Genomic DNA, 48,548 nt, shown 5'->3' on the forward strand with positions numbered 1-48,548 from the left:
AAGACCAGCATTGTCTCGATTGTCCCACTCACCTAACACTCGGCCAAGCCAGCGACTGGGGGGACTCACCCAAACGCCAGAGTCCCTGGGCACGATGACCCCATGTTCAGAACACCCAGATTGATCGGCGCCCTGGCCCTGGCCAGTGTGGGCTCGGTGGCGTGGGCCGAGCAGTACGTCCTCTCGACAGACTTTGGCCTCTACCAGCCGGCCACCCTGAAAGCGACCCTGAATGGTGTTCAGGTGGCCCTCCACCACAACGCCAATGGGTCGCTGGATGTCACGTCGCTGGTCAAGAAAGGCAAGAACACGCTGACAGTCGAGTGGATGCCAGGCAAGAACACCAACTCTTTTAACAAGTCAAGCCTCACCTTTGGGGCCCGGAACGGCAGCCAGTGGAAAACGCTGCTCAACCGCGTGGTCCAGAAGGGGACGGCGGCGGGCAGCACCAGCTTTGTCTTCATGGGCAACCCCAGCGCCGCGCCCAAGCCGGGCAAGATCGTGGTGTCTGGCAAATTCAGTCAATCGCAGCCCGCAGAATTTGAGGTCGCCCTGAACGGCGAAGTCGTAGCCAGCATGAATACAGACGGCAACACCGACCTGACTCCTTTTCTGAAAGCCGGGAAGAACGTGGTGACCGTCAAATACACACCTGGCAAGAACACCAATTCCTACGCGGTTTCGACCCTGACAGTCGGCCAGCAGGTCGGTGACAAATGGAACAGCCTCCTGAAGTGGGGTCTGGGCCACGCCGATACCAAGCCGGGGTCGTTTACCTTTCCCCTTTACCGCTGAGAGGCACTGACAGGGCCACAAGGGCAAGCGGCGGCGATCTCCCTCTTTTTGTTGCCGCAGTCCTCGGGGTAAGAAGGTACGCTGTGGGCACGATGAAAGTAGCGTCGGCCTTTCTGATGTGCGGCCTGTTGGCGGGAGGCGCGGCGCTGGCTTCTGTTCACACCGAGCAGGTGCGGGCGCCTTCGGGCCGTCCCCTTCAGGTGCGCCGCGTGGCCTGCGCGGCGCCGGGCCGGCCCCCCCTCAGCGCGGCACTCACACTGGAAGAAGCAGGCCCCCTTCATTTTCAGGTCGTGCAGCTGGCGACCAACGCAGCCGGGGCCGAGGTGCTGGCGACGGGCCGCGCGCTGCCGCAGATTCAGCCGCATTATCAGCGGTATGTCACCCAGGGCCAGCCCATTGGCCGCCTGACCCTCTCGGCCCTGCTGGGCACCTGGCGCCTATTTGGCCTGAAGTTTGACTGGGAAAAGGTCACCTACCGCTGCGCGCTGTCGTAGGTGACCCCAGCTGGGCCGCCTACTTGCCCTGCTGGGCCAGGCGCAGGTAATAGGCGCTGCTCTTGTCGGCGGGGTCCAGCGTGACGGCCTGCTCGTAGGCACTGGCGGCGCCGGGGTACTCCTTGCGCTCGTAGCGGGCGCGGCCCAGCCAGGCCCAGGCTTTGGCGTACCGGGGGCTCTGCTCGGTGGCGGCCTGAAAGCCGGCCTCGGCGCCGGCCTTATCGCCCGCCGCGTACTTGCTGTACGCCGCGCGGAAAGTCTGCACGGCGCCCAGCCCGTACTGCTGGGCTTCTTGCACCAGCGTGAGGTTATAGCGGTCGGCGGCCGTGGGGCTGGGCAGGGCCACCAGCGTGGTGTAGGCGTCGGCGGCGGCGTCAACGTTGCCCAGGTCCAACGCCAGGCGGCCCGCTTCACGCTGGGCCTCGGCAAAGGTGGGGACCAGGCGGGCCGCCGCCTGAAAGCCCGTCAAGGCCTGCGCCTTCCGTCCGGCTTCCAGGTCTGCGTAGGCGCGGCTAAAGATGCGGGTGGCCTCGGGGCCGTACTGGGCCGCGCGGCTGGTCACCCCGCGCAGGTAGGTCAGGATCTTGTCGCCGGGTGTCAGGGCCAGGGCGCGGTCGTACAGGGCCAGGGCCTCGGCGCTCTTGCCAGCTTCCAGGGCCGTGCGGGCCGCCCAGGTGGTGCACAGCACGTTGGCCGGGTCAAAGCTCAGGCAGGCGGCAAAAAAGGCGGCGGCCTGCTCGGGCTGGGTGCGGGTGTAGGCCGCATAACCCAGGTTGTACTGCACGGTGGCGGCCGACTTGGCCTCTGCACTGTTTTTTGCCGCGCTGGGCGCCAGCTTAAAGTAGGCGGTCCACGCCAGTTCCGCCTGACGCCAGAAGCCCACCTCGGTGTAAATCTGGGCCCGCAGCCGCAGCACGTCAGGCTGGTCGGGCGCTGCCTGCACAGCGGCCTCGGCAGCGGCCGCCGCCTGTTTCCAGAGCGGCTGGTCAATGTTGGCGCTGCCCTTGGGATAGGCGGTGCGGGCACGGGCGGCCAGGTCGCGCGCCTGGGCCGCCAGCTGTGTCGCGTTCTGGGCCGCCGTCAGGGCGCCTTGTGGCGCGGCAGGGGCCGCCGGGGCCGGGGTAGTTTGTGCCAACGACGCGGACGAGGTCAGGGCCAGCAGCAGGGTCAGGACACGCATGGCGCCATCACAGCAGCCGGGGCTGACCCCCAGCCTCTGGCTTCCCTAAGGGTGCATTTACCCTTCCCAGTTCCGGGCCAGGTCAGGCAGAGCGGGCCGTCAAAACAGCCGGTCTGGTAAAACAGGGTACTGTGAGCGATTCCGCCTCTTCCCCCCGCATTTACCCGCTGCGCCTGTACGGCGACCCGGTGCTGCGCCGCAAGGCCAAACCGCTGCTGCACACCGACCGGCTGACGGTGCCCGGCTTCTCGCCGCAGACCGTGCGCCAGGTGGCCGACACCATGCTGGAAACCATGTTCGAGGCGCGCGGCGTGGGCCTGGCCGCCCCGCAGGTGGGCCTGCCCGTGCGGCTGTTCGTGGCTGTGGAATACGACGACGATGAAGAGGAAAACGAGGGCAGCGACACGCCCCTGAAGTCACGGGTGCTGCGGGAGTACGTGATGCTGAACCCGGTCCTGCGCGTGATTGACAAGAAGAAAGACCGCTCGTACCAAGAAGGCTGCCTCAGTATTCCCGGCATCTACGAAGAAGGGGTGGCCCGCGCCCGCGCGGTGCAGGTCAGCTACACCGACCTGGACGGCGTGGCCCGCGTGATTGAGGCCGACGATTACCTGGCCCGCGTGTTTCAGCACGAGACTGATCACCTGGACGGGGTGCTGTTTCTGGACCGCCTGCCCGCCGAGGTCACCGAGGACTACCGCCGGGAACTGCTGGCCCTTCAGCAAAAGGCCAAGGCCTACCTGAACACGCTGGCCGCTCGCCCCCCCGGAGAGGGCCGTTGACCCCGCCCCGCGTGGCCTTTTTTGGCTCGCCGGCCTTTGCCCTGCCGGTGCTGGCTGCCATTCAGGCGCAGTTTGAGGTCGTGCTGGTGGTGGCCCAGCCGGACAAACCCGTGGGCCGGGGCTTAAAGCTGACCCCGCCCCCGGTGGCGGCCCGCGCCGCCGAACTGGGACTGCCGCTGGCCCAGCCGAAGAAACTGCGCGGCAACGCCAGCTTTGAGGCCCTGCTGCGCGAATCTGTCGCCGATGTGGCCGTCACCTGCGCCTACGGCAAAATTCTGCCGGCGTCTTTGCTGGAGGTTCCCCGCTTCGGCTTTCTGAACACCCACACCAGCCTACTGCCCGCCTACCGGGGCGCGGCGCCGATTCAGTGGGCGCTGATTCGCGGCGAGACCGTCACGGGCACGACCGTCATGCAGACCGACGAGGGCATGGACACCGGCCCGGTGCTGCTTCAAGAGGCGCTGCCGATTGCCCCCCAATGGACCAGCCTGGACCTCGCCGACGCCCTGAGCGCCCAGGCGGCCCGGCTGATCGTGACCGCGCTGTCGGAGGTCGGTCACCTGTCTCCGACCCCTCAGGACGAGGCGCTGGCCACCCACGCGCCGATGCTGACCAAGGAGGACGGCTTCGTGCGCTGGGGTGAGGGCGCCGCGCAGATCGTCAACCGGTCGCGTGGCGTGGCCGCCTGGCCACAGACCACCGCGTTTCTGGGCGGCGCGCGGCTAAAGCTGAGCGGGCTGAGCAGGGCCGAGGGTCAGGGCCAGCCTGGCGAGGTGCTGGCCGTTTCAGAGGAGGGCCTGCTGGTCGCCGCCCAGACAGGCGCTGTCTGGATTCAGACCGTGCAGCCCGAGGCCCGCAAGGCCCAGCCCGCCCAGCTGTGGGCCCAAGCGGCGGGCGTCTCGCGGGGCAGCCGCTTTGACCTGTGGCAACCCGCAGCGGACTGACCACGTAGTTCTTTTCTGTGAGCCTCGCCTTTCCGCTGACCCTGACCTTTAAATTCAGCCTGCTGACCGAACTGCGGGTTACCGACGCTGGGGGGCATCTCATTGCTCTGGTCAAGGAAAAGACCTTCAGCGTACGCGACGAGGTCAAGGTGTACGCCGACGAGGCCCGCACCCAGCAGACCCACGGGATCCGCGCCGAGGGCTTTCTAGCCGGCGCGCTGGACTGGAAAGCCCGGCGCCTGATGCGCCGCGCCGACGGCACCCCGGTTGGGGCCTTGCAGGCGCAGGGCGTGAGGACGCTCTGGGGCGCCCGTTACGACCTCCTGGGCCCCAGCGATGAGGTCCGGTTCAGCCTCCGTGACGATCATCCGTGGCTGGGCGTGCTGGAAGGCGTTATCGGCGCCATTCCCTTTGTGGGCGACCTGATTGCCATGGGCTTTGATTACCTGGTCAACCCGACCTATACGATCAGCGACGCGGCGGGGCAGCCCACCTACCGCGTACATAAGAAACGCGGCTTTTTTTCACGCCGGTTTACGGTCGAGGCGCTGGGCAAGCATGACCCCGCCGACGATGAACTGGTGCTGCTGGGACTGGTCCAGCTGGTGCTGCGCGAGCGCGAACGCGGCTGAGGTGAGCCTCACAGCCGGAGTGCTGAGGATTTGTCGGCAACCCACCGCAGGCTCCAAGCAGGGCTGCATAGCGGCAAAACACCACTAGACGGCCGCTCGGCGCTTTCCCGATAGTGGCCTCAACTCAAAGCAGGCTCATCTCAGAACTTGCAAGGCAGAAGAAACAACCACATCCGGCATACACCACTCAATGCTTCCGAGTGGGCAAAACAGACAGCCGCCGTCTTAGCCTTTCCAGCTCGGCACGTCGTTGCCGTACAGCGCGTGGGCGTCGCAGCGCTCCTTTAAGACACACACCGGACATCTGGGCTTGTGCCAGGAGCAGACCTTTTGCCCGTGGGTCAGCAGGTTGATATGCAGCTCGTACAGGAAGGGCGGGTCGGGTGGCAGGACCTTCAGCAGCGCCCGGTGCGCGGCCTGTTCGCCCATCTTGGGAATGGCGCCGACGCGGGTAGTGATGCGGTGAACGTGGGTATCCACCGGAAACACAGGCCGGGCGTAATTAAACAGCAGGACCAGACTGGCGGTCTTGACCCCCACGCCGGGTAAGTCGGTCAGCCACTTCAGGGCGTCTTTGACCGGCAGCTCTTTCAGAAAATCGAGGTTGTAGCCGCCCGGCGAATCCCGGATAGCCACTAGCGTCTGCTGAATGCGCGGCGCCTTGCTCTCGGGGTAGTTGCTGCGGCGAATGGCGTGAGCCACCGTCTCCACGGGCGCAGCGATAATGGCGTCCCAGTCCCCCAGGGCCCGCAGTTCCTGATAGGCAGCGTCCTCATCGCGCCAGTTGGTGCGCTGCGAGAGAATGGTGCTGATCAGTTCGTGCAGCGGATCACGGCGGGGCGAGAGCGGCTTCTCGCCGTATTCAGGCCGCACCTTCTCCTTCATCCACACCAGCAGTTCGGCCCGCTCCTGCTCTGGGCGGACCGCATTCAGGAGAGGCTCGCCGGTCATCAGGAGTGGCTCAGGACTGCGGCTCGGCACTGCTTTCGACCTCATCACGGCCCCCCTCGGCAGGCTCGGGCTTGGCGGCTGGGTCGACGTTAGGGGCTTTGCCACGGGCTTCTTCGGGGGCATTCTGGCGCTCGCCCTCGGCAGGGGCCTGGTTGGCGGGGTCGTAGCCGGGCTTGGGGTCAGTCATGGTGCCCAGCTTGCGCGTGGGCAGGGGCCGGGCACACAAGAGGGGTGTAAAGAGAGGTTCATCTCTGGACCCAGATAGAGGGGGCCGCTGAGCCAAAGAGAAAAGGCATGTCGGAGACTCTGCCGACATGCCTTAGGTTCAAGGGCTCTTTGTGCTTAGCGGCCAGACTTCAAGGGCCCCAGGTGTTCGTGGACCAGATGGCGCGGGGCGCGCCGCCTACTACCTCATACAGCACCACGTTGCCGTCGTCCTGCACCTTCAGGTAGGCGCCGGGGTGACCCCAGGTGCTGGCCGTCCAGACGCGCTGCCCGTTACTTCTGTACAGCGCCAGGTGACCGTCACCGCCCAGGGTCAGGCGGGCCGCTGCCGTATTGCCCCAGGTCTGAGAGGCCCAGGCCGCCCGACCGCTCTTGTACAGCACCAGATTGCCGTCGCCCTGCATGATCAGCACGTTGCGGCCGCTGCACGACACGCGCTGCTCGTTGATGTTCATGGTCGTGTTGCTGGCCAGCGTGTCGGGGCACACCACCGGGGTCACGGCGCCGCAGCCATCACCGTCTTGCGATCGGAACAGCTTGTAGTACACCGCGCAGCTGTTAGCCGTCAGCAGCGAAGAGGCATTCCACTGGTGGTCGCCGTCAAAGGTGCGGATAAAGCCCAGGGCGGCGTTGCCGGGCAGACCTGCTGGAACGGTGCCGCCCAGATCCCGAATAACCTGCTCAAAGGTGCCCTGGCTCAGCAGCACCAGTTTGCTGAGGGTCAGTGTGTTGGCCGTGGGCGCGAACGAGGCAAGATTAAAGCGCTCCTGCGCGTTGGTGTAGCCCGTGTCGGTCAGCCCCAGGGCGCGGTTAAGTTGCGTGAGGGTCAGTGGCGCGCCGCCGGGCAGATTCATGGTGGCGTCGAAATAATTCTCGGGGTTGGTCATGCGCAGTTGCCAGTCATTCAGGCTCATGCCGGTGGCGTTTTGCACCACGCTGTCCAGCCGGTCCCGGATAAACTCCTTGACGAAGGCCAGTTCCAGCGGCGGCAGCAGGTCAAAGCCCGCAATCTGGCCGACCAAGTCTGGGGCGCCCATCATAGAGAGGATATGCCCGGTGACGTAATCGCCCAGCACCTGCCGGGCGCGGCTGATCTCCATACCGCCCTGGGCCAGGTCGCCGGTTGTGGTGGTGAAGATCAGGGCGCTGGAGATGTCCGCGCTGACCCGGGGCCAGGCGCGCAGGCCGGTGTCAATATCGGCGCGCCAGTGTTCCTTGTACTCAATTTTCCAGGCATTGGCCGTTACGTAGGCGGCCAGTTGCAGACTCAGCGCCACGCGGCTGCAGCTGAAGTCCCAGGTGCGGCACTCCCGGATGCGGCGCTGATAATCCGCTTTTTTCGCGTAATACTCGTCAATGTCGCGCTGGAGGCCCGCCCGGCGCTTGGAAAAGATAGCCGGAACAGACAGGCGGCTGTCGTTGTGCTGATATAGCCCATGCAGGGGCGTGCCAGGCTTGGCGTCAATCAGGTACTGGTAGATAAAGGATTCGGCGCCGCTGATGCTCAGGTCACTGCGGGTGACCAGGCCGCCCCCACTGACCCGCGCAATATTGGGCGTGCGCTTGCCGATATAGCCTTCCAGCACCAGATGCTGAACGGCGTTGCCGCCCAGCTCAAAGGGGCCGCCCGTGTAGTGGTTGACTAGGCTGTGCGCGAACATATCGCCGGCGGCGTGGGTAATGAAGCCGGTGGTAAAGGCCCGCGCCGCGCCCCCCTGTGAGCGGCTGCTCTGAAACAGGTGCTGCAACCAGGCGTCACTGTTGCCCGGAGAAATCTGCGGGTTGCCGGTGGGCAGGTCCCCCGGATGAATCATCTGCTGGCCGGTCAGCAGGTCGGGGTAGGCGTCGGGGCCCACCACGCCGGCCCGGTACTGCGCCGCGTTCGTGCGCAGGTCCTGCAGCACCGTGGGATCCACCGGGTACTGGCGCGTGGCCACCACCTGCCCGCCGCTCAGCTGCTGAATGCTGACCTGCCCGTCATCCAGAGCGTCGCGCATGGCTTCCTCGGCCACGGCGAGGTGGGTGCTGGGTTTCCAGGCGCCCGCCGTGCCGGCGCCCAAGGCCAGCAGGGCCGCGCTGCACAGCAGGGTTCGGTGGGCTAAGACGGGCAGCGGGAAGGTGGGGGCTAAGCGGCGCATTATTTCTCCTCCTGCTGGCCGGGGTGGTACGGCGCAAAACTGGCTTCGGTCTTGAGGGCCGCGCTGGGCTCGACAGGCTTCAGAGCCTCAGCCGGGCGCGCACCTGCCTCCAGGCTGGGCATGAGGCGCCCGTCATCGGTCACCAGATTGGGCTGGCCCTGGGTCACCAGCGTAGGCTGGCCGCCGGTCTGCACCAGCCAGGTGAAATCAAAGGGCCGGTAGTCACTGCCGCCCGTGGCCAGGGCCAGCACCTGCGCCTCTGGCCCTGCGCCCGCAGCCTGCCGGGCCGCCGCCGCACTGGGGGATTTAGCCGGCGTGGTCAGCAGGGCCAGCCGGGGCCGGGCCACGCGGCGGATATCCACCGCCTCATGGCGGGGAGAAGCGGCGTCCGGGGCCACCGGCACCAGCGGCAGGCGCACCCAGCCGGCCAGGTCGCCGCTGGGCAGCAGCAGGGGCAGCAGCGCCGCGTCGCCGACCTCGGCCAGCGTGCGCAGGGCGGCCGCCCCGGCCTGGGCATCGGCAGCGGCGTCCTCACCCGAGACGCTCAGTTCAACCGTCGAGCGGACCTCGACCGGCTCGCCCAGCTTCACGCTGCCGGCGCGCAGGTGGTCGCCGTCCATCAGGTCGCGCGCCCAGCCCGGCACCTCGCCGGTCACGGGGACAGACGCCACGCCACCCTGAGCCGCAAAGGTCTCGGCGGCGCTGGCTGGGGTGTGCAACACCGTGGGATCGGCAACTTCGGTGGGCTCTGCGGGGTCTGCCGGCTCGGTGGGGCCGGTTGGCGGGCACTCCTGCGTGAAGGTGTCGCAGGGGGCAGCGCGCTGGGCCTGCATGGCGGTCTGCGCCTGCACGGCCGCCGGGTTGCCGCCCGGGGTGGGCGTGCCGCAGCTCGACAGGGCCAGGGCCAGCGTCAGGCCAGCCAGGCAAAGCAGCGTCGGTGGGGGTGCAGCGGGGTCAGGTCTTGGCATGGCGTGAGCATGGTGGGGCCGCAGGGAACGCTCAGGGAACGCGGCGCCCTGGGGACTGCCCGCGCGCACCGGCAAGGGCTAGACTGCCCCCAGCCATGACCCCTGTGCCCAGACGTTCGGCGGTGCCCCGCGCCGCCCGGTTCGAGCGGCCCCGCACGCACCTGCTGACCCAGCTCTCGGACACCGTTGACGTGCCCCTGATCGTGCTGGCCGCGCCGTCGGGGTACGGCAAGACCACCCTGCTGGCGCAGTACGCCCGCGTGACCCCGCGCCGGGTGGCCTGGTGCCGCCTGACCGGCGAGCAGGAGGGGCCAGCCAGCATCACGGCGCGGCTGGCCGCCAGCCTCCCGGAACTGGCCCCCCTGACCACCCCCGACGCGCGCACGCCTGCCGGCGCCCTGCTGGAGCAACTGGCGGCTGGGCTGTCGGCCATCCACGACGGCGTGGACCTGATTGTGGACAACGTCGAGACCCTGGCCCAGAGCGAGTGGCTGGCCCGCCTGGCCGACGCCCTGGAAGAGGGGCACCGGCTGCTGCTGGGCACCTACAGCACCGAAGGCCTGCGGATTGCCCGGCGGCTGGCCGAGGGCCGCGCGCAGGTGCTCGACGCGGCCGACCTGGCCTTTACCCCGCAAGAAACGCAGACCTACCTTCAGGAGCGGGGAGGGCTGGCCGCCGCAGACGAACTGGCCCACCTGGGCGGCTGGCCCGCCGGCCTGGCCCTGGCGGCCCACGGCGCCCCGCGCCACGCGGGCGCCGACGACCTGGTGCTGGAGGCGCTGCTGACCCTGCCCGGCCCCGTGCAGGCCGCCCTGCCCGCGCTGGCCCCGCTGGACACCTGGAACGAGGCCGACGCGGCGCTGGTAGCCCCCGAACTGCCGGCCGGCTGGCTTCAGGCGGTGCAGCGGGCCGGGCTGCCCGTCACGGCCCTGGGGGGCGGCGCCTTTCAGCCCCACCGGCTGCTGGCCGGCGTGCTGGACAGCCTGCTGGCCCGTGACGCCGGCCGCGCGGCCGCCGCGCGCGCCGTCGCCGCCGCCCTGGCCGAGGACCGGGGCGACCTGGCCCGCGCCGCCCAGCTGTTTCTTCAGGCGGGGCAGCCTGAAGCCGCCCTGAAGGCCGCGCGCCCGGTGGTGGGCGTCTACCGTGACCGGGGCGAGCATCTGCGCACCCGCGCGCTGCTGGAAGCCTTTGGGCCCGCCGGGCTGGACGCGCCCCTGCAAGAGCGATTGGCCTGGGCCCAGATCGAGACGGGGGCCGCCGCGCAGGGCGAGGCCACCCTGACGGCGCTGCGGGCAACAGAAGCGCTGAGCCCCGCTGGGCTTGCCTCGCTGGCGATGGTCAGGGGGCGTCAGGGAGACACCGCCGCGCAGTACGCGCTGGCGCGTGAAGGCCTGGAACGCGGCGGCCCCCCGGTCCCCGCCCTGTTCTGGCCCTTTGTGCAGGCGGCGCTGCGCCTGCGCGAGTTTGACGAGGCCGAGCAGGCCGCCGAGACCTTTCACCGCTGGGCCCAGGCGGGCAGCGACAGCGTGCGGCAGGCCGAGGCATGGCAGTTACAGGCCCTGGTGTGGCGGCGCACCCGCCCGCCCGAAGCGGCGGCCCGCCCTCTGGCGCGTGCGCGCGCCGCTTACGAGGCCCTGGGTTGGCAGGGCCGCGCGGCGGCGGTGCAGCTTGAAGAACTGGAACTGGCGGTGCGGGCCGGACAGGCGTCTGAGGTGCTGGCCGTGACCCTGAGCGCATTAGAGGGCCGCCTGCCTGCCGAGGCCCCGGCCGCGCAGGTTCGCCGGCTCCGGCTGCTGGGCACAGTTCAGCGCCGACTGGGCCACCTGGACGCCGCCGAGGCGGCGCTGCGCCGCGCGCTGCAAGTGGCAGGCGCCGCCGGCATTCACGCGGGCAGCGCGGGACTGACCCTGGCGCTGGCCGACGTGCTGCTGCAAGCGGGCCAGGTTCAGGAAGCCCAGGACTGGCTCTCGGCCGACGCCCCCGGCCAATCGCGGCTGCTTCAGGCGCTGCTGCGCACGCAGGCGGCGGGGCAGCCCCTCCAGGTTTCGCCAGAGGACCTGGAGGCCGAGCCAGATGCCGAGACCCGCGCCCGTGCCCAGGCGCTCAGCCCGTCCGGGCGGGCAGGCATCCCAGCGTCGTCAGACCCGGCTATCAGCGCGGTTCCCTACCTGCTGCACCTGGTCACCCTGGGGGACTGCCGGGCCAGCATCAACGGTCAGCCTGTGAAACTGGGGCTGGCCAAGGCGCGCGAGCTGCTGGTGTGGCTGGCGCTGCACGGCTCGGGGTCGCGTGACGAGCTGGTTACGGCACTGTGGGACGGCTCGGCCGAGGAGCGGCACGTCGAATACTTCCGGGTGGCGGTGCGCCGGCTGCGCGCCGCGCTGCGCGACCATCTGCCCGGCGGCCTGGACCCCCTGCCCTACGCCGATGGCCGCTACCGCCTGGACCCGGTGCTCACGGTGCACACCGACCTTGAAGACGCCCCCGGCCCGGCGGCGCTGCGGCCTTTCTTGCCGGGGGTGGACACCGAATGGGCGCAGACCTTTCGTCAGGTGCAGGCGGGGCGCAGCGCCAGTGCCCTGCTGGACGCCGCCGCCGCCCTGCCTGCCCCCCAGGCCGCCGAAGCCTACCGCGCGCTCCTGCGCCTGGACCCGCTGCTGGGCGCGGCGCACGAGGGACTGGTGCTGGCCCTTCAGGCGCAGGGAGAAGCCGCGCAGGCCCGGCAGGCCCTGCACACCTACGAGCGGGTCCTGCGCGAGGACTACGGCAGCGGGCTGCCCGAGGGCTTCCTGGCGCAGCTGCGAGTTGTACCTCCGGTGCGCTGACCTGCCTGACGCTGGCCCGCTGCGTTCCCTGAAAGTTCCCAGGCCGCCCGGCATGCTGCCGGTCAGAGGCCCCCCCATGCCCAACCCCCTGACTGCCCTGCTGCCCCTGACCCTCGCTGCTCTGCTCGCTTCCTGCGGCACCGCCCGTGTGCCTGCCCCCCAGGCCACCGCCACCGCGCCGGCCCTGCGCGCCCTGAACGACGACATCTGCCCCTCGTGTGGCAAACCGAGTCACGCTGTCCAGGCGGCCTGGGTGTGGGCCAGTGAGGCGGGCGGCCTGCCGGAACTGGGCCAGCCCACCGACCTGATCGAGGTCAAGGTGCCCAGGCCCCAGGACCTGACCTGGGCGCGGCGCGCCCAGGTCACCGTGAGCGGCAAGTGGCTGCACCTCTCTCTGGATGACACCGACGCTGTCAGCCTGCCTGTGGCGTGCATTCAGGGCTGGGATGAACCGCGTCCGGCCGGGCTGCCCGCCCTGACCGTCTCGCTGAGCGGCACGGCCAGCAACGTCTGGCTGGGCGGCCAGGTGGCCCTGAGCCGCCCCGTGGACCTCCTGACCGCCTCGGCCGCTGGCGACGAGGTGTGCGCAGAAGAGTTCGGAGAGGGCTGGCACATGCTGCGGGCCAACGAGACGGCGGACGCCCTGCCGCTGGGGCTGTTCGTCAGCGACCTGTGGGCCAGTCGCGCCCGGTCATGAACCCGGCCCGCGCCCAGTGGCACGGCCTGAGTCCCAGCCTGCAGCTGCTGCTGGCCGACCTGCAGCGGGGCTTTGGGCAGCAGGCCCTGACCAGCCGGTGGACGGCCGCGCACCACACCCAGGCCCTGGGGCTGCTGCGGCAACTGGAAGAGGCATGGCGGCAGGAGCGGGTTGACCTCGACACCCTGCACGACCTTGAGGGGCTGACGGCCCACTTAGACCTGACCGGCACCGTGACCTGCCGCGCCGCGCTGGAGAGTATTCAGGGCCTCTTCAGGCGCGTAGTTGAGGCCACCTACGAGGTGCTGGCCGCCAACGATTAGGCTGGGCAACAGCGGAAGGACGGCTGCTCTATGCGCCGTCCGTCTGTCCATTCTGGTTTGTCTAGGCCCGCCTCATGCGGATTCCGCTTCATTGCAGCACAGCAAAGACAGGCACTGTCTGCGCTTCCATAGCGCGAAATCCGCAGCTGTTCCTGCTCGCTCTCCTGCGGCGCTTTTCAAGCTTGCTGCGCCGCTGTCCAAGTCGCCCAGAGTCCGCCTCAGCTGTGCGTCATGTCCAGCGGCACGACCCACTGGGCAAACTCTTCATCGGTGACGTAGCCCAGGGCCAGCGCGGCCTCTTTCAGGCTGCTGCCCTCCTTGTGGGCCTTCTTGGCAATGGCGGCGGCCTTGTCGTACCCGATGTGCTTGTTCAGGGCCGTGACCTGCATCAGGTTGATGCTGAGGTTGTGCTCGATTTTTTCCAGGTTGGGTTCAATGCCCACGGCGCAGTTGTCGTTGAAGGCCAGGCTGGCGTCGGCAATCAGGCGAATGGATTCCAGCACGGCATGTACCATCACGGGCTTGAACACGTTCAGCTGAAAATTGCCCTGGCTGCCCGCAAAGGCCACGGTGGCGTCGTTGCCAAACACGCGGGTGGCCACCATCGTCAGGGCCTCGCTCTGGGTGGGGTTCACCTTGCCCGGCATGATGCTGGAGCCCGGTTCGTTCTCGGGAATCACGATCTCGCCAATGCCGTTGCGGGGCCCCGACGCCAGCCAGCGCACGTCGTTGGCCATCTTCATCAGGGCGCCGGCCAGGGTGCGCAGGGCCGCCGAGGTCTGCACCAGGGCGTCGTGGGCCGACAGGGCCGCAAACTTATTCTCGGCGCTGCGAAAGGCGAAGCCGGTTTCCTCGCTGTACTTCTGCGCGGCCAGGTCACCGAACTGCGGGTGGGCGTTCAGGCCCGTGCCCACCGCCGTGCCGCCGATGGCCAGTTCCAGCAGGCCTTCTCCCGCGTGGCGCACCTCGGCCAGCGCGTAGTCCAGCTGCGCCACCCAGCCGCCGATCTCCTGGCCCAGCGTGATCGGCGTGGCGTCTTGCAGGTGGGTGCGGCCCACCTTGACCAGTCCGGCGTGCGCTTTGGCCTTGGCGTCCAGGGTGTCGCGCAGTTTGCCCACGCTGCCGTACAGGCGCTCGTTCAGTTCCAGCACCACGGCGATGTGCATGGCGGTGGGAAAGGTGTCGTTGCTGCTCTGGCCCCGGTTCACATGGTCGTTGGGGTGAACGGGCGCCTTGCTGCCCAGCTGGCCGCCCGCTATCTCGATGGCGCGGTTGGAAATGACCTCGTTGGCGTTCATGTTGCTCTGGGTGCCGCTGCCCGTCTGGAACACCACCAGCGGAAAGTGCTCATCCAGCGTGCCCGCAATCACTTCGTCGGCGGCCTGCACGATCAGGTCGGCGACCTCACGCGGCAGTTCACCCAGGTCGGCGTTGGCCTGCGCCGCACCCTTTTTCAAGATGCCCAGTGCCCGGATCACCGGGCGGCCCCAGACAAAGGTGTCGCGGCCAATGGGGAAGTTCTGAATCGAACGTTCGGTTTGCGCGCCCCAGTAGCGGCTGGCGTCCACGTCCAGGGTGCCCATGGTGTCGGACTCTTTGCGGTAGCTCGTCATGGCCTGAGTGTACGGGGCAGAGGCTGTTACGGCCGGGGGAACGCGGCGCGGGGGCGCTGTCTTGAACAAAAGCGGCAGGATGACCCTGACCAGTAGGCGGAGGCGGCCCGCGTGGCCGGTCTGGCACAGTAAGGCATGTACCTCGAAGTCCCGCCTCATGTTCGGCTGCGCCCGCTGGTGCGGACCTACTGGCAGATCGAGGAATTCCACGCGCCGGGGCAGGAGGAACACCGCTTCATGCCCGAGCGTACGGTGCGCCTGACCTTTTTCAGCGGCGATTCCTGGCAGAGCGGTGCCGCGCACAGTGACGCCCTGGACCGCCTGCCTGGGGCGACCCTGACCGGCATGTGGCTGGCGCCCCGGCGGCTGGTGTCGGTGGGCCTCACGCGGGCGCTGGGCGTGGAACTGTACCCCTGGGGCGCGCGGCAACTGTTCGGCTGGTCTATGGCCATGCAGGGCCTGGACCTGGCTCCTGTGTCGGCGCCGGTCAGCCGCGCCATTCCCGCTCTGCTGCGGGCGGGCGCCTGGGCCGAGGCGCGCGAGGTGCTGGACGACTGGCTGCTGGAGCGCCTGGCCACCCATGAGCAGGCGCTGGGGGTGGCGGTGCAGGCCGCGTCTGCGCTGTATACCTCGCTGGGCACAGCGCGCATCGGGACGCTGGCGGAGGAACTGAACGTGAGTCCCCGGCAACTGGAACGCGGGTTTGCCCAGGAGGTCGGCGTGAACGCCAAAACGTTGGCCCGCCTGATCCGTTTTGAGGAAGCGCATAACCGGCTGTACGTCAATCCGGACGAGGGGCTGGCGGGCCTGGCCTATGACCTGGGCTTTGCCGATCAGGCGCACCTGACCCGAGAGTTCCGCACGATGGCCCACATGACACCGCGCGCCTTCGCCGCCTACGCCCGGCAGATGGCCCACCCCCACGACGCGCTGGCTCCAGTTACGCCAGTGGTGGCGGTGCCCCTGCCCTGACCGCGTGGTCTGGAAGACGCTGACCTGTCACCAATGATCTAGGCTTGAACGCCAGCCGCTTTCAGATGAGCACAGGGCAGATCTGACTTGATTGAGCGGCCTCAAGGGCTGACGAACACGAAAAGGAAGGGCGGCACCCCAAATAAGCCTGCCCTAGACGGCGATTACTAAAGGGCCGACTCTGGGCACATGAGCAGTGGGCAGACTGGCGAGCATTCTCCGCAGAGATGTGGCCTGTCCCGAGAGCAGCACAAGCCTTCTGTCAAGTTGACTACTTCGCTGACATACCTGATTCGCCTGTTACTGAGCCGCGCTCAGGCGCTGAAAATGGCGCTGCGCCATGCCGAGTACCCACACAGGCCCAGGCAAGCCCGAACGCCCAAAGGCTTCAGGCACCGCCAGCATCTCGTGAACTGCGCCGGTGACGGCGGCTTCCGCCTCCAAACCTGGAAAGCGGCCCACCAGGCCAAACAGCGCAGGAAGTTGCCCGCGCACAATGCTCTCCAGCACAGAGTCTTCTCTGGGCACGAGGGGACGCCGATCTTGAGCCCACACTCGTTTTCTGCCCATGACCATTTGCCCAGTGTGACGGCTTGGGTCAGTCTGCCGGAACGCCCCTCTTCATTGAAGGTGAAGCGATTAAGACGAAGGCTGGGCCGCCTGGCCCAAAAAAGCCCCGCCTAAAGCGGGGTCTTGTGATCGTTCATAGCACCGTCCTGTCTATGAGCTTAATTGTCGTCGTTGTCCGTGCTGGTTGAGCTGCCGCTGGCGTTCAGATCCAGGTTCAGCACGCTGGTCAGGCCGCCCAGTAGACTGCCGCTGCTCCGGTTGCCGTTCTCGTTGTCGGAGCTGTTGCCACTGGCGCCCAGGATGCCGCCCACGGCGCTGTCCAGGCTCAGGTTCAGTTCACCCTGGCTGCTGGAGCTGTTGCCTTCATCATCCGTGCTGCTGCTCTGGCCACTGGCATTCACGTCTGCGTTCAGCACCGCGCCTACCACGCCGAGCACGCTGCCGCTGCTCTGGCTGTTGTTCTGCCCTTCGCTGCTCTGGGCGTTGCCATTGAGCAGGCCGGTCACGCTGCTCCCCAGGTTGAGGTTCAGGCTGCCGCTGCTGCTGTTCGTCTCTGCGGACGCAACACCGGCGGTCAGGGCGAGGGCGGTCAGGGCGGTCAGAATCTTTGTCTTGGTCATGGTCGTGCCTCCTGAGACCTATGGTGCCGGGGCGCTGTGGCAACGGTTTGAGAGGAATCCCGGTCACCTTGCGGGTTGGGCCCCAGTTCTCATGGTCCAGAGCACGGCCACGGGCGGAAGGGCGCTGAGTCGCGTAGAAACCATGCGAAAGGCGCATAAGCCCTTCTCTGAGAGGACGGTTCAAAGGTGCGGGATGTGACAAAGTGAGGCGATCCAAACGCCGTTTCTCCGCATACGTGCCTGTTTAAAAACTGTCGCCAGTCACCTGCTCGCGCTCACGCGGCCCAAGCAGACCGCTGCGGAGCAGAGGTGCCGATTCACCTCAAACCGGGTTGGCGCCCTGCCACTGGAGCTTGTGCCTCTCGGCCTTTGAACGGCCCAGCCCGAGACACACCAACACAGCTGGCAATCATGTCGTCTTTTTTCAAGAGCTGGTCTGCGCCTCTCCCCTACCCTGCGCCGTATGAAGCCTGCTGCCTCTCCCCGCCGACCGCCGCTGCTGTTTTTGCTGGCGACGGCCTTTCTGTTTTCGATTGGTATGACCCTGGTGTTCCCGGTACTGCCCTTCATCGTGGCCGAGTACGTGCCACAGGTGGCTCACCAGGCCACGGTCATCGGGTGGCTCAGCGCCACCTTCGCGCTGCTGTCGTTCCTGTCGGCGCCGGTCATGGGCGCCCTGAGTGATGCTTACGGCCGCCGCCCGGTCCTGGTGCTGAGCCTGCTGGGGTCCGCGGTGGGTTACCTGCTGTTCGGCATTGGCGGCAGCCTGTGGATGCTGTTTCTGGGCCGCGCCATTGACGGGCTGACAGCCGGCGGCATGAGCGCCCTGTTCGGCTATCTGGCCGACACCGTCCCCGAAGAGGACCGGGGCAAGGTGTTTGGCCAGGTCGGCGCGGTGGTGGGCGCCGGGTTCATCATCGGGCCGGCCATCGGCGGCGCCCTGTCACACATCAGCCTCAGCGCACCCATGTTTCTGGCGGCGGCGGTGTGTCTCCTGAACATGCTGTGGGGCGCCTTCGTGTTGCCCGAAAGCCTGGCCCCCGAGCGGCGGCAGCGTCACTTTGACGCCGCGCACCTTAACCCCCTGGCACAGCTGCGCGGCGTGCTGGCCCTGCCATCGGTGCGCCGTCTGGTCACCGTCAGCGTGCTGTTCATGCTCCCCTTTACCATCATGCAGACCGTGCTGGCGCTGCTGGGCCGCGACGTGCTGCACTGGGGCCCCGCCCAGATGGGCACCGCCTTTATGGTGGTGGGGGTGTGCGACATCGTGGCGCAGGGCGGACTGCTGCCCCTGTTGATTCGGCGCCTGGGCGAACGGGGCGTGGCCACGCTGGGCCTGGCCCTGGGGGTGCTGGGCGCCCTGGGCCTGGCCCTGCTGGTGTGGTGGCCCATCCCGGCGGTGATCTATGTCTCGGTCATCCTGATGGCCGTGGGCGAGGGCATTTTTACCGCCAGCCTGAGCGCCCTGCTGTCTCTGGCCACGCCAGCTGACGCCCAGGGCCGCGTTCAGGGCGGTGCCCAGAGCTTCAATGCTCTGGCGCAGGTCACCGGGCCTCTGCTGGCCGGTCCCCTGTACACCCGCACGGGCGGCAGCGGCACGTTCGGGGCCAGCGCCGTTCTGATTCTGGTGGCCCTGGGCGTGCTGGGCCTGCAAAATCTGACCTCTTCAAGAGGCACAGCAGGTGCGCAACAGTCGTAACTAGCCCTGCCCAAAGAGCCTGGAAAGTCACAGCCGCTATCTTGGTACATTTGTTCAAATGCAGTCCTACCTTGACCTGATGCGGCACGTGTTAGCATTTGGAGTTACCAAAACCGACCGCACGGGCACTGGCACGCGCTCCATCTTTGGGGCGCAGCTGCGTTTTGATCTGCAGGCCGGCTTCCCTCTGATGACCACCAAAAAGGTGCACCTGAAAAGCGTGATTCACGAGCTGCTGTGGTTCCTGCGCGGCGAATCGAACGTGGCGTCCTTACAGGCCAGTGGCGTGAGCATCTGGGACGAGTGGGCCGATGAACGCGGCGAGTTGGGGCCGGTGTATGGCGTCCAATGGAGAAGCTGGCCCACTCCAGACAGCGGCCATATTGACCAAATCGCCCAGGTCATCGAGCAGATCAAGACCAACCCGGATTCTCGCCGCCTCATCGTCTCGGCCTGGAACGTGGCGCAGATTGACGAGATGGCCCTGCCCCCCTGCCACCTGCTGTTTCAGTTTTATGTGGCTGAGGGTCGCCTGAGCTGCCAGTTGTATCAGCGCTCCGCAGATACTTTTTTGGGGTTGCCCTTTAACATTGCCTCTTACGCCCTCCTCACCCTGATGGTCGCGCAGGTCTGCGGGCTGCAACCCGGCGAATTTATCTGGACGGGCGGCGACGTGCACCTGTACAGCAACCATCTGGAGCAGGCCCGGCGGCAACTGTCGCGCGACCCCCGGCCCCTCCCGACCATGCACCTGAACCCGGAGGTCACAGACATCTTTGACTTCAAGTACGAGGATTTCCACCTCTCGGGCTATGAGCCTCACCCGGCGATCAAGGCCCCGGTGGCCATATGACCCGCCCCACCTTTGACGACCTGGGGCTGGCCACAGCCCGCCTGTGGGCCACCCGCAGCGCCGACAGCAAGGTGCAGGTGGGCGCGTGCATTCTGGACCGGCATCACCGCGTGGTCGGCGTGGGGTACAACGGCCGCGCAGCTGGTGAACCCAACGAGCGCGAAAGTCTGGTGCAGGGCGGCAGCGGCTTTATTCACGCCGAGGTCAACGCGCTGCTGGCCGCCAACTGGAACGGCGAGGGCCACACCCTGTATGTCACCCATGAACCCTGCGCGGCCTGCGCCCGCCTGATCGTCAATTCGCGCCGTATCGGGCGGGTTCTGTACGAGGCCAATTACCGCGAAACCGTGCGCGTGGACGCCGGCCTGCCCAGCGGTGCCGCCATTCTGCGCGGGGCGGGCATTGAGGTGCAGTGTGTGACTGGAGGGGCGGATGACACCTGATACGGATTCCATCCATTCCGGAAAATCCGTGTCTTCTACTGAAACACGTCACAGCTTGGACCGGACCCTGCCTGAACTGTTCGCCATCGTCGCCATGACCCCGGCGCGGGTGATTGGCCAGGGTGGCGGGATGCCCTGGCACCTGCCTGCTGACCTGGCGCACTTCAAGCGGCACAGCCGGGGCCTGCCCAACATCATGGGCCGCAAGGTCTGGGATTCCCTGGGGGGCCGGGCGCTGCCGGGCCGGCAGAATATTGTCCTGACCCGCAACCCACAGCTTGAGGCGCTGGGAGCTGAGGTGACCCACACGCCCGAAGCGGCCCTTCAGGCGGCGGGCGACGTGCCCAGAGTCGCCATCATCGGGGGCGAGGAGATTTACCGCCTGTATCTGGACAGGCTGACGCGGGTCGAACTCACCCTGATTCACGCTGACCTGGCGGGCGACACCTTTTTCCCGGAGTTGCCCGGCACCTGGGAGGTCGTGCAAGAGGCGTTCCGGCACGCCGACGAGCAGAACCCCTACGACCTGACCTTTCAGACGCTGGTGCGGGCACCCTAGCCCACCGTGCCTCTCCCTCAGTCGTAAGGGGGTTCAGGCTGGCACAATGCCGGGCATGAGTCTGGTAGACGTCGCCATTGTCGGAGCGGGGCCGGTGGGCCTGGCCGCCGCGATTGCCTGCAAGCGTGCGGGCCTGAGCTATGTGGTGCTGGAAAAAGGCTGCGTGGTCAACGCAATTTTCGAGTACCCCACCTACATGACCTTTTTCACCACCGCGCCGGAATTGGAAATCGGCAATCACCCGATGGTCACGGGTCACGACAAGCCTGACCGCCGCGACGCGCTGATGTACTACCGCCTGGTGACGCAGCGCGAGGCCCTGAATGTAGAGCAGTACACCGAGGTCACCCAGTTGCACGCGGCCCCAGCAGGGTTCACGCTGGCCGTCGAGAAACGCGACGGCACCCCCGGCGTGGTCGAAGCGCGGCGCGTGGTGGTGGCCACCGGGTACTACGACAACCCGCACGCTATAGGTATTCCCGGCGAGGACAGCGAGAATGTCAGCCACTACTACACCGAGGCGCACCCCTTTCTGGGCCTGAACGTGACCGTCATCGGCGCGGGCAACAGCGCGGCCGACGCGGCGCTGGACCTGTGGCGCGGCGGCGCCCACGTGACCATGGTGGTGCGCGCCCCCGAGCTGAAATCCACCATCAAATACTGGGTGCGCCCTGACCTGGAAAACCGCATCAAGGAAGGCAGCATCGCGGCGCACTTTGACTCGCGGGTGGTCGAGATTCACCCTGACCATGTCACGGTGCAGCGGGACGACGGCACCACCTGGAATCTGCCAACGCACTTTACCTTCGCCCTGACCGGCTACCGTCCTGACCTCTCGTTCCTGTCAGGCCTGGGCCTCAGTCAGCACCCCGATGAGTGCCTGGTGCTGGACGAGCATTACCAGAGCAGCGTGCCGGGGCTGTTCGTGGCGGGCAGTGCGGGCTTTGCAGGCAAAACCAACCAGGTGTTTATCGAAAATGGGCGGCACCACGCCGTCGCTGCGGTCGAGGAAATTGCCCGGCAGCTGTCGGCGCGCGAACTGGCCACGTCTTAACGGCGGCCAGTGCAGGGAGGCGGAGCCCGAATCAGGGCCTGGCCTCCCTCCTCTTTTGCTCCCCGCCTCTCCCCTGTGACATCACCGTCCTTGTTCGCAAAGTCCAGGAAAGCGCCGGCGGCGGCTCCACTTTCCGGCACTTCATCTTTTTTCCTTCTCTACTGCGCAGCTCTGCAAGGCCTTCCAGTCAGGTTAAGCCCACCACGTGTTCTGGGCTGAACTGGAATCTCGATCAGTGAAGACGCCCCTTCATGGACGCCAGCGCTGCCCGTGAAATACTTTGCGCCATGTCACCCCTGACCCGGCGCGCGTGGCTGCTGAGCGCCCTGCTGCTGGCGGCGGCGCCCAGTGCCCCTGCCCAGACCACTCCGCCTGTTTCGCCGTCTCCGGCCCCACCTGCGCAGACGGTGCCCGGCATTCCAGCCGTGCCCCCACCGCCCGCCCCGGTGAGTCCCCCCACCCCGGCCCCCCCCGAGGAGCCGCCCGTCACGACCCCCCCGGTCACGGACCCACCCGTCACTGATCCAGCGCCGACGCCCCCCGTGACCGAGCCGACCGTTCCCGAGCCCACCGCGCCGGCGCCCATCCCAGCGCCGGAAGCCCCCACCCCCACGGTCACCACGCCGCCCGCCAAGATCACGGCCCCGCTGCTGATCACGGTCAGCGCGCAGTGGCCAGCCGTGGTGGCCGGCAAGAAAACCACGGTGCCCTTCACCCGCACGCTGACCATTCCGGGCAAGCGGGTCGCGCTGCTGCGCCAACGCGGTGAAATCACCCAGAGTCTCGACGCCGACCTACAGACCTTCCTGAAGGCGCTGCCCACCACTCCCCAGGACGCCCGGTTTGAGGAACTGTGGGACGGCTGGGCGGTAGTGCAGCGCAACGGCCTTCAGGTCAATCTCGACAAGACGCGCGCCAGCCTCCTGGCCGCCCTGAAAGACCCCAAGGGCATCAAGGTGAACGTGGCGCTGGGGGCTCAGACGGCGCCCAAACGGACGCTGAGTTATTTTCTATCGCGCGGCATCACAGCGCACCTGGGCACGGGCGAGACCAATTACTACGGCTCCAGCGACGCCCGCGTGACCAATATTCATGTGGGGGCCAGCCGCTTTAAGGATGTCCTGTTTGACGGCAAGACCATTTCGTTTAACCAGCTGGTCGGCCCGATCAACACCCGCAGCGGCTTTGTCACGGGCCTGGTGATTGCAGGTGAGCGCACCGCCAACGGCGTGGGCGGCGGCATCTGTCAGGTCAGCACCACCGTCTTCCGCACCCTGTACAGCGCAGGCCTGCCCGTCGTGCAGCGCCAGAACCATTCCTATCAGGTGCATTACTACGATCCGCAGGGCCTCGACGCCACCATCTACCAGCCCAGCCTGGACCTCAAGTTTGCCAATGACACGGGCGGGGCCCTGTGGTTCCAGAGCGACTGGAATGATGAAGAAGCCCGCCTGGTGGTGAGTGTGTTTGGCAAGGCGCGGACCTTCGATGTTCAGATAGAGGCGCCGCGCACCCTGAGCACCACGCCCTCCCCTGCTGACCGCCTGATCAAAGACAGCAGCCTGCCGGCCGGGCAGCGCCAGCAGGTGGACTGGGCGGCGCCGGGCGCCGTCATTGAGGTCACGCGCAAGTTCGTGCGCGGCGGCAAGGTGTTCAAACAGGACACCCTGAAAAGCACCTACCGCCCCTGGCCGAACATCTACCTGGTGGGCACGCGCTAGAGCGGAACAAACCGAGGGGGGGGCAGGCCATGAACGGCGCTGCCCCTCTTCTGGTCTAACCCGCCCTAATCCTCGGCGGCGTACCCCAGCAGGTCCAGCACCCGGTCTAATTCCTCGCGGGACCCATAACTGAGTTCAACCTTCCCTTTATCCTCGCCAGTGATGCGCACGCGGGTGCCGGTGCGGCGGCTGAGGTCCAGTTCCAGCTGCCGGAAGACGCGCGGCGGGTTCACCTTGACCGGAGCCTGAACGCGGGCTTCACGCTTCAGGGCCTCGGCGTCACGCACGCTGAGGCTGCGCGCCGTGATCTGCTCCAGCGCCCAGGCCCGGTCGTTCTCCGGCTGGGCCAGAATCGCGCGGGCGTGCCCGGCGCTGATGTGGCCGGCGTCCAGTGCGCGCAGGGCCGCTTCCGGCAGGGTCAGCAGCCGCAGCGCATTGGACACCGCGCTGCGGCTCTTGCCGACCGCCTGCGCCACGCTTTCCTGGTTCAGGCCCTGCCCCTGAAGCGCCTGATAGGCCCGCGCCTCTTCCAGTGGGCCCAGGTCCTCACGCTGCAGGTTCTCCACGATGGCGATTTCCAGCGCCTCGCGGTCCCCCAGGTCCCGGATGATGACGGGCAGTTCGGTCAGCCCAGCCAGCTGACTGGCCCGCCAGCGGCGTTCGCCCGCCACAATTTCGAAGTGGTCGTCGCGCGGGCGCACCAGGAGGGGTTGCAGCACACCCTTGTCGCGGATGCTCTGGGCCAACTCGGCCAGCGCTTCTGGGGCAAAGACCTGGCGGGGCTGGTAGGCCGCCTGCACAATCCGGTCGGTGGGCAGGGTCTGCACGGTGGGGGCCGCGTCTTTCTGTTCGGGGGCCGGTTTGCCCAGCAGGGCGTCCAGGCCACGGCCCAGGCTAGATTTTTTCGACACGCTGCATCACCTCCTCACTCAGGCGCTTGTAGGCGGCGGCCCCAGCTGACAGCGGCGCAAAGGCGTTAATCGGCTTGGCAAAGCTGGGCGCTTCAGACAGGCGCACGTTGCGCGGCACCACTGACCAGAACACCAGCTCTCCAAAGTGCTGGCGCACCATGCTCTCGACTTCCTGCGAGAGGTTGGTGCGGCCGTCAAACATGGTCAGCACCACGCCCAGCACCTTCAGGCGGGGATTCAGGCCGCCCTGCACCCGCTCCACGGTTTCCATCAGGCCTGCCAGGCCCTCCAGGGCGTAATACTCGGCCTGCAAGGGAATCAGCAGCGCGTCGGCCGCCGCCAGCACATTGACCGTCAGGGGCCCCAGGCTGGGCGGCGCGTCTACCAGCACCACGTCGTACCCCTGAACAGACGCCAGCAGGCGGCTCAGGGCGTCGGGGTCCTCGGCCAGTTCCACCCCCGCTCCGGCCAGATCCGGCGTGGCGGGCAGCAGGAAGAGGCCCGGCTGGCTGGTTTCTACGGTGTAGTCGGCGGCGCGGGCAGGTTCGCCCAGGGCCTCGTACAGTCCGGCCGCCGCGCCGCGCTGGCCTAGGCCACTCGTGGCGTTGCCTTGGGGGTCCATGTCCAGCAGAAGCACCCGCTTGCCCCCAGCGGCCAGATAGGCCCCGAGGTTCACGGCGGTGGTGGTCTTACCCACCCCTCCTTTCTGATTCACGATGCCCAGCACCCGCACCGCGCCCCTCTCCTGTGTCATGCCATTCACCGTGCCGTCCAGAATAGCGGCTGCGAGGCCGGTACGCCTTCGCGTCTGGGGTATTTGCTGGGGGACGGACTGACTTTCTCGACCACCACAAGGGTCCGGGCGTCGCCCAGCACCGGCAGAGCGAAGGCGTCCACCGTGGTCACGCGGCCCCCCAGCTCTGTGGCCGCGCGGCGGCCAGCCTCCAGCTCATCTTCGGCAATAGGCCCTTTCTGGGCGACCAGCAGGCCGCCTGGGCGCAGCAGGGGCAGGGCCAGTTCGGCCAGCACGGGCAGCGCCGCCACCGCCCGGCACACCACGCGGTCGTAGGTGTCGCGGTGGGCAGGGTCTCGGCCCAGGGTCTCGGCGCGGCCCACCTGCGGCTGCACGTTGCCCAGGCCGAGTGCCTCGGCCGCGCCTCGCACAAAATCAATCTTCTTGCGAATGGAATCCAGGGGGGAAAAAATCGTGTCTGGCCGCATGATGGCCAGCGGCAGGGCGGGAAAGCCAGCCCCCGTGCCCAGGTCCAGCACCCGCCCGGCGCCGTCCAGATGGCCGCCGCGCAGGCAGCTCAGGGAATCCACGAAATGCTTGAGGATGATGTCGGTCTCTGTTTTCAGCGCCGTCAGGTTGACCTTCGTGTTGGCCTCCTGAAGCAGCGTCATCAGGGCGGCAAACTGCGCCTGCCGGGCGTCGTCCAGCGTTATCTTCAGCTCGTCAGCCCCCTGGCACAGCAGGGCCTCGCCTTCAGGCGTCACAGGCCATACCTGGTTTTCATATCCTGATACCTCTCATACACGTGATCATCAATGGTCTCCAGAGGGAGGGCGTCCAGCAGCGGCAGCAGGGTGTCGCGCAGCACCGCCCCACGCGCCATCCACTGAAAGTAGCGCCGACCTCCGTGGTCATACGGCCCATACAGCTTCGAGCCAGGGCACAGGCGCAGCAAGGTTTCAAACAATTTCTGGTGACGGGTGTGCATGCGCAGCGTGACCTGCGGCTGCTTGCCGTCTCCACCGAAGTGCCCCTCGCCGATCAAAATGCCTAGCAGCAGGCCCTGTTCAAATGTTGCCAAGTCTTGCCCCCTCTTGTTTCACCGTCAAGTTTCCCGTGAAACGTGATGTGGGTCAAGAGACAGCAGGCATGCGATGACCCTTGCCACTGCGTGCCTCTTGTTTCACGGTCAGGTTTCCCGTGAAACACCCTGCTGCCTTAAGTGCACCAGCAACGCACTGATGTCAGCGTGACGGACCCCAGAAATGCGGCTGGCCTGCTCCACGGTGCGCGGCTGAGCACGGCCCAGCTTTTCGCGCGCTTCGTTGGAGAGGGCCTGGATCGCAGCGAAATCCACGCCCACGAGGCTGAGGTCCCGTGAGCGGTCCTCAGAGCGCAGCTGCACCTCAGCCCGGCGAATGTAGCCGGCATATTTCACCCGAATCTCAACGGATTCCCGTTCAGCGGGCGACAGGGCAGGTAGGGCGAGGCCCAAGGCTTCCACATCGGCCAGCGAGAATTCGGGGCGGCGCAACCAGGCGTCCCCGGTTTGCCCCTGCACCCGCTGGGTCTCCAGCGCGGCCACCCCGGCGGCCACCCGCGCGTATTTCTCCTCTACTCGGGCAAGTTCGGCGCCGTCTACCAGCCCCAGCTCATGGGCCAGGGGCGTCATCCGCTCATCGGCGTTGTCCTGCCGCACCAGCAGGCGGTGTTCGACCCGGCTGGTCATCATGCGGTACGGCTCGTTGCTGCCCTTGAAGACCAGTTCGTCCAGCAGCACACCCAGGTAACCGGTCTCTCGGGTCACGAACCGTTCGGGCTCGCCTAAGGCGCGGCGGGCCGCCGCCGTGCCCGCAATCAGGCCCTGGGCGGCGGCCTCCTCATAGCCGCTGGTGCCGTTGATCTGGCCTGCCGTAAACACACCGGGCATCAGCTTGGATTCCAGGTTGAGCGTCAATTCCAGCGACTCCACCACGTCGTATTCCACCGCGTAGGCGTAACGCTGAATCACCGCCTGCTCAAAACCGGGGAGGGTCCGCACGAGCGCGTCTTGCAGGTGCGGCGGCAGTGACGAGCTAAACCCTTGGAGGTAGACCTCGCTGGTCTGCACCCCATCCGGTTCCACGAACAGCAGGTGGCGGTCATGGTGGGCAAACCGCACCACCTTGTCTTCAATGCTGGGGCAGTAGCGCGGCCCCAGGCCCTCGATGTCACCGGCAAACATGGGCGACTCGTGGAGGTTCTCGTGAATCAGGCGGTGGGTTTCGGGGGTGGTGTGGGTCTGCCAGGTGGGCGACTCGGCGGCGCGGGGGCCGGGCGTGCCGGTAAAGCCGCGCGCCTGCGGGTCCGCTGGAATCTCCAGCAGGGCCGCAAAGTCCACCGCATCGGCGCGCACGCGGGGGGGCGTGCCGGTCTTGTAGCGCTTAAGCACATGACCCGCGTGGGCCAGTGGCGCGGACAGGAAACGCGAGGGCGGCTCGCCCTGCCGCCCCTCGGCGCGGGACTGACGGCCATACCACGTTACGCCGCGCATGAACGTCCCGGCCGCCACCACCACCGAACGGGCGGGCAGGCGGCGCCCGTCGGTGGTCACGACCAGCCAGCCGCCCCGGCCGTCGCTCTCCAAGTCGGCGGCTTCGCCCCGCACAATCTCGATATTGGGGTGCCCAAAAATCACGTCCTGGGCACGCTCGGCATAGGCGTCGCGCTCGTTTTGCACCCGCAGCGACTGCACCGCTGGCCCCTTGCTGGCATTCAGGACGCGGGTGTGAATGGCCGTTTCATCGGCCAGACGGCCCATCAGGCCGCCCATCGCCTGCACCTCAAACACCAGCTGACTCTTGCCGGGGCCTCCCACCGCCGGGTTGCAGGGCATGCGCCCCACCGTGGCCGGGTTGCCAATCAGCAGCGCCACCCGCGAGAACTTTGCAGCGGCCCACGCCGCTTCCAAGCCCGCGTGCCCACCACCTATGATCAGGACATTCCAGCCGCTCATCTCAACCGGCCAGTGTAGACCCCACCGGCCAGCGCCAGCGTGATCCACATTGCTGGTCGGGGGCGTTGTGGCCACAGTGACCGGGTGCCTAAGATGGGGCATGGACTTCGCCGCGCTGCGCGCCGACCTGATCGGGGAAGGCACCGTCATCCGCACCCCCTACGGCGAGCGCCGCGTGACCTACGCCGACTACGTGGCCTCGGGCCGAGCGCTGCGCAGCGTGGAAGACCGGGTGGCCTCTTTGGCCCTTCCGCTGTATGCCAACACCCACACCGAGGACAGCGCCACCGGCGCGCACTCCACCCACCTGACTCATCAGGCCGCCGAGTATGTCAAAGGGCAGCTGGGCGGCGACCAGACCTGCAAGCTGGTGTTCTGCGGGTCGGGCAGCACCGCAGCGGTGCGCCGCATGCAGGACATCCTGGGGCTGGCGGTGGGCGCCCATCACCGGGAGGCTCTACTGGCCGGCTTACCCACCAGCGGGCGCCCGGTGGTGTTCGTGGGGCCTTACGAGCACCACAGCAACGACATCAGCTGGCGCGAAACCCTGGCCGAGGTGGTCGAGATTCCCCTGTGCGAGAAGGGGAACCTCGATCTGGACGCGCTGGTCAGCGCCCTGAAGCAGCCTCAGTACGCCGGACGGCCCAAGATCGGCTCGTTCAGTGCCGCCAGCAACGTCACGGGGCTGCTCACGGACACCCGGTCGGTGGCCCGCATTCTGCACGCGCACGGGGCCTATGCCTTCTTCGACTTTGCCGCCAGCGCGCCGTATGTCCCCATTGACATGAAGCCGGGACAACCCGACGGCTACGACGCGGTCTTCCTGAGCCCGCATAAGTTCGTGGGTGGGCCCGGCACACCAGGTCTACTGTGTTTCCGGCAGGAGCTGTACCGCCTGACGGTGCCCAGCACGGCCGGCGGCGGCACCGTGAGCTTTGTCAGCCGCACCCGGCAGATTTATGTGGACGACATTGAGGCGCGGGAGGACGCCGGCACCCCCGCCATTCTGGGCAAGATTCGCACGGCCCTGGCCTTCAAGGTCAAAGAGAACCTGGGCACGCGGGCACTAATGGACCGGGAGCACGACCTGTACGCCCTCGCGCTCGCCCGCCTGCGCCCCAACCCCCGGCTGCGCCTGCTGGGCAACCTGGACGCCCCCCGCCTGGCTTTCCTGTCATTCCTGACCTTTACGAGCAGCGGCGGGCAGTTGCACCCCCGTCTGGTGGTCCGCCTGCTGAACGACCTGTTCGGCATTCAGGCGCGCGGCGGCTGCGCCTGCGCTGGCCCCTACGGCCACGCCCTGCTCCGGGTGGATGACCAGACGAGCGAGCGCTACTTCCAGTGCGCGCTCAACCATGTGGACGGCGTTAAGCCCGGCTGGACCCGCCTGAACCTCGCCCCGTGGGCCACCGATGAAGAGGTGGCGTTTCTGCTGGACGCCGTAGAATTTGTGGCCGAATACGGCGAGCGCTTCGTGGCCCTCTACGACTTTGACTGGATGAGTGGAGCCTGGACCCACCCGGCCGATACGGCGCCGCTGGACCTGTTCGGCGCCGAGCGGCCCCGGCAGGAGGCTGGTTCCGTGCCCTACGCCGCCTATCTGGCGCAGGCGCACGCGCTGGCCACTTCGCTGGCGCCGCTGGGGGAGGGGAGACCAGTGCCCCCCCAGGTGCCAGCCGACCTCGTCTTTTTCGTGCATTAGGCCCTGACAGCGGGACCCAGAGCAGTTGAGGGGGCGTGCGCCAGGTCGAACGAAATGAGTTCTCGTACCACACAGCAGAGAAGTGGAACGCCAACAGGTGCTTTGACCCCCGACTGGCAGCCGCTGTGAGCATCCCCCTCACCCCAACGCCTCACTTTGGACAGGCGTGACCCCTTTCCTCGCCAAACGGTCTAAAATGCCTAACGAGCGTTTGCTAGACAGATTTGACCACGGTGGGGGCCGTCAGCGCCGCTTCGGCCCCCTGCCGCGAAAGCCAGGAGGCCGAAGCCCATGATTCAACCGTTCACCCCCGAACCGATTCGCTACGTCGCGGAAGACGGCACCCCGGTGCAGCCGCTGCCCGCACGGTTTACCCCAGAGCTGCTGCGCGAATTGCACGCCCTGATGATCCAGGCGCGCGAGTTCGACCGCAAGCTGATTACCCTGCTGCGCCAGGGCCGCACCACCTTCTACGCCCAGTCCAGCGGCATGGAAGCCACCCAGGTGGGCCTGGCACGTTCTATTCGCGTGGGCCACGACTGGGTGTGGCCGTACTACCGCGACCACACCCTAGGCCTGGCTATGGGCGTCCCCATGTTTGAGCTGATCAGCCAGTGCCTGGGCACCAACTCCGACACCTGCCGGGGCCGCCAGATGCCGCATCACTTCGCGGCGCAGGCTCAGAATTTTGTGTCCATCTCCAGCTCTATCGCCTCGCAGGTGCCGCCAGCGGCGGGCAACGCGATGGCTCAGAAGTATCTGGGCGTGGACGAGATCACGGTCTGCACCTTCGGCGACGGCGCCACCAGCGAAGGCGACTGGCACTCGGGCCTCAACATGGCCGGCGCGGCTCAGGCTCCTGCGCTGTTCGTGTGCGAGAACAACCAGTGGGCCATCAGCACGTCTATCCGTGAGCAGACGGCCAGCGAGACCATCCACATCAAGGCCAAGGCCTACGGGATGCCCGGCTACTACGTGGACGGCAACGACATCGTGGCGGTCATGGAAGTGCTGACCCAGGTCGCCGAGCAGATTCGTGGGGGCGGCGGCCCCGCGCTGGTGGAGTGCCTGACCTACCGCGTGGGCTCTCACTCCAACGCCGACGCGGACGCCGAGAAGCATTACCGCACCCGTGAGGAAGTCGAGGAGTGGCTGGGCCGTGACCCGATTACCCGCGTGGAAAAACTGCTGGAGCATCTGGGCCATCCCATCAGCGCCGAGGAACGCGCCGAGCTGATCGCCCGAACCCACCGCGAGGTGGATGAGCAGGTGCTGCGGGCCGAGGCCACCGGCCAACCCGACTGGCGCATTGTCTTTGAAGACGTGTACGCCGATCTGCCCGACCACCTGCGGCAGCAAGAAGCCTTCCTCCGCGCTGAACAGACCGGAGGCCAGGCATGACCGCCACCCAGGACAGAGCAGACCAGACCGGGGCAGGGGAGAGCGCTGTGACCGAGACCCGCACCATCAACCTGATTCAGGCTGTCACCGAAGCGATTGCCGAAGAAATGGAACGTGACAGCCGCGTGGTGCTGTTCGGCGAGGACGTAGGCGCACGCGGCGGCGTCTTCATGGCGACCGCCGGCCTGCAGGCGCGGTTTGGCAAGAACCGAGTGTTTGACACGCCCCTCAGCGAAGCCAGCATCGTGGGCGCCGCCGTGGGCATGGCCGTGCGCGGCCTGCGGCCCATTGCCGAGATTCAGTTTGCTGATTACATGGGGCCGGGCTTTGACCAGATCATTTCTCAGGCCGCCAAGATCCGCTACCGCAGCGCGGGCCAGTTCACAGCCCCGATGGTGATCCGCACGCCCTCGGGCGGCGGCGTGAAGGGCGGGCACCACCACAGCCAGAGCCCGGAAAGCTACTACACCCACACGCCGGGCCTCAAGGTCGTCATGCCCAGCACGCCCTACGACGCCAAGGGCCTGCTGAAAGCCGCGCTGCGCGGTGAAGACCCGGTCATCTACTTTGAGCCCAAACGGCTGTACCGCGCCGCCAAGGGTGAAGTCCCCAACCACGACTACGTGGTCAAGCTGGGCGAGGCGGCGGTGCGCCGGGAAGGCACCGACCTGTCGCTCATCGGCTACGGCGGCGTGATGCCTGACCTGGAACGCGCCGCCGACGCCCTGGCTGCGGAAGGCGTAAGTGTGGAGGTCATCGACCTGCGCTCGCTGGTGCCCTGGGACCGCGACCGCGTGCTCAGCAGCGTGCACAAGACGGGCCGGGCTGTGCTGGTCAGCGAAGCGCCGCGCATCAGCAACTTTATGGGCGAGGTCGCCTACGTCATTCAGGAGCAGGCCTTTGACGTGCTCACCGCACCCGTCGGCCAGGTCGCCGGTTTCGATACGCCGTATCCCTACGTGCAGGACAAGGTGTATCTGCCCGGCCCCAACCGGATTGTGGCGGCCTGTGTGAAGGCGCTGACCTACTAACGTGCGCAGCGGTGTCCAGCGGCACGGTACAGGTACCAAACGGGCCCCAGCAGAATCTCGCTAAGCTGTGGCCTGATGCGTCCTGACCTCCTGCGCCCGCTGCTGGGCACTCTGGGCCTGCTGATCGGGTTTGGCCTGTACGCCCTGGCTGGGCGCCTGGCTGAACCCTGGCAGAGCGCGGTTATTGGCGGCCTGTTCGCCCTGCTGGGGCTGAGTGCCTGGGCATACGCACGCGGCGAGCGCTGGATTCAGGTGCTGGGGGCCCTCCTGCTGATCTACGGGCTGCTGCGCGTTTTCGTGCTGCGCTAGACCTTTTCTCTCCACTCAACGAGGTAATCCATGAAAGAAGTCCTGCTGCCCGAACTGGCCGAAAGCGTGGTCGAAGGCGAAATTCTCAAGTGGCTGGTGCAAGAAGGCGACACCATCGCCCTTGAGCAGCCCCTGTGCGAGGTCATGACCGACAAGGTGACAGTCGAGTTGCCCAGTCCTGTGGCGGGCGTGCTGAGCAAACGCCTGGCCGGCGAGGGTGATGTGGTGGCGGTCCACGCCGCCATTGCGCTGATTGACGAGGGCGGCAGTGCTGGTGCAGCGGCCCCCACGCCCACCCAGGCGATTCAGGCGAGCGCGGGCAGTCCCGCCGCCCCCGGCAGCGCCTTACCCCCCCAGGCCCAGGAAGAACGCGAGCAGGTGGGCGGAGCAGCCAGCGAAGGCGGCAGCATCGTTGAAGCCGGGCACATGAAAAAAGGTGCTGACGACGACTCCACCAGTCTCTTCAAGGCCTTCGCCTCGGACGAGAAGATTCAGGTCCAGGGCCTGACCAACCGCGCCGGCGAGAACCTGGCGGGCAGCGGCGCGCCGGGCACCTACACGGGCGGCGTCGGCAGCATCCTGAACCGCGAACCGACCCCCGCCGGCCGCGCCGATGGCCGGGTGCTGGCGGTTCCCGCCGCGCGGCAACTGGCCCGCGAACTGGGCCTGGACCTGGGCCAGGTGCAGGGCAGCGGCCCCAATGGGCGCATCCGCGTGCCGGACGTGCTGGCCCACCGCGACCAGGCCTCTTCCGCTCAGGCGGCGCCGACTCAGAACGCCCCAGCCCAGAGCGCGCCGGCCCAGGCCGCCAAAGCCAGCGCGGGCGGCCTGCCCGTCGCCCCGGTGCAGTACCGCACGCCCAAAGGGTACGAAGCCCTGGAAGACCGCGTGCCTCTGCGCGGCATGCGCCGGGCCATCAGCACCCAGATGCAGGCCAGCCACCTCTACACCGTGCGCACCCTGACGGTGGACGAAGTGAACCTGACCAAACTGGTCGAATTCCGCGCCCGCGTGAAGGATGAAGCGGCGGCCTCCGGGGTCAAGCTGTCGTACCTGCCGTTTATTTTCAAGGCGGTCACCGTGGCCCTGCGCAAATTCCCCAGCCTGAACACCTCTTTCGACGAGGCCACCCAGGAAATCGTGCAGAAGCGCTACTACAACCTCGGCATGGCGGTCGCCACCGACGCCGGCCTGACGGTGCCAGTCATCAAAGACGTGAACCACAAGAGCGTCTTTGATCTCGCCCGCGAAGTGACTGACCTGGCCGGCCGCGCCCAGGCCGGCAAGTTGCAGGCCGATGAGCTGGCCGGCAGCACCTTTTCCATCACCAACATCGGCTCGATTGGCGCGCTGTTCTCGTTCCCTATCATCAACGTGCCCGACGCCGCCATTCTGGGCGTTCACTCCATCGTGAAGCGGCCCATCGTCAATGAATACGACGAGATCGTGGTGGCCCACATGATGTACCTCAGCCTGTCGTTCGATCACCGCCTGGTGGACGGTGCCGAGGCCGCGCGCTTTTGCAAAGAAGTCATCCGCCTGCTGGAAAATCCCGACCGGCTGATGCTCGAAGCGATGTAAATCCAGCACCCCCGCTCAATCTTCCGGCAGACTGGCACCCCTCCCAGTCTGCCTTTATCATGAGATGACCGAGCGTTCATTTGTGTCCCACTGTGTCCTGCACTTCAGGAAACCGTCAGCCCTGCGCGGTACTCTGGACAGTCACAGGCCCTGATGGCCTTTTGCCACCGACCTTCCTCTCTTTCTGGAGCCGCACCTGATTCCTATGCCCCGATTCATCCTTGCCCTGCTGACCCTGCTGATGCTGGCCACGCCCGCCAGCGCTCTGAAACTGATCGTCTGGGACCGCGACCTGCTGACCAAGCTAGGCGACGGCGAGAGCAGCGGCGGGCGCGTAACCCTCCGCCTAGTGACCGATTACAGCGGTCCGGTGGTCGTGCTGTTTGCACCCACCGAGGAGGAACGGACGCGCGGTGGGCTGTCGGCCCTGAAAAGCCGCTATGTGGGCACCCTGGATGATGGGCAGTTGACCCTGGAAGGCGGTCAGTCGCTGAGCCGCCTGCTCTCAGGATTCAAGCTGTCGCTGGGCGTGCAGCCCGCTGGACAGAGTCTCAGCCTGCCGGGCCTGCGCAATTCGGGCAATAAGTAGGCGCTCAGGGCGCGGGAGGCAGCCCACCCTCCACAGATTTCTTAAAGGTCAGGCTCCGTGCCGCGCGTTACCATCTCAGGACAGGGGCGCCCGAATGCGGCGCTGAAGGAGAAACATGCTGGCTCAGATTCTGATTGTTGAAGACGACCCGCACCTGGGGCCGCTGCTCAAGGAGTACCTGTCGGCCGACTATCAGGTGCAGCACGCCGCCACCCTGAAAGACGCGCAGGCCTGGCTGGGTACCCACACCGCCCAGCTGATTCTGCTGGACCTCAACCTGCCGGACGGCGACGGCCTGGACCTGGTGCAGGCGCTGCGGCAGTATTCCAGTACACCCGTGCTGGTTCTGTCGGCGCGGAGTGGCGTGCAGGAGCGCGTGGCGGGCCTCAATGCGGGCGCCGACGACTACCTGACCAAGCCCTTTGCCATGCCGGAACTGGACGCCCGTATCACGGCCCTGCTGCGCCGCACAGCAGCAGGCACGGGCGTGAACCTGGGCAACACCAGCCTCAGCACCAGTTCGCTGCTGATGACCGTGAACGACAAGAACGTCAACCTCACCGAACACGAGGCGCGCATTCTGGAACTGATGATGAGGACGCCCGAGCGGGTGTTCTCGCGCGCAGACATAGAGTCACATCTGTACGGCTGGGAAACGCCCAACAGCAACTCGGTAGAGGTCCGCATCTCACAGCTGCGCAAGAAGCTGGAACACGCGGACAGCGACCTGCGCATCCGCACCATTCGCAACGTCGGTTACGTGCTGCAGGCCTAGCGTGCCTGACTCTGCGCCTTCCCCTGCGCGGCCCGCAGCGTTTCCCCCAGGAACGCCCCGGGCCGCGCGGCTGACGCCCGGCGCCGGGCTGTATTCGGCGCGGGTGGCCTGGCGGCACTCGCTGCGCTTTCGGCTGGCCCTGACCTACAGCGCGCTGGCCCTGGCCCTGATTGCGCTGATGACTCTGGGCGTGGTCCTGCTGCTGCTGGGCAGCATGGAGCGGCAGTTCGTGGACCGCCTGAACGAGCGGGCCGACACGCTGGCCGGCGCCTTTACCAACACTGGGGGCGGTCTGGGCAGCACCGCCGGAGGGGCGGGGGCCTATACCCTGGTGGTGAACCCAGCCGGGCAGGTTACCTACGCCAGCCCGGCGCTGCGCGACTATCAGGACACCGGCTACGTGTTCGGCGACCTGGCCCGCGTCCCCGTGCAGAACACGACTGTGCGCGCGGTCAAGCGCAAGGCCGGTGATTACGGCACGCTCTGGGTGGGTCTGCCCGAAGACGACCTGCTGGCCGCCCGCCAGAGCGCCCTGAGTGCCCTCCTCCTGGCCCTGATTGTCGCCCCCGCAGTGCTGCTGCTGACCGGCTGGTGGGTGGGGCGGCAGGCGCTGACCGGCCTGGAAGCGGCGGCCAACCTTGCAGACCGCATTGACCCCACCCACAGCCTGAGCCCCCTGCCGCTGCCTGCCAGGGAGGACGAGGTGCACCGCCTGCTGGCCGCCATCAACCGCCTGCTGGTCCGCATTGAGGCTGGGCAGGCCCGCGAGAAACAGTTGCTGGGCCAGATTGTGCATGAGCTAGGCGCACCACTGACCGTCCTGAAAGCCAGCCTGAAGCGCGCCGAAGACCGCACCGGCGACGCCGAGGTGGCCCGCGCCGCCCTGGTGGCCGACGAGCTGACCTTTACCACCCAGGACCTGATGCAGCTGGCGCGCGGTCAACTGGAACTAAAACTGGCCTGGCACTATATCCCGGCACGTACCCTGCAAGGTCGCCTGGACCGGCTGGTCCCAGGCACGCAGTTTCTGGGGAACTGGGCGGGCGGCATTCTGTGTGACCCCGACCGACTGACCCAGGCGCTGCGCAACCTCCTGGCCAACGGTCGGCGCGCCGCCGGGCCAGAAGGAACTGTGACCATCACACTGGCCGAGACACCCGAGCAGGTCACGTTTACCGTACAGGACAGCGGCCCTGGGCTCCCGCCTGAACTGGGTGAGCAAATCTTTGAACCCTTTGTCAGCGGCGCAGGCAGCAGCGGCCTGGGTCTCAGCGTGTCGCGCCAGATTGCCCGCATGCACGGTGGGGACCTGAGCGGAGCCAACAGCCCGCAGGGGGGCGCTGTGTTTACCCTGACCATTCCGGGCGCGGCGCTGGGCGATGAGGACGACTAGAGGGCCCACCTGGGGGCATCTGCGGCCTGAGTCGCCGGCCCCGCCCCGTATGCTGACCGGGTGACCAGCGCCTCTCTGTTTGACCCGCCGACCTCACCACCTGACGAAGCGCTGGCCCTGCTGATTCTCCGCTTGACGCCGCAGTTGGGACCACGGCGCATTGAGGCGCTCCGGCAACATTTCGGAGGAGCGGCGGCGGCCCTGAGTGCCACGCGGGCCGCGCTGCGCGAGGTGCCGGGCCTGGACTCCCGAAGCGTGGCGGCCATTGGCGACCCTAAAGCCGAGACCCTGGCCCGCGCCGAGCAGAGCAGGGCCGCTGAGTTAGGCGTCACCCTGTTGTACCGGGGCCTGCCGGGTTACCCGCCCGCGCTGGACGCCCTGAGTGACCCGCCGGCCGTCCTATGGGTGAAAGGCGAGTTGCCTGATCTGCCCACAGTGCCGCGCGCCATCGGAATCGTGGGCACCCGGGCGGCCAGTCCACACGGCGCCGCCTTTACCCGGATGCTGGCCGCCGACCTGGCCCGCGCGGGCGTGGTGGTGGTCAGTGGACTGGCGCGGGGCATCGACACGGCCGCCCACGGCGCGGCGGTGGAGGCAGACGGCACGAGCATCGGCGTCCTGGGCAGCGCGGTGGACGTGATTTACCCCAGCGAGAACAAGGCTCTGGCCAGTCGCCTGACCCTGCTGAGCGAGTCGCCGCTGGGCACTGGTCCGGCGCAGCACCTTTTTCCAATCCGCAACCGCCTGATCGCGGCCCTGTCAGCGGGCACGGTGGTCGTAGAAGGCGAGCGCAAATCGGGGTCGCTGATTACCGCCACCCACGCGCTGGAATGCGGGCGCACGGTGTTTGCGGTGCCGGGCCGAGCGGGGGACCCCAGGGCCGCTGGCCCTCATCAGCTCCTGCGCGACGGCGCCGTCCTGACCGAGGGCGCGCACGACATCCTGCAGGAACTGGGCTGGGGGCGCGTGCCCGCTCAGCCACTCCCCGACCTGCCCCCAGAGCAGGCGCGCGTGCTGGCAGCGCTGCGTGGACCGGTGACCCTGGACGACCTTCAAGGCCAGACTGGGCTGCCACTGGCCGAACTTCAGACGGCACTGGTCATGCTGCAACTGTTGGGGCTGGTGGAAGAAACTGGAGGCCGCTGGGTTCGGCGCTGAGCTACATAGACGGCTTCGGTCTGTACCGCCAGCAACTTGGAACAGAACCGATTCGCCAACTCTCCGTCCGGCCGTCCGCTTCTGCGCCTTCTCGCTCTCCTACGAACTTGAGGAACTACCTTCTAGAGCTGTGCGAGTTGGCTCGGATTCAATCTTTTGCAAAAACGATTGAATCCGAGTCCGGATTACAGATGTTGCGGGCCGAAGTCCTTTTCAATCACCACACGCGGCGGTCCTGAGAGGGTCACGCCTTCTTCTACTGGGTCAAGCAGCGTGGGCAAGTGGGAACGCAGCCCTACCACCAGCCCACCACCCTCACCTTGCAAGCCCTCCGCCTGCGGGTTCAAGGTCAAAGTCCATCCGCCACCCGGCCAGGCCACGGCCACGCTGAGCTCCTCGCCGTTGACCAGGGCCACCAGTTCCAAATCGTCCAGCCGGACCCGCACGCGCCCCGTTGTAAACCGGACCTTCACCTCTGTTGGCCTGCCATAGGTGACAGGATAGAGGCATGGACATTCTGGTTCTGGGCGGCACCAAGTTCGTGGGGCGGCATATCGTGCTGGCTTTTCTGGCGGCGGGGCACCGCGTCACCGTGCTAACGCGCGGCCAGAGCGCCGATCACCTGCCTGCCGAAGTCGAGCGGCTGCGCGGCGACCGCAGCCAGGGGCCCGGAGGTCTGGAAGCCCTGGCCGCCCGCACCTGGGCCGCCTGCGTGGATGTCAGCGGCTATACGCCCCGGCAGGTGCGGGCCAGTGCCGAGGCGCTGCGGGGCCGGGTGGGCCGCTACCTCTTTATCAGCACCGCCAGCGTGTATGCCACGCCCGCTGTTCATCCAGTGCGTGAGGACGCCCCCCTGTTCCCACCCGCCGCCGAGGACATCACCGACGTGACCAATGAAACCTACGGCCCGCTCAAGGTGACCTGTGAGCGCATTGTGCAGGAGGTCTACGGTGACCGGGCCACCATCTTCCGCCCACAAATCGTGGCCGGGCCGTATGACCACACCGCCCGTTACCCTTACTGGCCGGACCGCGCCAGCAGGGGAGGGGAGACCCTGCTGCCTGGCACCGGGCACGACCATGTGCAGGTCATTGATGCCCGCGACCTCGCCCGCTTTGCGGTGAAAGCCGTCGAAGCAGGTGTAGGTGGGGTCTTCAATCTGGCCGGCCTGCGCCTGACCTGGGCCGAGTTCGCCCGTGTGCTGGGTATCTCGCAGCCGGTCTGGCTGGATGAGGCCGCGCTGGAGACACAAGGGCTGGGCTTTCAAGAATTGCCGCTCTATATCCCAGACAGCAGCGAGTATGGCGGCCTGATGGACATCAGCGCCGAGCGGGCAGAGGCGGCGGGCCTGACCTTGACAGACCCGGCGGTGACTGCACAGGACACCCGAGAGTGGAGTCAGCACGCTCACCTGTCTTACGTCTTGACGCCGGAGAGGGAGGCTGAGGTGCTGGCCGGCAGGAGAGAAAACCCGGCCTGACATCCCCTCTTTCTCTTGACCCGAGAACAGTGAGAACCGGGTGGTATGCTGGCCCCCGCGTTAAGGACTGCTCTGAAGGGAGGTGCGGCTTATCTCGCAGGAAATCTGGACGGACGTGCTGGAGTACGTTCGCAAGAATATTTCAGAGGTTGAATACCACACGTGGTTTGCCCCGGTGAAAAATCTGGGCGTTCAGGAAGGCTCGCTGGTGCTGGGGGTGCGCAACTCGTTTGCGCAGGAGTGGTTTCGCAAGCACTACCTCGAACTGCTGGAAGACGCCCTTCGCTCGCTGGGCGCACAGAATCCGCAGGTCAGTTTTCAGGTGCTGCCCGCCGCACAGGACGCCCTGCTGCTGCCCACCGACCCACCACCGCCTCCGCCCGCACCCGTGGGCCGCGCGGCGCCCAGCGTGCCGGCCCTGACCGAAAACCGCAAAGTGCTGAACCCCAAATACACCTTCGAAAATTTCGTGGTGGGGCCCAACAACAACCTCGCCCACGCGGCGGCGCTGGCCGTCGCCGAGTCACCGGGCAAGGCCTATAATCCTCTGTTTATCTACGGGGACGTCGGCCTGGGCAAAACCCACCTCATGCATGCGGTTGGGCATTACATGACCGAGCGCTTTCCCGGCAAGCGCATCGAGTATGTCTCGACCGAATCGTTTACCAACGACCTGATTAACGCCATCCGCGAAGACCGGATGACACAGTTTCGCAACCGATACCGCTCGGTGGACCTGCTGCTGGTGGACGATATTCAGTTTCTGGCGGGCAAAGAGCGCACGCAGGAGGAGTTTTTCCATACCTTCAACGCGCTCTACGAGAACCACAAGCAGATCATCCTCAGCTCTGACCGGCCACCCAAAGATATTCAGACGCTCGAAGGTCGGCTGCGCAGCCGCTTTGAATGGGGCCTCATTACGGATATTCAATCTCCGGAGTTCGAGACGCGCGTGGCGATCCTCAAGATGAACGCCGAACACAACCGCATCGACATTCCTCAGGAAGTGCTGGAACTGATTGCCCGGCAGGTCACAAGCAACATCCGTGAGCTGGAAGGCGCCTTGATGCGTGTGGTGGCGTTTTCCAGCCTGAATAACGTGGCCTTTTCCCGCGCCGTGGCGGCCAAGGCCCTGAGCAATGTCTTTGCGCCGCAGGAAGTCAAGGTCGAGATGATGGACGTCTTGCGTCAGGTGGCCGCCCACTACAACATGCCCTCCGATGTCATTCGGGGCGCAGGCCGGGTGCGCGAGGTGGTGCTGGCCCGGCAGGTGGCCCAGTACCTGATCCGCGAGCTGACTGATCACTCGCTGCCCGAAATCGGCCAGTTCTTTGGGCGTGACCATTCCACCGTCATGCACGCCATCAGCAAGGTGACAGAAGCGCTGGGTAAGGATTCGGATTTGACCGCTTCGGTGGACTTCCTGAGACGCCGGATGCAGGGCACGGACGACGAGGACATTCAGGCGTAATGATTGCCTTCTATTTAGCCCCGACCGAATTAAGTTCCAAAATCCGTTCCAAAACGGTGTGCGTAGTTTCACAAGCTGTGGATAACCCTGTGGATAAGCTGTGGATAACCCCGTTTTTTCTGTGGATAAAGTTGTGGATAACTGATGCTGGTTTTCCACATGTGGATAACTCCCGACTTTATCCACAGGATATCCACAGGGAAGTGCCACTTATCCACATTTTTATCCACAGGCTGTTTCCGCGCCTGGCGGGACTCTAACTCACTTATCCACAGTTTCCACAGGCCCTATTACTACTACTACTATCTTTTTTAAGTTTAAAAACAGGTAAAAGATAGAGACCAGACAGAGAGGCAAGGCATGAACGTCAACGTCACCAAAAAAATCTTGAGCGAAGGCCTGGGCCTTCTTGAACGGGTCATCCCCAGCCGCAACAGCAACCCTCTGCTGACGTCCCTGAAAGTCGAGGCCAGTGAGGCTGGCCTGACCCTCAGCGGCACCAACCTCGAAATTGACCTGTCCTGCTTTGTGCCCGCAGAGGTGCAGAAGCCGCAGAACTTTGTGGTCCCCGCTCACTTGTTCGCCCAGATTGTCCGGAATCTAGGTGGTGAGCTGGTCGAGCTGGAACTAAATGGGCAGGAACTCTCGGTGCGGGCTGGCGGCTCGGATTTCAAGTTGCAGACCGGCGACACCGAGGCGTATCCGCCGCTGAGCTTCCCTACCCAGGCTGACCTGAGCCTGGATGCCAGTGAACTGGCCCGCGCTTTTGCCAGCGTGCGCTACGCTGCCAGCAACGAGGCCTTTCAGGCCGTGTTCCGGGGTATCAAGCTCGAACATCGTCCGGACGGCGCGCGAGTTGTGGCTTCCGACGGTTACCGGGTGGCCATCCGCGACTTTCCGGCCAGTGGCGACGGGCGCAACTTGATTATTCCGGCGCGCAGCGTGGATGAACTGATTCGCGTGCTCAGGGATGGTGAGGCCCGTTTTACCTACGGCGACGGGCAGCTGAGTGTGACCACCGACCGCGTGCGGATGAATCTCAAGCTGCTGGACGGCGACTTTCCCGATTACGAGCGTGTGATTCCCAAGGAAATCAAGTTGCAGGTCACGTTGCCGGCCACGGCGCTTAAAGAGGCGGTCAATCGGGTGGCGGTTCTGGCCGACAAAAACGCCAACAACCGGGTGGAATTTCTGGTGTCTGAAGGCAAGCTGCGCCTGGCCGCAGAGGGCGACTACGGCCGCGCACAGGACACCCTGGACGTGGTGCAGGGCGGCACCGAGCCAGCCATGAGCCTGGCTTTTAACGCCCGGCACGTGCTGGACGCCCTGGGGCCCATCGAGGGAGAGGCGGAGTTGCTGTTCTCTGGCTCCACCAGCCCTGCTATCTTCCGCGCGGCAGGCGGCGGGGGGTACATGGCTGTCATGGTCACGCTGCGCGTCTAAGGGGCCGCCCAGGGCCGGCGCGGGGCCATGAGGCCCAAACGTTAGACCGGGTTTACCGTGTCAGGAGCACCCACGCTTATAGTGTCTGCGGTACACCTTTCGCCGCGCGAAAGGACAATTCGGGGAGGAAGACAGGGATGAAGATTCAGAAAGTGTTGGCCCGTGAAGTGCTGGACTCTCGCGGGAACCCCACCGTGGAAGCCGAAGTTCACCTCGACAGCGGTCTTCTTGGCCGCGCCATCGTGCCCAGCGGCGCCAGCACCGGCACCCATGAGGCGCTGGAACTGCGTGACGGCGGCAGCCGCTACCTGGGCAAAGGTGTTCAGCAGGCCGTCAAGAACGTCAATGAAGCCCTGGGCCCGGCTGTCGTGGGCTTGGACGCCAGCGAGCAGGCCGCTGTCGACGCCGCCCTGATGGCTGTGGACGGCACCCCCAACAAGGGCCAGCTGGGCGGCAACGCCATTCTGGCCGTCAGCCTGGCCACCGCCCGCGCGGCCGCCGCCGAGCTGAATGTGCCGTTGTACCGTTACCTGGGAGGCAGCAACGCCAAGACGCTGCCCGTGCCCATGATGAACCTCATCAACGGGGGCGCGCACGCCGATAACTCGGTGGACTTTCAGGAATTTATGGTCATGCCTGTGGGAGCCCCGAGCTTCCGCGAGGCGCTGCGCTACGGCGCCGAGACCTTCCACACCCTGAAGAAAGTGCTGTCGGCCAAAGGCTACAACACCAACGTGGGCGATGAAGGCGGCTTTGCGCCTGACCTCAAAAGCAATGAGGAAGCGCTGGACGTGCTGCTCGAAGCCATCCAGAAGGCCGGGTACGAGCCGGGGAAAGACATCGCCATTGCGCTGGACCCCGCTGTGACCGAGCTTTACAAAGACGGTCAGTACCACCTCGAAAGCGAGGGGCGCATCCTGTCCACCGCCGAGCTGGTGGATTTCTGGGCGGATTGGGCCAGCCGGTACCCGATTGTCAGCATTGAGGACGGCCTGGCCGAAGATGACTGGGACGGCTGGGCGGCCCTGACCGCCAAGATTGGGGACCGCGTGCAACTGGTGGGCGACGACCTGTTCGTGACCAATCCCGAGAGATTGCAGCGCGGCATTGACAGCAAGGTGGGCAACGCGATTCTGGTCAAGGTGAACCAGATCGGCAGCCTGACCGAGAGCATGGACGCCATTGAGCTGGCCAAGCGCCACCACTACGGCACCGTTATTTCGCACCGCAGCGGCGAGTCCGAAGACAGCTTCATCGCCGACCTGGCGGTGGCCACCAACGCCGGGCAGATTAAAACTGGCTCGGCTAGCCGTTCGGACCGCATCGCCAAGTACAACCAGCTGCTGCGCATTGAAGACAGCCTGGGCGACCGCGCCGTGTATCCAGGCCGCAAGGCGCTGCGTTAAGCGACCGGGCCGGGCGGTGGGGTGTTGCCCCTGCCGCCCGCCTCTTTCAAAGCGGATGGAAAGGATTCCAAGATGCAGATGACAGATATTGACCGCGCCACCAAGATTGTGGCGACCGTCGGCCCCGCCAGCCGTTCCCCAGAGGTTCTGGGCCGCATGATTGACGCGGGCATGAACGTCGTGCGCATGAACTTCAGCCACGGGGACCGCGAGGACCACCGCCAAACGGTGCAGATGGTGCGCGAACTGGCCGCCCAGAAGGGCGTGGCCATCGGCATTCTGCAGGACCTGCAAGGCCCAAAGATTCGCGTGGGCCGCTTCAAGGACGGCGCCGTGACCCTGCACCCCGGCGACAAGTTCATCATCACGATGGACGACGTTGAAGGCGACGCCGAGCGCGTCTCCAGCACCTACAAAGGGCTGGTGCATGACGTGCAGCAGGGCATGGCCCTACTGCTTGACGACGGCAATATGGCCCTGCGGGTGGACAGTGTGCGTGGCCAGGAGGTGCACACCACCGTCGTGATTGGCGGCGTGCTGAAGAACAACAAGGGTATCAATGTGCCCGAGGCCGACCTCTCGGTGCCGGCGCTGTCCGAAAAAGACGTGCAGGACATGGAATTTGGCGCCGAGCTGGGCGTGGACTGGGTGGCCCTGAGCTTCGTGCGGTCGCGCGATGACCTGCTGCTGGCCCGGCACTACCTGTCGCGCTTTGGCAGCCGCGCCAAGCTGATGGCCAAGATCGAAAAGCCTCAGGCCGTGGACCGCTTCGAGGACATCCTGAAGGAAGTGGACGGCATCATGGTGGCGCGCGGCGACCTGGGTGTGGAGATGCGCCCCGAGCAGGTGCCCACCATCCAGAAGCGTCTGATTCGCCTGTGCCGGGAGGCTGGCAAGCCGGTCATCACCGCCACGCAGATGTTGGAAAGCATGATTAACCTGCCCCGGCCCACCCGCGCTGAGGCGTCGGACGTGGCGAACGCCATTTACGACGGCACCGACGCCGTGATGCTCTCGGCGGAATCGGCGGCGGGGCTGTATCCCGTGGAGTCGGTCGCCATGATGGCCCGTATCGCCCATGAAGCCGAAGACAGCGAGCACTACAAGATGCTTCAGCGGCAACTGGTGATTGACACTGAACTGGCGCAGGACGCCATTGCTTCTTCGGCTTGCAACATCGGCGAGAAGCTGGATTCGCCGGCCATCGTGACCTTTACCAGCACGGGCGGCGCCGCCTCGCGGATAGCCAAGAACCGCCCGCCCCTGGCCATCCTGGCCCTGACGCCCAACGAACAGACCCGCAACCAGCTGGCCCTGGTGTGGGGTGTGGTGCCGGTCCTGAGCGAAGACCCTCGGAACACCGACGACATGGTGCGCATTGCCAACGATGAGCTGCGCCGCAGCGGCCTGGCCGATGTCGGCGACCGGTATGTCATTACCGCTGGCGTGCCCTTTGGCGTGCGCGGCACCACCAACATGCTGCGTGTGGAGCGGCTGCGCGAGGACCAACTGCGGTTGTAGTGGGTCAGCACTGTCAGGAAGAGGTCAACTTTTTATCCACAGGGACGGGGTTTTTCCACACCGTCCCTGTGGATAAGTCCTGGGTTGTCCACAGGGTTTTGTGTGTGCTGGCCGTTGTCCACAGCCTGTGCCGGTTGTCCACAGTCGCCTGTGTATAACTTTGCGCTTGCAGAGCTGATGGCACAGGGTCCTGAAAGCGCCTGACAGCTCCATGAAGGCCCCGTGAAGGAGAGGGGTGGCCTACGACCCCAGGACCAGCCGTGCGAACTTGTCCTTGCCCTTCTGAAGCACCGCGCCGCCCTCTGACGAAAGCTGGTCACGGCTCAGGGTGCCCTGTGGGTCCGTGAAGGCCTCGCCATTCAACTTCAGGCCTTTGTTCTGCATCAGTTTGCGGGCCGCGCCGTTGCTGGGTTCCAGGCCAGCCAGGACAACCAGTTTGGCCAGGCTGATGCGGCCCTCATCATTCAGCTCGCTGGCAGGAACGGGCACCACGGGAAGATTTTCTGGAATGCCGCCCTTGGCGACGGACTTAAATCGGGCCTCGGCCGCATCCAGGTCCGCTTCAGGGTGAAACCAGGCCACCACGGCGCGCGCCAGCTCGCGGTGGGCGGCGACGGGATGGCCAGCCAGCAGGGCTTCTACCGGGTCACGCGGCAAGTCTGTCAGCAGGGTGAAGTAGTTCTCCAGCAGCGGGTCAGGCACCTTCATCAGGCCGGCAAACATGGCGTGCGGCTCGTCGGTCAGGCCGATGTAATTGTCCAGGCTCTTGGACATCTTCTCGGTGCCGTCCAGGCCCACCAGCAGCGGCAGGGTCATGACCACCTGCGGCTCCTGCGCGTAGTCGCGCTGCAGGGCGCGGCCCACGAGGTTGTTAAACAGCTGGTCGGTGCCGCCCAGTTCCACGTCGGCTTCCAGCGCCACCGAGTCGTAGCCCTGGGTCAAGGGGTACAGCAGTTCATGCATAGCGATAGGTACGCCGCCCTCAAAGCGCTTTTTAAAATCGTCGCGCTCCATGATGCGGGCCACCGTGTAGCGGCTGGCCAGGCGAATCACGTCGGCGTAGCCCATCGGTTCGAGCCACTCGCCGTTGTAACGGATTTCCAGTACATCAGGCTCGTCCCGCAGCACCAGGCGGCACTGTTCGAGGTAGCTGCGGGCGTTTTCGCGGGTCTGTTCCAGGGTCAGGGGCGGGCGAGTTTTACTCTTGCCGCTAGGGTCCCCGATCATGGCGGTAAAGTCGCCGATCAGCATGATGACCTTGTGGCCCAGGTCCTGAAACTGGCGCATCTTGCGCAGGATGACCGCGTGGCCCAGGTGCAGGTCGGGGCGGGTGGGGTCGGCGCCCAGCTTCACCCGCAGCGGCACGCCCGTCTCGCGGCTGCGCTCCAGCTTGCGGCGCAGGTCGTCCTCGCTGACCAGGTCAACGACGCCGCGCTTCAGAATCTCCAGTTGTTCCTCTACAGGCAGGTTCCAGCGAATCTCGTTCATGGGCACTCCAGGGCAAAAACGGCGGACTCGCTGAGCAAGTTCGCCGCTTTCAGGGTTGGATTTCAGGCTTGACTGACCCCCACCTAGCGGCGGGGACGATAGTACTCATCAGGTTGGGCACGTCGGGTCAGGCGCCTCATGCCCCGCAGCATAGCAAGGCCGGGTGCCGTAGAGAGCCGGGGCCGTCTGTGCAAGCATGGCGGGCGTGAAAACCATGCACGAACTGCGCGCGACCTTTGCCGGGCCGGGCCGGGTGGACTGGCTGGGGCTGCGGCCCGCGCGGCGCGCGCCTGTCCAGCGGGTGCCCGAGGTTCAGGCGCACCCCCTGGTCGGGCTGATCGGTGACCACGGCAAGCTGGCCCCGCCCCGGCTCACGGCGCTGACCGGCGAAACGGGAGAGGCGGCCCAGGCCAGCCGCGCGGCCCCTGTGCCGGGTGGGCCGGGCCGCCGCCAGGTCACGCTGATTCAGGCGGAACATCTGCCAGTAATTGCTGCCCTTGCAGGCCGCGCCGAAGTCACGCCAGAGCAACTGCGGCGCAACATCGTGGTCAGTGGCCTGCCGCTGCTCGCCCTGAAAGACCGGCGGTTTCAGATAGGCGAGGTGATTCTGGAAGGCACGGGCGAGTGCCACCCCTGCTCGCGCATGGAAGAGAATCTGGGCGAAGGCGGATACAACGCTGTGCGCGGTCACGGCGGCCTGACGGCCCGCGTAATCCAGGGCGGTGTCATCCGGGAAGGGGATGAGGTGCGGCCCCTGGCAGGGGACGGGGCGCTGTGAAGGGCCGGTCAGCGGCTGGAAAGCGGGCGGCACCGGTCCTCAGTGCCACCCGGCGGCGCACCCTGGGGGGCGCTTTCGGCTTTACGCGGCTGATTGTCGAATTGGGGGTGCTGAGTGCCTTCGCCTTCAGTCTGGCGCTGTTCGTGGCCGCCATCGCCCAGGCGTATGTGACCATCCGCGCCGCGCTGGGCCGCCTGGGCGACGCCGAAACCACCAAGACCCTGATTATCGCGGCGGTAGAGCAGGCCGACACCCTCCTGATTGGGGTGGCGCTGCTGATTATCTCGTTTGGGCTGCAAAGTCTATTCGTCAGCCGCATACAGAACGTGCCGGCCTGGCTGCATATCGAATCGTTTGATGACCTGAAACAGAAACTGATCGGGATCGTGGTCGTGGCGCTGGCGGTGAACTTTTTCAGTGTGGCCCTTGAATGGAAGGGTGGCGGCGACATCCTGGTGTACGGCGCGGCGCTGGCGGCGGTCATTCTGGCGGTGGGCACCTATTCGGTCATTTTGAGCCGGCAGGGCGGTCACCGTGTCCACCCCCCAGCGGAGGCTGCACCGGACCGTGCCCAGCCTTGACGCCCGACTCTCGGCAGTGCTGGCCCTGGTGCAGGCGAGGTGTCACGCCGATATCGGCAGTGATCACGCACACCTGCCCCTGCGCCTGCTACAGCTGGGCCGGATAGAGCGCGGCATCATCGTGGAGCTGAATCCTGGCCCGCTGGCCCATGCGCGCCGGAATGTGGCGCGTGCCGGCCTGGGGGCGCGGCTGGAGGTCCGTGCGGGTAACGGCCTCGCCCCACTGGCGCCGGGCGAGGTGGAGAGTGTCAGCATCACGGGGATGGGCGCCCAGACCATGCTGGGCATCCTGACCCGCGAGCCGCTGCGGGTGCCGCCCGCCCTTGTCTTGCAGCCCAACGACAGCGCCGAGCCGCTGCGCCGCTGGGCCTGGGCGCACGGATATAGGCTGCGGCAGGAGGCGCTGGTGGCAGGCCACTGGGCCTACCCCGTGTTGCGCCTGGAGAGTAGAGATGGTCCCGATCCGGTCTACGACGGCCTACCCCTGGACGTGGCGCTGCGCTACGGGCCGCACCTGCTGCGGCGCCGAGATGCGCTGCTCTGGCAACAGGTGCAGGCAGATGTGCGCCGCCTGACGCCTCTGGCCGCGCCCGGTCGCCCCGCCCAGGCTGACCTGAACCTGGCCCAGACCGCGCTTGATTTCCTGGAAACGCTCTAAAACAAAAAAATCCGCCTTCTTTGGCGGTGATAAGAAAAGAATAGCGCGATATGCAGGTCTCGTCAAGGTTAAAGACATGGGGGTCA

47 protein-coding genes are annotated in these 48,548 nt (G+C 66.4%); 32 read left to right on the forward strand and 15 right to left on the reverse strand.

Annotated elements, in window-relative coordinates; genetic code table 11:
• Window positions 1–102 precede the first annotated feature (102 nt).
• Both GO986_RS18850 and GO986_RS18855 read left to right on the forward strand, forming a co-directional pair.
• Window positions 103–795 (forward strand): hypothetical protein, encoded by a 693-nt coding sequence (locus GO986_RS18850; protein WP_157460939.1) that lies wholly within the window; start codon window positions 103–105, stop codon window positions 793–795.
• 92 nt (window positions 796–887) lie between these two features.
• Window positions 888–1,289, forward strand: coding sequence for a hypothetical protein (locus GO986_RS18855; RefSeq protein WP_157460941.1), 402 nt, complete (start codon window positions 888–890; stop codon window positions 1,287–1,289).
• Window positions 1,290–1,308: 19 nt separating this feature from the next.
• On the opposite strand, the gene GO986_RS18860 is transcribed toward GO986_RS18855, so the two are convergent.
• On the reverse strand, window positions 1,309–2,469 hold the full coding sequence (locus GO986_RS18860; protein WP_157460943.1) for a tetratricopeptide repeat protein: 1,161 nt from the start codon (window positions 2,467–2,469) through the stop codon (window positions 1,309–1,311).
• Between the two features lie 131 nt (window positions 2,470–2,600).
• Between GO986_RS18860 and def the strand changes: the two genes are divergently transcribed.
• Genes def through GO986_RS18875 form a run of 3 tightly spaced genes read left to right on the forward strand, consistent with a single transcriptional unit; the run spans window position 2,601 to window position 4,827 of the window.
• On the forward strand, window positions 2,601–3,251 hold the full coding sequence (gene def, locus GO986_RS18865) for a peptide deformylase (protein ID WP_224576132.1): 651 nt from the start codon (window positions 2,601–2,603) through the stop codon (window positions 3,249–3,251).
• Window positions 3,248–4,195, forward strand: coding sequence for a methionyl-tRNA formyltransferase (gene fmt / locus GO986_RS18870; RefSeq protein ID WP_157460946.1), 948 nt, complete (start codon window positions 3,248–3,250; stop codon window positions 4,193–4,195). The genes def and fmt overlap by 4 nt, the downstream gene beginning before the upstream one ends.
• A gap of 17 nt (window positions 4,196–4,212) precedes the next feature.
• Window positions 4,213–4,827 carry a hypothetical protein gene (locus tag GO986_RS18875; RefSeq protein WP_369409468.1) on the forward strand — a complete coding sequence of 205 codons (615 nt, stop codon included), beginning with the start codon at window positions 4,213–4,215 and terminating at the stop codon, window positions 4,825–4,827.
• A 225-nt stretch (window positions 4,828–5,052) separates the two neighbouring features.
• Here GO986_RS18875 and GO986_RS18880 read toward each other — a convergent pair whose 3' ends face one another.
• From GO986_RS18880 to GO986_RS18890, 4 genes are all read right to left on the reverse strand, one after another.
• Window positions 5,053–5,778 (reverse strand): monofunctional DNA glycosylase, encoded by a 726-nt coding sequence (locus tag GO986_RS18880; RefSeq protein WP_157460948.1) that lies wholly within the window; start codon window positions 5,776–5,778, stop codon window positions 5,053–5,055.
• Window positions 5,779–5,788: 10 nt separating this feature from the next.
• Window positions 5,789–5,965 carry a hypothetical protein gene (locus GO986_RS22660; RefSeq protein ID WP_198170825.1) on the reverse strand — a complete coding sequence of 59 codons (177 nt, stop codon included), beginning with the start codon at window positions 5,963–5,965 and terminating at the stop codon, window positions 5,789–5,791.
• Between the two features lie 169 nt (window positions 5,966–6,134).
• Window positions 6,135–8,141 carry a hypothetical protein gene (locus tag GO986_RS18885; protein ID WP_157460949.1) on the reverse strand — a complete coding sequence of 669 codons (2,007 nt, stop codon included), beginning with the start codon at window positions 8,139–8,141 and terminating at the stop codon, window positions 6,135–6,137.
• Complete coding sequence (locus GO986_RS18890; RefSeq protein ID WP_157460951.1) at window positions 8,141–9,109, reverse strand: hypothetical protein; 969 nt, start codon at window positions 9,107–9,109, stop codon at window positions 8,141–8,143. The genes GO986_RS18885 and GO986_RS18890 overlap by 1 nt, the downstream gene beginning before the upstream one ends.
• A 95-nt stretch (window positions 9,110–9,204) precedes the next feature.
• Here GO986_RS18890 and GO986_RS18895 point away from each other — a divergent pair, with 95 nt between their 5' ends.
• The 3 genes from GO986_RS18895 (at window position 9,205) to GO986_RS18905 (ending at window position 12,954) form a co-directional block, all read left to right on the forward strand.
• Window positions 9,205–11,934 carry an AfsR/SARP family transcriptional regulator gene (locus GO986_RS18895; RefSeq protein ID WP_157460953.1) on the forward strand — a complete coding sequence of 910 codons (2,730 nt, stop codon included), beginning with the start codon at window positions 9,205–9,207 and terminating at the stop codon, window positions 11,932–11,934.
• A 76-nt stretch (window positions 11,935–12,010) separates the two neighbouring features.
• Complete coding sequence (locus GO986_RS18900; protein ID WP_157460955.1) at window positions 12,011–12,631, forward strand: hypothetical protein; 621 nt, start codon at window positions 12,011–12,013, stop codon at window positions 12,629–12,631.
• Window positions 12,607–12,954, forward strand: a complete 348-nt coding sequence (locus tag GO986_RS18905; RefSeq protein WP_198170827.1) for a hypothetical protein — start codon at window positions 12,607–12,609, stop codon at window positions 12,952–12,954. Before GO986_RS18900 ends, GO986_RS18905 begins: the two co-directional genes overlap by 25 nt.
• Window positions 12,955–13,172: 218 nt before the next feature.
• Here the strand turns inward: GO986_RS18905 and fumC are convergent, their stop codons facing one another.
• Complete coding sequence (gene fumC / locus GO986_RS18910) at window positions 13,173–14,567, reverse strand: class II fumarate hydratase (RefSeq protein WP_157460958.1); 1,395 nt, start codon at window positions 14,565–14,567, stop codon at window positions 13,173–13,175.
• Window positions 14,568–14,702: 135 nt separating this feature from the next.
• On the opposite strand from fumC, the gene GO986_RS18915 reads away from it, so the two are divergent.
• The gene (locus tag GO986_RS18915) at window positions 14,703–15,539 is read left to right on the forward strand and encodes an AraC family transcriptional regulator (protein WP_157460960.1); all 837 of its coding nucleotides are present in this window, start codon (window positions 14,703–14,705) and stop codon (window positions 15,537–15,539) included.
• Window positions 15,540–15,839: 300 nt separating this feature from the next.
• Here the strand turns inward: GO986_RS18915 and GO986_RS18920 are convergent, their stop codons facing one another.
• Both GO986_RS18920 and GO986_RS18925 read right to left on the reverse strand, forming a co-directional pair.
• Window positions 15,840–16,049 (reverse strand): hypothetical protein, encoded by a 210-nt coding sequence (locus GO986_RS18920; protein ID WP_157460963.1) that lies wholly within the window; start codon window positions 16,047–16,049, stop codon window positions 15,840–15,842.
• A gap of 218 nt (window positions 16,050–16,267) precedes the next feature.
• The gene (locus tag GO986_RS18925) at window positions 16,268–16,729 is read right to left on the reverse strand and encodes a hypothetical protein (protein ID WP_157460964.1); all 462 of its coding nucleotides are present in this window, start codon (window positions 16,727–16,729) and stop codon (window positions 16,268–16,270) included.
• Between the two features lie 463 nt (window positions 16,730–17,192).
• Here GO986_RS18925 and GO986_RS18930 point away from each other — a divergent pair, with 463 nt between their 5' ends.
• From GO986_RS18930 to GO986_RS18955, 6 genes are all read left to right on the forward strand, one after another.
• Window positions 17,193–18,428, forward strand: coding sequence for an MFS transporter (locus tag GO986_RS18930; RefSeq protein WP_157460966.1), 1,236 nt, complete (start codon window positions 17,193–17,195; stop codon window positions 18,426–18,428).
• Between the two features lie 58 nt (window positions 18,429–18,486).
• Complete coding sequence (locus GO986_RS18935; RefSeq protein WP_157460968.1) at window positions 18,487–19,281, forward strand: thymidylate synthase; 795 nt, start codon at window positions 18,487–18,489, stop codon at window positions 19,279–19,281.
• A complete protein-coding gene (locus tag GO986_RS18940) occupies window positions 19,278–19,724 on the forward strand; it encodes a deaminase (protein ID WP_157460970.1) in 447 nt (148 codons plus the stop codon). The genes GO986_RS18935 and GO986_RS18940 overlap by 4 nt, the downstream gene beginning before the upstream one ends.
• A 55-nt stretch (window positions 19,725–19,779) precedes the next feature.
• Window positions 19,780–20,283, forward strand: coding sequence for a dihydrofolate reductase (locus GO986_RS18945; RefSeq protein ID WP_232337898.1), 504 nt, complete (start codon window positions 19,780–19,782; stop codon window positions 20,281–20,283).
• 55 nt (window positions 20,284–20,338) lie between these two features.
• Window positions 20,339–21,337 (forward strand): YpdA family putative bacillithiol disulfide reductase, encoded by a 999-nt coding sequence (locus GO986_RS18950; RefSeq protein ID WP_157460973.1) that lies wholly within the window; start codon window positions 20,339–20,341, stop codon window positions 21,335–21,337.
• Between the two features lie 287 nt (window positions 21,338–21,624).
• A complete protein-coding gene (locus GO986_RS18955) occupies window positions 21,625–23,058 on the forward strand; it encodes a VanW family protein (RefSeq protein WP_157460975.1) in 1,434 nt (477 codons plus the stop codon).
• 65 nt (window positions 23,059–23,123) lie between these two features.
• Here the strand turns inward: GO986_RS18955 and GO986_RS18960 are convergent, their stop codons facing one another.
• The 5 genes from GO986_RS18960 to mnmG all read right to left on the reverse strand — a co-directional run bounded on the left by GO986_RS18960 (window position 23,124) and on the right by mnmG (window position 27,697).
• Complete coding sequence (locus GO986_RS18960; protein WP_369409469.1) at window positions 23,124–23,969, reverse strand: ParB/RepB/Spo0J family partition protein; 846 nt, start codon at window positions 23,967–23,969, stop codon at window positions 23,124–23,126.
• Complete coding sequence (locus tag GO986_RS18965) at window positions 23,953–24,702, reverse strand: ParA family protein (protein WP_369409475.1); 750 nt, start codon at window positions 24,700–24,702, stop codon at window positions 23,953–23,955. The genes GO986_RS18960 and GO986_RS18965 overlap by 17 nt, the downstream gene beginning before the upstream one ends.
• A 26-nt stretch (window positions 24,703–24,728) precedes the next feature.
• The gene (gene rsmG, locus GO986_RS18970; RefSeq protein ID WP_369409470.1) at window positions 24,729–25,466 is read right to left on the reverse strand and encodes a 16S rRNA (guanine(527)-N(7))-methyltransferase RsmG; all 738 of its coding nucleotides are present in this window, start codon (window positions 25,464–25,466) and stop codon (window positions 24,729–24,731) included.
• Window positions 25,463–25,783 carry a hypothetical protein gene (locus GO986_RS18975; protein ID WP_157460978.1) on the reverse strand — a complete coding sequence of 107 codons (321 nt, stop codon included), beginning with the start codon at window positions 25,781–25,783 and terminating at the stop codon, window positions 25,463–25,465. Before GO986_RS18975 ends, rsmG begins: the two co-directional genes overlap by 4 nt.
• A gap of 108 nt (window positions 25,784–25,891) precedes the next feature.
• Window positions 25,892–27,697 carry a tRNA uridine-5-carboxymethylaminomethyl(34) synthesis enzyme MnmG gene (gene mnmG, locus GO986_RS18980; RefSeq protein ID WP_157460980.1) on the reverse strand — a complete coding sequence of 602 codons (1,806 nt, stop codon included), beginning with the start codon at window positions 27,695–27,697 and terminating at the stop codon, window positions 25,892–25,894.
• Window positions 27,698–27,797: 100 nt separating this feature from the next.
• Between mnmG and GO986_RS18985 the strand changes: the two genes are divergently transcribed.
• From GO986_RS18985 to dprA, 9 genes are all read left to right on the forward strand, one after another.
• Window positions 27,798–29,399 (forward strand): aminotransferase class V-fold PLP-dependent enzyme, encoded by a 1,602-nt coding sequence (locus tag GO986_RS18985; RefSeq protein ID WP_157460982.1) that lies wholly within the window; start codon window positions 27,798–27,800, stop codon window positions 29,397–29,399.
• Window positions 29,400–29,690: 291 nt separating this feature from the next.
• Window positions 29,691–30,800, forward strand: coding sequence for a thiamine pyrophosphate-dependent dehydrogenase E1 component subunit alpha (locus GO986_RS18990; RefSeq protein WP_157460984.1), 1,110 nt, complete (start codon window positions 29,691–29,693; stop codon window positions 30,798–30,800).
• A complete protein-coding gene (locus tag GO986_RS18995; protein WP_157460986.1) occupies window positions 30,797–31,831 on the forward strand; it encodes an alpha-ketoacid dehydrogenase subunit beta in 1,035 nt (344 codons plus the stop codon). The genes GO986_RS18990 and GO986_RS18995 overlap by 4 nt, the downstream gene beginning before the upstream one ends.
• 75 nt (window positions 31,832–31,906) lie before the next feature.
• Window positions 31,907–32,140, forward strand: coding sequence for a hypothetical protein (locus tag GO986_RS19000; protein ID WP_157460987.1), 234 nt, complete (start codon window positions 31,907–31,909; stop codon window positions 32,138–32,140).
• A 30-nt stretch (window positions 32,141–32,170) separates the two neighbouring features.
• The gene (locus GO986_RS19005) at window positions 32,171–33,721 is read left to right on the forward strand and encodes a dihydrolipoamide acetyltransferase family protein (protein ID WP_157460989.1); all 1,551 of its coding nucleotides are present in this window, start codon (window positions 32,171–32,173) and stop codon (window positions 33,719–33,721) included.
• A 205-nt stretch (window positions 33,722–33,926) separates the two neighbouring features.
• On the forward strand, window positions 33,927–34,310 hold the full coding sequence (locus GO986_RS19010; protein WP_157460991.1) for a hypothetical protein: 384 nt from the start codon (window positions 33,927–33,929) through the stop codon (window positions 34,308–34,310).
• A gap of 115 nt (window positions 34,311–34,425) precedes the next feature.
• Window positions 34,426–35,085, forward strand: coding sequence for a response regulator transcription factor (locus tag GO986_RS19015; protein WP_157460993.1), 660 nt, complete (start codon window positions 34,426–34,428; stop codon window positions 35,083–35,085).
• 70 nt (window positions 35,086–35,155) lie between these two features.
• On the forward strand, window positions 35,156–36,478 hold the full coding sequence (locus GO986_RS19020; protein WP_157461009.1) for a sensor histidine kinase: 1,323 nt from the start codon (window positions 35,156–35,158) through the stop codon (window positions 36,476–36,478).
• A 60-nt stretch (window positions 36,479–36,538) separates the two neighbouring features.
• Window positions 36,539–37,636: a DNA-processing protein DprA gene (gene dprA, locus GO986_RS19025; RefSeq protein WP_369409471.1), complete on the forward strand. Its 1,098-nt coding sequence runs from the start codon at window positions 36,539–36,541 to the stop codon at window positions 37,634–37,636.
• Between the two features lie 185 nt (window positions 37,637–37,821).
• Here the strand turns inward: dprA and GO986_RS19030 are convergent, their stop codons facing one another.
• On the reverse strand, window positions 37,822–38,082 hold the full coding sequence (locus tag GO986_RS19030; RefSeq protein ID WP_369409472.1) for a hypothetical protein: 261 nt from the start codon (window positions 38,080–38,082) through the stop codon (window positions 37,822–37,824).
• Window positions 38,083–38,144: 62 nt separating this feature from the next.
• Here GO986_RS19030 and GO986_RS19035 point away from each other — a divergent pair, with 62 nt between their 5' ends.
• The 5 genes from GO986_RS19035 (at window position 38,145) to pyk (ending at window position 44,957) form a co-directional block, all read left to right on the forward strand.
• The gene (locus GO986_RS19035) at window positions 38,145–39,116 is read left to right on the forward strand and encodes an NAD-dependent epimerase/dehydratase family protein (RefSeq protein WP_157460995.1); all 972 of its coding nucleotides are present in this window, start codon (window positions 38,145–38,147) and stop codon (window positions 39,114–39,116) included.
• 91 nt (window positions 39,117–39,207) lie between these two features.
• Window positions 39,208–40,587: a chromosomal replication initiator protein DnaA gene (gene dnaA / locus GO986_RS19040; RefSeq protein WP_369409476.1), complete on the forward strand. Its 1,380-nt coding sequence runs from the start codon at window positions 39,208–39,210 to the stop codon at window positions 40,585–40,587.
• A gap of 360 nt (window positions 40,588–40,947) precedes the next feature.
• Window positions 40,948–42,030, forward strand: coding sequence for a DNA polymerase III subunit beta (gene dnaN / locus GO986_RS19045; protein ID WP_157460997.1), 1,083 nt, complete (start codon window positions 40,948–40,950; stop codon window positions 42,028–42,030).
• Window positions 42,031–42,167: 137 nt separating this feature from the next.
• On the forward strand, window positions 42,168–43,436 hold the full coding sequence (gene eno, locus GO986_RS19050) for a phosphopyruvate hydratase (protein WP_157460999.1): 1,269 nt from the start codon (window positions 42,168–42,170) through the stop codon (window positions 43,434–43,436).
• A gap of 78 nt (window positions 43,437–43,514) precedes the next feature.
• Window positions 43,515–44,957: a pyruvate kinase gene (gene pyk / locus GO986_RS19055; protein ID WP_157461017.1), complete on the forward strand. Its 1,443-nt coding sequence runs from the start codon at window positions 43,515–43,517 to the stop codon at window positions 44,955–44,957.
• Between the two features lie 240 nt (window positions 44,958–45,197).
• Here the strand turns inward: pyk and tyrS are convergent, their stop codons facing one another.
• Window positions 45,198–46,445, reverse strand: a complete 1,248-nt coding sequence (gene tyrS, locus GO986_RS19060) for a tyrosine--tRNA ligase (RefSeq protein WP_157461001.1) — start codon at window positions 46,443–46,445, stop codon at window positions 45,198–45,200.
• A gap of 205 nt (window positions 46,446–46,650) precedes the next feature.
• Here tyrS and GO986_RS19065 point away from each other — a divergent pair, with 205 nt between their 5' ends.
• From GO986_RS19065 to GO986_RS19075, 3 genes are read left to right on the forward strand one after another with little or no spacing between them, the layout of a single operon-like run.
• Window positions 46,651–47,223, forward strand: a complete 573-nt coding sequence (locus GO986_RS19065; RefSeq protein WP_369409477.1) for an MOSC domain-containing protein — start codon at window positions 46,651–46,653, stop codon at window positions 47,221–47,223.
• Window positions 47,220–47,804: a YqhA family protein gene (locus GO986_RS19070; RefSeq protein ID WP_369409473.1), complete on the forward strand. Its 585-nt coding sequence runs from the start codon at window positions 47,220–47,222 to the stop codon at window positions 47,802–47,804. The genes GO986_RS19065 and GO986_RS19070 overlap by 4 nt, the downstream gene beginning before the upstream one ends.
• The gene (locus tag GO986_RS19075) at window positions 47,791–48,462 is read left to right on the forward strand and encodes a tRNA (adenine(22)-N(1))-methyltransferase TrmK (RefSeq protein ID WP_369409474.1); all 672 of its coding nucleotides are present in this window, start codon (window positions 47,791–47,793) and stop codon (window positions 48,460–48,462) included. Before GO986_RS19070 ends, GO986_RS19075 begins: the two co-directional genes overlap by 14 nt.
• Window positions 48,463–48,548: the final 86 nt, after the last annotated feature.

The organism is Deinococcus arboris, assembly GCF_009755355.1.
In the GTDB taxonomy this organism is placed as follows: Bacteria; Deinococcota; Deinococci; order Deinococcales; family Deinococcaceae; genus Deinococcus; species Deinococcus betulae.

Coding starts and splice junctions, on each gene's coding strand:
- GO986_RS18850 (WP_157460939.1), top strand. CDS start 103: ATGTTCAGAACACCCAGATTGATCGGCGCCCTGGCCCTGGCCAGTGTG.
- GO986_RS18855 (WP_157460941.1), top strand. CDS start 888: ATGAAAGTAGCGTCGGCCTTTCTGATGTGCGGCCTGTTGGCGGGAGGC.
- GO986_RS18860 (WP_157460943.1), bottom strand. CDS start 2,469: ATGCGTGTCCTGACCCTGCTGCTGGCCCTGACCTCGTCCGCGTCGTTG.
- GO986_RS18880 (WP_157460948.1), bottom strand. CDS start 5,778: ATGACCGGCGAGCCTCTCCTGAATGCGGTCCGCCCAGAGCAGGAGCGG.
- GO986_RS22660 (WP_198170825.1), bottom strand. CDS start 5,965: ATGACTGACCCCAAGCCCGGCTACGACCCCGCCAACCAGGCCCCTGCC.
- GO986_RS18885 (WP_157460949.1), bottom strand. CDS start 8,141: ATGCGCCGCTTAGCCCCCACCTTCCCGCTGCCCGTCTTAGCCCACCGA.
- GO986_RS18890 (WP_157460951.1), bottom strand. CDS start 9,109: ATGCCAAGACCTGACCCCGCTGCACCCCCACCGACGCTGCTTTGCCTG.
- GO986_RS18895 (WP_157460953.1), top strand. CDS start 9,205: ATGACCCCTGTGCCCAGACGTTCGGCGGTGCCCCGCGCCGCCCGGTTC.
- GO986_RS18900 (WP_157460955.1), top strand. CDS start 12,011: ATGCCCAACCCCCTGACTGCCCTGCTGCCCCTGACCCTCGCTGCTCTG.
- fumC (WP_157460958.1), bottom strand. CDS start 14,567: ATGACGAGCTACCGCAAAGAGTCCGACACCATGGGCACCCTGGACGTG.
- GO986_RS18915 (WP_157460960.1), top strand. CDS start 14,703: ATGTACCTCGAAGTCCCGCCTCATGTTCGGCTGCGCCCGCTGGTGCGG.
- GO986_RS18925 (WP_157460964.1), bottom strand. CDS start 16,729: ATGACCAAGACAAAGATTCTGACCGCCCTGACCGCCCTCGCCCTGACC.
- GO986_RS18930 (WP_157460966.1), top strand. CDS start 17,193: ATGAAGCCTGCTGCCTCTCCCCGCCGACCGCCGCTGCTGTTTTTGCTG.
- GO986_RS18935 (WP_157460968.1), top strand. CDS start 18,487: ATGCAGTCCTACCTTGACCTGATGCGGCACGTGTTAGCATTTGGAGTT.
- GO986_RS18940 (WP_157460970.1), top strand. CDS start 19,278: ATGACCCGCCCCACCTTTGACGACCTGGGGCTGGCCACAGCCCGCCTG.
- GO986_RS18950 (WP_157460973.1), top strand. CDS start 20,339: ATGAGTCTGGTAGACGTCGCCATTGTCGGAGCGGGGCCGGTGGGCCTG.
- GO986_RS18955 (WP_157460975.1), top strand. CDS start 21,625: ATGTCACCCCTGACCCGGCGCGCGTGGCTGCTGAGCGCCCTGCTGCTG.
- mnmG (WP_157460980.1), bottom strand. CDS start 27,697: ATGAGCGGCTGGAATGTCCTGATCATAGGTGGTGGGCACGCGGGCTTG.
- GO986_RS18985 (WP_157460982.1), top strand. CDS start 27,798: ATGGACTTCGCCGCGCTGCGCGCCGACCTGATCGGGGAAGGCACCGTC.
- GO986_RS18990 (WP_157460984.1), top strand. CDS start 29,691: ATGATTCAACCGTTCACCCCCGAACCGATTCGCTACGTCGCGGAAGAC.
- GO986_RS18995 (WP_157460986.1), top strand. CDS start 30,797: ATGACCGCCACCCAGGACAGAGCAGACCAGACCGGGGCAGGGGAGAGC.
- GO986_RS19000 (WP_157460987.1), top strand. CDS start 31,907: ATGCGTCCTGACCTCCTGCGCCCGCTGCTGGGCACTCTGGGCCTGCTG.
- GO986_RS19005 (WP_157460989.1), top strand. CDS start 32,171: ATGAAAGAAGTCCTGCTGCCCGAACTGGCCGAAAGCGTGGTCGAAGGC.
- GO986_RS19010 (WP_157460991.1), top strand. CDS start 33,927: ATGCCCCGATTCATCCTTGCCCTGCTGACCCTGCTGATGCTGGCCACG.
- GO986_RS19015 (WP_157460993.1), top strand. CDS start 34,426: ATGCTGGCTCAGATTCTGATTGTTGAAGACGACCCGCACCTGGGGCCG.
- GO986_RS19035 (WP_157460995.1), top strand. CDS start 38,145: ATGGACATTCTGGTTCTGGGCGGCACCAAGTTCGTGGGGCGGCATATC.
- dnaN (WP_157460997.1), top strand. CDS start 40,948: ATGAACGTCAACGTCACCAAAAAAATCTTGAGCGAAGGCCTGGGCCTT.
- eno (WP_157460999.1), top strand. CDS start 42,168: ATGAAGATTCAGAAAGTGTTGGCCCGTGAAGTGCTGGACTCTCGCGGG.
- pyk (WP_157461017.1), top strand. CDS start 43,515: ATGACAGATATTGACCGCGCCACCAAGATTGTGGCGACCGTCGGCCCC.
- tyrS (WP_157461001.1), bottom strand. CDS start 46,445: ATGAACGAGATTCGCTGGAACCTGCCTGTAGAGGAACAACTGGAGATT.